We start from the raw sequence: 57671 nt of genomic DNA, 5'->3' as shown, positions 1-57671 counted from the left end.
AGTTCGCGTAGGAGGGGATCAGGCGCATGGAGTACTCGCCGGTGTAGCTGACGCGGGCCTCGCCGGCCTTGCCCTTCTTGGTCGTGACGACGATCACGCCGGCCATGGCGCGGGCGCCGTAGATCGAGGTTGCGGAGCCGTCCTTGAGGATCTGGAAGCTCTCGATGTCGTCGGAGTTGAGTCCGGCGATGGCGGAGCTGATGAGCGTCGTGGCGTCGCCCGACGAGAGGGAGTTGGCGTCGACGTCGACGACATCCTCCATGATCACGCCGTCGACGACCCAGAGGGGTTTCGAATCGCCGTAGATGGAGGTGGCGCCGCGGACGCGGATCTTGGGTGCGGCGCCGAACGTACCGGAGACGTTCTGCACGGAGACGCCGGCGGCACGGCCTTCGAGACTGCGGCTGATCTCGCCGATACCGTCGAGTTTGACGTCGGAGGCGACCAGCTGGTCGGTGGCTCCGGTGAAGATGCGCTTGTCCATCTTCTGCATGCCGGTCACGACGACCGAGGCGATCTGCTGGGAGCTGGACGTGAGGTCGAAGTCGATGCGGTCGGCATCGGCGGTTTTTTCGAGGTTGTCGTACCCGAGGAAGCTCACGCGCAGGACGGCGCCGTGGGCGACGTTTTTGAGCGTATAGATTCCTTCGGGGCCGGTAGTCGTGGCGTTGTTGGTCCCGACGACCTGGACGACGGCGCCGATCATCGGGAGGCCGGTTTCATCGGCGACCCGACCCGTTACCGTGCGGGTTTGCTGGGCTGCGGCGTACCCGAGCGTCCCGGCGAGCAACAGAACAAGTAGTATGAATCTTTTCATGAAGCGTGAAATCTGGGTTTGAGGTTGGTCTGCGGTGCGGGGGCGCGGCGGGGATGGCGGGCAGCCCCGCCGCGCTGCGCATCACGGGTTTTCGGAGGTCAGTACGCCTTCGAGATGACGAGGTTGTCGGTGGAGAACAGGTTCGTCTGGAAGTTGAAGTAGGCCGGGCCCTTGAAGATCTTCATCGTCTCGGCGACGCTTCCCGAACCCTTTCCGCTGTCGGCGAAGGAGAGTTTCACACGGTTTTCGTTGTCGTCGTACTCGGGCGTTGCCGACCAGCAGATCGTATCGCCGCTGTACGTGAAGATGTAGGTTCCCTTGCCGTTGATGAGGCCGTTGTAGTGGAGGTTGTAGAAGTTCGACCCGTCGTTGCCCATCTCCTGTGCGCCGTAGATGAAGACCTTTCCGTCCTCGTATCCGGCCCGGACGGGATAGGTCGTGTTGATTTCGTCGACACCGACGAACCAGAGGTTGTAGTCATACCCGTCGATGCGGCGGCTGATGATGATCGACGTCGGGCCGCCCTGCTCTGCCGACTGGTCGCACTGGTCGATGCGCCACTCGCCGATGAGGAATTCGTAGGGGTTCATCCGTTCGAGTTTGAGCGTTACGGGAACCTCCTCGCCCTCTTCGGGGACGAAGAGCACGCGGCCGTCGACTTCGTAGTTTCCGGGGTCCTTCGAGGTGAAGTCGACGACCTTTCCGTCGGCGGATTTTTTCCACGAGAAGGTCTCGTCGGGATTGGCTTCGGCGACGATCTCATAGGCGCATGAGGCGATGATCTCGACGGAGATCGTGCGTTGGTCGGAGGTGAAGTTGAGGGTCGTGGGGGTGATGACGGGCCCTTTGAGGCGGTCCTGCGTCACGGAGAACTGCTCCGAAGGGAGTCCTTCGGCCGACACGGTGACGGTGGCCGTACGCTCCTTGTCGCCGAGGTTCTCGTAGAGGTTGAACGCTATGGTGCGGTTGTCGAAGACCGTCACGGGACACCACTCCGGGTTGCTCGACTCGGCGGTTACGGTCTTGTTTCCTGCATACACGTCGACACTGCCCAGACCGCCGCGGTGGTCGAACTGGGTTTTCGAAGGCGCTCCGAGCGAGATGGCGTTTACGGATCCGCCCTCCTCGTCACTCTGGCATCCCGTCAGCGCGAGAACGCCCGTCACAACAAAAAGCAAGATTTTTTTCATCAGTCGGTTTTTTAAGGTTTCTGTTTCCATTCTATATTATAGGTCTTGCAGTAGTTTCCGACCCGGGTTTTTCCGAGTATAAAATTAGGTTTCGCCCGTCACGGAGCGAGACAATATCATTCATTTTTACGATAAAATCGGATTCCGGCCCGGAAAAGGCCTTTCGGGAGTCCTTCGGGTCACTCTTTACCCTCGGGGCGCGCGTTCTGGCGTTCGAGGTTGCGGAGGAATTCGGTGGGCAGGACCCCGAACTGTTTGGCGAAGCACTTGGCGAAATAGGACGACGAACTGAACCCGGCGATGAACCCGATTTCGGAGATGCGGTAACGCCCCTCGGCCAGCAGTCGCGAGGCCTCTTTGAGCCGGATGAGCTTCATGAAGTCGTTCGGGGTCATGCCCGTGACGGCTTTGAGCTTCTTGAAGATCGACGTGCGGCTCATGGCGAGTTCGCGGGCGAGGAGTTCGACCGAGAGATCGGGCTCGCTCATGTGTGCGATGATGATGCTCCGGCACCTGTCGATGAACTCCTCGTCGAGTCGGTTGTGGGAGATGGTCCGGAACTCGCTCATCGGCGCTTCGGAATAGTGGCGCCGGATCTCGTCGAGGCGCACGAGGAGATTGGCGATCTGGGCTTTGAGGTGCTCGGGCGAGAAGGGTTTCTCGATGTAGGCGTCGGCTCCGCATTCGAGACCTTCGATCTTGGTGCCGAGGTCGGTTTTCGCCGTCAGCAGGATGACCGGGATGTGGCTCGTTCCGATGTCGTTCTTGATCCGGCGGCAGAGTTCGATGCCGTCGATGCCCTCCATCATGATGTCGCTCACGACAAGATCGATGTCGTTGTTGCGGAGCAGGTCGAGAGCCTGTTCGCCGCTTTCGGTCGAGATGACGAAGTAGTCGTTCCCGAGCACCCGGACCAGGAAATCCAGGATCTCCACGTTGTCGTCCACGACCAGCAGCGAGCGGGTGCGCTTCCTGGTCTCCGCCGTACCGTCTCCGGAAATCGCCTGTGCGTCGGCATCGGCGGGCTCTTTCGTGCCGGATTCCGGCATGTCATCCGTCTCGGGACGCCCGGCGTCGGGCTGCGGGGCCGGGACGGCCGTCCCGGAACGCGGCGCATCCGCTCCGGCCTCGCTCTCCGGAGCAGATGCGGGAGCCTTCTCCTGCTTCGGGGATTCCGGGGCGGGATGGGGCAGGAAGAGCCTGAACAGGGCGCCCGGCTCCCCGTCGTCGCGGGCCGACGCCGTGATCGTGCCGTTCATCAGCCGTACGTAGGTCCGGCACATGTGCAGACCGATCCCGACCCCCCCCCGACCGTCGGCAGCCTTGTTGTTGCTGGCCTGGTAGAAGGCGTCGAAGATCCGTTCGCACTCGTCGGGCGGGATGCCCGGCCCGTCGTCGCGGACCGTCATTCCGATTCCCTGGTCGGAGGCGGTGAGCCGGATGTCGATTTCGCGCCGTGCGAATTTCACGGCGTTGGAGAGCAGGTTGTTGATGATCTTCGTCAGGGCGTCGCGGTCCGAGACGATCGTCGGACCGTCGTCGGGGATCTCCTCGACGAGGCGGATGCCGCGTTGGAGGAGCGTGGGGCGGAACAGGTCGAGCAGTTCGCGGGTCAGGGCGCCGACGTCGCACGTGTCGTACCGCAGCTTGCAGTTGTTGGAGTCGATCTTCCGGAAATCGAGCAGCTGGTCGACCAGCGTGCGGAGCCGATGGTAGTTGCGTTCGATGACCGAGAGGTATTCGCCGTACTCGTCGTTGACGCTCCGCGATTTCATCACATACTCCAACGGTCCGATGATCAGGCTCAACGGTGTTCGGATCTCGTGAGCGATATTCGTGAAGAAGCTGATGCGCTGGTCGTACATCCGGCGTTCGTTCTCGCGCCGGATCTGGTCGATCTTCGCGCGGTGTTTTTTCTCGGAGCGCATGAGCAGGAGCCGGATCCCGATTCCGAAGGCGGCGAGGAGCAGGCAGGCGTAGATCGCCAGGGCGGGTTTCGAGAGCAGGAGCGGCGGGAGGATTTCGAGGGTCAGGACCGTCTCGGGGGTCTCCCAGTTGTGTTCGCCGGTTCCGGCCTGTACGCGGAACCGATACTTGCCGGGAGTGAGGTTGTTGTAGCTGACCGATGCGTTCCGGCTGTCGGTCGTATGCCATTTGTCGTCGAAGTCGTCGAGGCGGTATCGGTACCGGAGGCTTCCGGGCGAGAGGTAGCTCAACGACGAGAAGGTGAACCCGACGGCATTCTGACGGTGTTTGAGCGTGATGTGCGAGGTCCGTTCGACGGGCTCCCGGAGGATGGCGTCCTTCCGGGAGGCGTCGGGGCGCACCGAACGGTTGTCGAGGGTGAAGTCCGTGATGGTGACGGGCGGGAAGGGCTTGTTGCCGATGACGTCGCGCGGGTTGAAGAGGCAGAGTCCCGAGGTCGTGCCCAGCAGGATGCGGCCTTCGGGAGTCCGGAGCCCGAGGTTTGAGACGAACAGGTCGCTGCACAGTCCGTCGGCGCTGGTATAGCGTCTCAACTGCCCCGTGTCGGGGAAGAAGGCGGCCAGCCCGCGGTCGGTGGCGATCCAGAGGCATTCGCCGTCGGGAACGATATGGACGATGTTGCCTCCGGGGAGACGCAGTTTTTCGTAGCGGATGAAACGCTTCTTGTCGTGGTCGTAGCAGCAGAGTCCGTATCCGGTGGTTCCGACCCACACGCGGTTGGCACGGTCGACGGTCAGGGCGCTGATCGTATTGCGGCTGATGGTGGCCGGGTTGTCGCGGTCGTATTCGAAGTGTTCGAGCCGGTCGGTGCGGGGATCGAGGGTGTAGATGCCGTTGTCGGCGGTTCCGATCCAGATCTCACCGTCGAGATCTTCGGTGATGGAGCGGATCAGGGTGTTGGGTCCTTTGGGCAGGAAGCGGTCGAGCGTCCGGTCGTAGTAGTAGACGCCGACGGAGGTTCCGGCCCAGATACGGCCGCTGCTGCTGCGGAAGAGTCGGAAGACGCGCGAACTGGGATCCGTGGCGTCGTTGAGGTAGAAGCGCGATCGTCCGCTTTTCAGGTCGACGGCCTCGATGCCGTACTGGAAGGCGGCGATCCAGAGCGTTCCGTCGTCGATGAGCATCGAGTGAATGTCGTGTCCGGTACTGCCGGGGTGGCGGCTTTCGCGGTAGACGGAGATGGTTCCGGCGCGTTCGTCGAAGCGCAGGATGCGGTTGTCGGGGGTTCCGAGCAGGTAGGTGCCGTCGCCGGCGGGGCAGATCGTGTTGACGACATGGCCGCTGTTGATGCGCTCCTCCTCGCGGAGCATGTAGCAGGTGAAGTCGTTGTGTGCGGGGTAGAACTCGATGCCGTTGTTGAGGGATCCGAACCAGAAGTTGCCCTCGCGGTCTTTGAGGAAGGTATAGACGCTGATGTATCCGGTCCGGGTGAATCCGGCGGAGTTCGTATCGGCGGGTTGGAGTCCGAGTTCGGAGATGCGGAACCGTGCCGCGCCGTTTTCCGTGCAGACGAGCAGCTCGCCGGGAGCCGTCTCGGTGAGCTGGTGGATGCGCATGAGTTGTCCGTTGAATCGGGAGGCGGGGTAGTTCGTGAACTGCCCGGTGGTGCGGTTGAAACAGTCGAGCCCGGACGAGACGGTCCCCAGCCAGAGGTTCCCATAGGAGTCCTCCGCGATGGCGTCGATGGAGTTGCTCGACGGCCCCGGTTCCGAACCTTCGTTCTTGCGGTAGCGGGTGAACCGTCCGGAGGTTTTCGAGAAGGCGCAGAGTCCTTCGCTGTACGTTCCGATCCAGATGGTGCCGTCGCTGCTTTCGTAGAGCGTCGAGACGTAGTCCTGCGAGATGGAGTTTTCGTCGTTCGGGTCGTGCCGGTAGACGGTCAGCCGGTCGGAGTCGGGATCGTATCGGAATACGCCGGAGTTGACGGTCGAGATCCAGATCTCGCCGTCGCGGTCCTCGATGATCTCGATGGTCTGCCCTTCGACGGCCAGACTGTCGGCCGTCCGGGCGTCGAAGTGCCGGAAGAGGTCGGTGCGGGGGTCGTAGATGTCGACGCCGTTGTCGAGCGAGATCCAGATCTGCTGGCGGCGGTCGATCATCAGGCGGCGGATGTTGTTGCTCGAAATGCTGCTCCGGTCGCTTCCGGCATGGAGGTAGTTGCGGAACTCCTGTCCGTCGAAGCGGCAGAGTCCGTTGCTGGTTCCGATCCAGATGAATCCGACGGAGTCCTGGACGATTCCGTAGACGTGGTTGGAGGGGAGTCCGTCCCGGACGGTGTAGTTGTAGGAGTGGACGTAGGTGGGGACGCGCCGCTCCCGGTCGGCTCCGGATGCGGAGAGTCCGGCGAGGAGCAACAGGGATGCGATGACGGGTCGGGCGAGGTTCTTCATGGCAAATCAGGGTCGTATGCAAAGATACGCAGGCGTGCGCGCCGCGGGGGACAAAATGATACGCATTCGGGCAAAAAAAGTACGCCGGGCCGGCAATCGGGACTTTTCGCCTGCGGATTCGGGCGTCGTATGGCCGCGATTCGCGTGAATGTGTACAAATTTGTCGTTGGGCCTCAAAGGCGTTGCCTATCTTTGTCTTGCCGGAAGGGGCGTGCGGCGGCATCCCCGGCGGATCAAAGATACGTCATTCAACCAAACTGAAACAATAATGAGAGGAAAAAAATTTTTGTTCGCGCTGCTTTTCGCCGGGATCTCCCTGACGGAGAGTTCGGGTGCGACGTCGGCGGCGCAGCGTCCGGACCAGGCGGCCCGGGCGGTCATCGGGCGTACGTTGGGCTATGTGCCGAAGAACCTTGTGCTGGAGGTGACGGGCCGCGATTCCGCCGGCCGTGATTACTTCTCGACCGAGGCGTCGCAGGGACGTCTGATCGTGCGCGGCAGCACTCCCGTTGCCGTCTGCCGGGGATTCTACGACTACGTGAAGGAGAACGGCTACGGGCTCGTTACGTGGTCGGCGAATACGGTGCGGCTTCCGAAACGCTTCCCGGATCAGGAGCTCCGCACCGTGGTGTCGCCGTTCCGGCACCGCTACTACATGAACACCTGTACCTTCGGGTATACGCATCCCTATAAGAAATGGTCGGACTGGGAGCGCGAACTGGACTGGATGGCGCTCCACGGCTTCGACATGCCGCTGGCTCCGATCGGCAGCGAGGCGATTTTCGCCCGTGTGTGGCGCGAGATGGGGCTTACGGAGGAGGAGATCGGCGAATTCGTGACGGGTCCGGCCCACTTTCCGTGGTTCCGCATGGGGAACATGAGCCGGCTGGACGGTCCGCTGACGCAGGAGTATTACGACGAGACGATCGCCTTGCAGCACCGGATCGTCGACCGGATGAACGAACTGGGCATGACGCCGATCTACAATGCCTTCGCGGGTTTCGTTCCCGAGAGCATCCAGCGGCTCTATCCGGACGTCGAGCTCTTCAAGACGGGCTGGGGCGGTGGCGAGTACTATGTTTCGCACTTCATTTCGCCCGAGACGGATCTGTTCCGCACCATTGCGGCCAAATACATCCGGGAGTGGGAGCGGGAGTTCGGAAAGGGGAAATACTACCTGGCCGACAGCTTCAACGAGATGAAGGTTCCCTTTGCGAAACGCGGCACGAAGGAGCGCTTCGGTCAGATTGCCGCCTACGGGGATGCGATCTACGAGTCGATCCATGCGGTCAATCCCGACGCGGTTTGGGTCCTTCAAGGGTGGATGTTCGGGTACCAGCGCTACATCTGGGATCCGGAGAGCATCGAGGCGCTCTTCTCGGAACTTCCCGACGACAAGGTGCTGCTGCTGGATTTGAGCGTCGACTTCAACTACGGCATCTGGCGCAACGAATATACGTGGAACTACGCGCCGAAGATCTACGGCAAGCACTGGGTGTACAGCACGGTTCCGAATTTCGGAGGGCGCACGTGCCCGATCGGCGACATCGACTTCTATCTGAACGGACACCTGCGTGCGCTGAACTCGCCGAACCGGGGCAATTTGATGGGCTACGGCACGGCGCCGGAGGGTGTCGAGAACAACGAGGTGCTCTACGAGGCGATCTGCGACGCAGCGTGGTCGGATCGGGAACTTTCCGTCCGCGAGTGGCTGAAACACTATACCGAACTGCGTTACGGAGCGTGCCCGGCGGAGTTGGAGGCGTTCTGGGAGGGGATGCTGCGCTCGTCGCACGGCATCTGCTCGAACCGGGCGCAGTACCGGATCCAGAAGCGGCCCTATGACATGACGGGCGGGCGTTACGACATCAGCCCGGACCACTTCGCGGCGATCGAGTCGTTCGTTGCGGCGGCCGGGGAGCTGGGCGGCAATGCGGCCTACCTCGAAGATCTGGCCATGTGGGCGGGCTTCTATGCCTTCGGCAAGGCCGACATTCTGGCCGAACAGATCCACCGCTGCTACATTCTGGGACAGAAGGAGCTGGCCGCGGAGTACGAGCGGCGTTTCGCCGACCTGATGCTGCGCGCCGACCGTTTCCTGGAATCCTGTCCGAATCTGCGGCTCGAACGGTGGATTGACTTCGCCCGCGCATGGGGTGCGACTCCGGCGCAGTGCGACGAATACGAGACGAATGCCCGCCGCCTGATTACGATCTGGGGTCCGGGCAAGGGTCCCGACGGATTGAACGATTACGGCTGCCGCATCTGGTCGGGGTTGATCCGCGACTACTACCTTCCGCGCTGGCAGCACTATTTCGATTCGAAGAAGACGGGCGTTCCGTTCGACTTCGACGCCTGGGAGTACAAGTTTGCCGAGGAGCAGCGGGGCGTGTCGCCCGTCGAGGCGTATGCCGATCCGGTTGCGGCTGCCCGGGCGCTGGTGGCGGAGACGCGCGACATCAACCGCAATCTCAACGGACGTCGGGATGCGGAACTTTCGGGCTGGTCGCCGATCGAGCTGAAAGACAGCACCACACGCTTCGTTTACATCATCGACCCACTGGTCTTCAACGAGATCCGCGGGGTGCGGATCCGCTGGACGCAGGGTGCTGATTCCGTCGTGCTGAAAAAGGTCCAGTTGAACGGCGGCGGTTTTGTCCAGGCCGTTGCGGAGCCGGATGCGACGATCGGCCGGACGCATCCGACGGTGGAGGTTCCGCTGGCGGTCAAGCCTTCGGAGAAGCTTCTCGGCGACATCTACCTGCACCTCGTGCTCGAACAGCCGAAACCCCGCAGCGACTCCTATGCGCTGGTGGAGCTGATCAAATAACGGCGATTGAACGGGTTCTGTGAATCCGCCCGGCCGGAGCGGGAGCTTTTGCTTCCGGCTCCGCCGGGCGGTTCCGTTTTTCCGGTGCCGGGACCCGGTTCGGGCGGATTCTCCGGTCGGCATTTTGCGCGAATGCTTTTTTTGGCTACTTTTATCGGTCGAAAATTGTACGACCCGAAACAAACCTTTATGACCCGAAAAAAAGTATCCCCGCTTGCGTGGGTTCCGACGGCCTACTTTGCGATGGGGTTGCCGTTCATCATGCTCAATCTGGTGGCCCCGATCATGTTCAACGACTTCGGCATCAGCGATGCACAGGTCGCCTTCTGGACCTCGCTGCTGATCCTTCCGTGGTCGCTCAAACCCTTTTGGAGTCCGTTGTTGGAGATGTACCGCACGAAGAAGTTCTTCGTCGTCACGACACAGCTGCTTTCGGGCGTGTCGCTGGCGCTGGTGGCTATGGCGCTGCCTCTGCCGGACTTTTTCCCCTATGTGGTGGCGGTCATGGCTGTGCTGGCGTTCAGCGGTTCGACGCACGACATCGCGCTCGACGGCCTCTATATCCACGAACTTACGCCGACGCAGCAGGCGCAGTACATCGGCTGGCAGGGCGCCTTCTACAACATCGCCAAGGTGACCGCGATGGGGGGTCTCGTTTACCTGGCCGGTGTGCTGGATGCGCATTTCGGGGCGCTCTATGCCTGGATGATCATCATGGGGGCGAGCGGAGCCCTGCTGTTCGGGCTGGGAGTCTACCACTCGCGGATCCTTCCGTCGGGGGGCGCGGCCACGACGCAGGCCGGCCGCAGCTTCCATGAGACGATGCGCGAAACCTGGTCGGTCTTCCGGCTCTTCTTCCAGAAGCGCTACATCTGGATCTATATCGCGTGGATCGTCTTCTACCGTTTTGCCGAAGGGCTCGTCATCAAGATCGTGCCGCTGTTCCTCAAATCGCCGGTCGCCGATCAGGGTCTGGCGCTGACCAAGAGCCAGATCGGCCTCTATTACGGGACGTTCGGCGTGGCGGCCTTCGTCATCGGGTCGATTCTGGGCGGATATTTCATCTCGTGGCGCGGGCTTCGCCGGGCGCTCTTCCCGCTGTGCTGCATCTTCAACGTGCCGTTTGCGGTCTATGCGCTGCTGGCGTGGTTGCAGCCTTCCAGCCCGGTGCTGGTCTGCGGGGCCATCGTCTTCGAGTATTTCAGCTACGGGTTCGGGTATGTCGGGCTGACGCTCTTCATCATGCAGCAGGTCGCCCCGGGCAAGCACCAGATGGCCCACTACGCCTTCGGTACGGCGCTGGCCAACCTGGGCGTGATGCTGCCGGGGATGATCAGCGGTGTGATCAGCGATGCCGTGGGCTACCGGGCTTTCTTCCTGTGGTCGCTGCTGGCCACCGTTCCGGCGTTCATCCTGACGTGGACGGTACCTTTCTCGCACGACTCCGAACAGGAGGCGAAGGCGGCCGGAGAAGAGCCCGCGTAACGGCCTTCCTGCGGCAGGAGCGGCGGTCCGGAAGATTCCGGACCGCCGCTCCTGTTTGTACGGGCATCCCGTCTGCGGCTATTCGCCGACGGGTTCGAAAGATACGGCGCAACCGCCGGCCTGGAGCATCTCGATCCGCAGGGAGTCTGCGGCGGAGAGCCTCCGCTCCTCGATCCGGCAGGCCGTCCGCAGCGGGGAGTCGGGGTCGTCGGCGTAGATCCGGGCCGTGTAGGCCACGCCGGGACGGAGAAAGTCGAGCGGCTGTACGATGGCCCGGGCTTCGCCGTTGGTCCCGGCGCCGAGGAAGAAGCGGTCGCCGGCACGTCGTGCCACGACAATATAATCGCCGATTTCGCCTTGCAGCGCCTCGGACCAGTCGCAGTCGGCGTCGAAGTCGCGGAAGAAGCGGAAGGCCGGATGTCCCTCGTAGTTCTCGATCAGGTCGGCGGCCATCTGCAAGGGAGAGTAGATGATGACCCAGTTGGCGATTTGTCGGGCGAGCGTGGTTTTGATTTCGCAGCGGGAGTTGTCGCCGTTCCACTGGATACGGCCGGGATCGTTTTTTGCCCGTTCGTAGTAGATGTCGAAGATTCCCGGCGTGTAGTCCATCGGTCCGCTCAACAGCCGCACGAACGGAAGCGTGCAGAGATACTCCGCGGAGTTGCCTTCCGACCAGGCGTTCCACTCCATGCCGCGGGCCCCTTCGCGGGTCATCATGTTGGGCCACGTGCGGCGGATGCCGGTCTCCTTGATCGGTTCGTGGACGTCGAGCATGATGCGGTACTTCGCCGCCAGCTCCACGACGCGCTGGTAGTGCTGCACGCCGTACTGCGAATGGTGGAGGTATCCGCCCCGGAAGCCGCCGGCATACCCCGTTTTGAGGGTGTGGACGCCGAGTTCGGCGTAGCGATGCATGGCCCGCTCCATGTTTGCCTCGTAATCGGGGATGTTGCCTCCGGTCTCGTTGTGCATCCAGAGTTCGACCCCTTTCTCGGCGGCGTAGCGGGCGATGCGTTCCAGATCGAAGTCGGCATAGGGCTCCACGTAGTCGAACTGCTGGTTCCCGCCCCAGTTCTCCCAGCCGCGGTTCCATCCCTCGAACAGCACGCCCTGGATGTTGTTTGCCGCGGCGAAGTCGATGTGGCGGATGGCGTTTTCGGTCGTTGCGCCGTGGCGGGGTCCCATGGTCCAGACCTGCGTGCCGAGGTGCATGCCCCACCAGACGCCGACGTACTTCTGGGGGCGGATCCACGATGTGTCGGCGATTTTCGAGGGTTCGTTGAGGTGGAGGATCAGCGCCGAGTTGATCAGGTCGACGGCCCGGTCGCCGATTTGCAGCGTCCGCCAGGGGGTGGTGAAGGAGCCTGCGAGACGGGCCTTCACGCCGTCGGGCAGCGGGGCCGGCTCGGCCTTGAAGAGGAGCGAATCCTGCCGCACGAGGTGGATTTCGGGGTAGTCGTAGAGGGCGGCTTCGTGAATCGAGCCGTAGAGGCTGCCGATGCGGAAGGTGAAGGGTGTGTTGGCCCGTTCGACAGCCGATACGGGGAGTTCGCGGTAGGGGAGTTCGTAGGTGTCGTAGTTCCCGTCGATGCTCCACGAGAGCCCGTCCTGCGCGAAGCGGAAGGCGGTCCGTTCGTCCGTGATGCGGAGCGAGTCGGCCGGAGTCCGGTATTCGTATCGGAATCCCACGCCGTCGTCGAAGGCCCGCACGCGCAGGGTGAGGACGATGCCTTCGGGGTTGCGCATCTCGACGGCCATTTCGCGGTGCCGGTCGCGGAGGATTTTGTTTTCGCCCCAGGGTTGGGTCCAGGTTTCGTCGCGGCGGTCGCGTGCGACCCGTTCGATCGAGAAGCCGTCGGCGAGGTTCGCTTCGCGGGCTTCGAGTCCGAGCCGCGACGGTGCGATGAGCGGCCGGCCGTCGACCTCGACCTGCCAGGCGGGGCTTCCGGCCTCATTCAGGGTGACGGTGGCGCGGATCCTCCCGTCGGGGGAGGAGACGCTGGTGTCCGGGGTGCAGGCTGCCAGGACGAGGGCCGTTGCGAGCCCTGTCGCGACGGCGGCGGAACGGAGCGGGGATCGTTTCATGGTCGGTTTCTGTGAACGGTTTCGGCCGGCCGGGACCCGGCCGGGGGCGGGGTCTGCGCGGCACGATGGCAAAGTTAGCATTTTGGGCGTTCCGAACCAAATCCGCGGTTCACTCGATCGCGCTCCGCACTCCGATTCAGTCCGCTTTTTCCGGCAGGCGGATCTGCCGGAAAAAGACGGTTCGGATTTGAATCCGAACCGCCTTTCCGCACGGATGCGGCTTCGGGGCACAGCCGCTCCGCCTTCCGGATGTCAGAAGCGCACCCTGGCGCCGAGCGAGCAGCGGATGCCGTAGTACTCGGCCTGCTTCACGCGGTCCTTCGTTCCCTGATAGTAACGCAGGGGCTGGTTCAGCAGGTTGCCCACCTCGGCGAAGATCGAGATGTGCTTCGAGGCGCGGACCGAGACGTTGGCGTCGAGGTAGTTGACGCTGTCGTAGTAGCGGTCGGTGAAGGGGGTCATACCCATCTCCTCGTTGTCGAGGAACGAGCTGGCGTAGTTGTACGAGAGGGTTGCCGTGAGGCGCCTGTTCTCGAAGTAGAGCGAGGCGTTGACCGTATGCTCGGGGGTTCCGGGCAACTGGATGTCATCGGCGCTGCGCCCGGCGAAGATCGGGTCGGTCAGGCGCGTAACCTTCGAGCGGTTGTAGGTGTAGTTGGCATAGATGCCGAAGTTCTTCAAGGTGGGGGAGATGAATCCCAGGTCGCGCTGGAAGGCCGCTTCGATGCCGAAGAGCATGGCGTCGCCGGCATTGACGGCCTTGTAGAGCTCCTTGAATTCGGTTCCGCCGATCGTCTGGTCCTCGATCATGGCGTCGACGATGAAGTCGGAGATCTCCTTGTAGTAGACGCCGGCCGAGACCAGACCGATCGACTTGAAGTAGTATTCGAACATCAGGTCGCAGTTGTTCGAGACGGTGTTGCGCAGGTCGGGGTTGCCCATCGTGTACTCCTCGTCGGCGAGGTTCACGCGGTCGCCGGGGACCATCTGGCGGAATTTCGGACGGGCGAGCGTCGTGGTGAAGCTGGCGCGCAGCACCATGTTGTCCACGGGTTCGTATTTGAGCAGCACGGAGGGGAGCCAGTTGTCCGTATCGTTCTTGCGGGAGGTCGGTGTCGAGGTGATGTTCTCCTCGTCGGCATCCACGTGGAGGGCGTTTCCGGTGTAGTCGTAGACGGTGTGTTCGAGGCGGAGTCCGGCGATGAGTTTCAGCCGGTTGCCGAACTGCTGGTCATAGCGCAGGTAGGCGGCGTGAATGGTCTCCTTTCCGGTGTAGTTCTCGGCCTCCTCCATCGGGTTGCGCGTGCGGCTGAACTGTGCGGCGTCGGAGAAGTCGAGATGCGAGAGGTACTGTTTGCTGACGAAATCCCCGACGACGTAGTCTCCGGCGTAGAAGTTCCTGCGCGTGGCGTCGAAGGTGTTGCCGGCGCTCATGGCCCGGGCGAGGAACGAAGCCTCGTCGGCGGGCTCCACGTCGTAGAAGGTGATCAGTTTCGACTTCTCCTTGTCCTGATACTTGTATCCGGCGCGGAGCGTTCCGGCGAAGGTCCCGGTGAAGAGGCGGGCCCGGAGGTCGATATGGGCCTTGTATTCGTTCTCCTCGATCTCGCTGAACGACTCGGTCAACTCGTCGAGCTTGATGAAGTTCGTCGTGTTGAGATCCATGAGCGAGGGGTCGGCCGGCGTGAAGCGCGGTTCGCGTTCGTCGGAGAGGTCGACATCGAAGCGGATCGGGTTGTCCTCGTCGCTTTCCAGCCCGATGTACCGCTCGTTGGGACGCTCCTCCGAGGCGCGGGCGTAGTCGAAGCCCCACTCGACGCCGAGCCAGCCGAGGTTGTGCTCTCCCGAGAGGGCGATGTCGGCGGTCTGCTGGCGTTCGAGGCGTGCGAACTTGTTGTCGGGCGATCCGCCTTTGGTCTGGCGCCGCAGGTAGGCCGTGGCCGTACCGTCCGCCTCGGGCGTAATGTCCTTGTAGGTCAGGCGGTAGCGATTCTCCCAGTCGTTGCGGCGGTTGTACATGCCGCGGAGCTCGATCTTGTGGTTCTCGTTGAATTTCCAGTCGAGCGAGAGCGAGTAGCTCTGGCGTTCGCGGTGGACGTAGTACTGCCGGATCTCGAACTCGTCGACATAAGCGTTGCCGGCCTCGTCCTCCTTCCAGGTGGCCTCGATGTTGTCCGATCCGATCGGGTTGTTGTGGTAGGCGAGCGACGCCATGACGCCCAGCCTGTCCTTGAAGAAGCGCGAGCCCCAACTTGCCGAGCCGTTGAAGGTGACACGCTGCGAAATGGGGTTGTAGCCGACTCCGGCCGTAGCGGTTCCGGTCTGGCGATAGGGTGAGTTTTTCGTCACAAGGTTCACCGCTCCGCCGATCGCATCGCCGTCCATGTCGGCCGTGACGACCTTGTGGACCTCGATGGTCTGAATCATGTCCGTCGGGATGAGGTCCAGCTGTGCGGCGCGGGAGTCGCCCTCGGCCGAGGGGAGGCGGTTGCCGTTGAGCGTCACGGAGGTGAGGTCGGGGGCCGTGCCGCGGACCTGCCCGAAACGCGCCTCGCCCTGGTCGTACTGGACGTTGATGCCGGGGATACGCTTCATGGCGTCGCCGATGTTGGCGTCGGCGAAGCGGCTCATCTGGTCGGCGGCGACGATGTTGCTCACGCCGTCGTTGTTCTTCTGGATGGAGAGGGCGCGGCGCTGTCCCTCGACGATTCCCGAGACGACGACGTTGCCGATGGCCATTCCCTCGTGGAGGAGGAATTCGCAGTGCAGGGGCTGCTCCTTGCGGATGTCGCAGTTCTGGCAGATCTGCTCGTAGCCCACGTAGTTGACGCAGACGTCGTACCTTCCTTCGGGGACTCCGCGCAGGGAGAAACTTCCGTCGGCGGCCGTGACGGCGCCGAGATTCAGTGCGCGGATGTAGACCACGGCGCCCTGAATGGCGTGGCGACTGTCGTCGAGGACGACGCCGGTGATCGACCCGCGGGGAGCCGCAGCGAGGGCGGCGGCCGCATCGGTTTCGGTTTCGCCGACGGGAGCTGCCGTCAGCAGGAGCGGCGCGGATGCGCACAGCACCGCTGCGAAAAGGATGGGAAGGCAATGTTTCTTCATACGAACTGAATTTGATATCCGATTTCAGCGGCAAAAGTAGAGGGGGATTGTTACTTTGCTTTTATGGCTCTGCAACATCCTGGTTGCAAGGGTGTTGCAAATCCGTTAAATTCGCCGGGCCGGATTCCGCGCATGCGATTATTGCCTATCTTTGCAGTCGGAAAAACTTTTTAACCGTTGTTTGTATGAACAAGATCTGCTTTATGCTGTTGGCATTGGTCTTTGCGTCGTGTGCATCGACCGAGCCGGAAAAGAGGGCCGCCGAGGGAACCTATGACGGCGAGTTGAACATCCTGATGCTGGCCGATGCGGGCCGGAACGGCTCCTACGACCAGCGCCTGAATGCCGAATGGATGGGGGTCTATGCCGACGCCCTGGGTCCGGAGTTCGTGATCTCGTGCGGGGACCTGTTCCACTATCAGGGAATCCAGTCGACCGCAGACCCGCTGCTGTGGAGCAACTTCGAGAGCATCTACACGCACGGGGAGTTGCAGTGTCCGTGGTACGGGGTGCTGGGCAACCACGAGTACCGCGGCAATACGCAGGCGATGATGGATTATTCGGAGGTGAGCCGCCGCTGGAACATGCCGGACCGTTACTATACGCTGTCGGTTCCGCTGGACGACGATGAACCGGATTCGGAGCGGGTGCGTTTCCTCTTCATCGACACGGCGCCGCTGATCGACAAGTACCGGAACGATCCGGCACAGTACCCCGACGTGCAGGAGGTGGATCCCGATGCCGAGGTGCGGTGGATCGACAGCGTGCTGCGCGTATCGCCGGAGCGGTGGAAGATCGTGGTGGGACACCACCCGATGTACACCTACGACAAGAAGGACGACATCGAGCAGGAGAACCTGCGGGCCCGGTTGGAGGAGGTATTCCGCCGGAACGGGGTCGATGCCTACTTCTGCGGACACATCCACACGTTCCAGCACATCCGCACGGGTCGGGACAGCATCGACTACGTGGTGAATACGTCGGCCTCGAAGCAGCGGGCTCCGCAGCGGGGTCCGCTGACGCAGTATGCGGGCGAGCATTCGGGGTTCGGGCTGCTGTCGTTCGACGAGGGGGTGATGCACTACACGCTGGTGAACAGCCGCGGCGAGCTGGAATACGAGATCGAACGCCGCAAGTGACGCTCCGCCCGGAAGAGGTGCCGCGACGCCCCGCCTGCAACGGGCGGGGCGTCTGCTCGGAGCCGGAATCAAAAACGGACCCCGATATTGCGGGGTCCGTTTTTCGATGACCGGGAGCGGAGGATCTATTCCATTCCGTACGAGAGGGCCTTCGGACGGCTCATGACCTGTTCGTATTGTTTCCCGAATCCGTCGGTCACGACGATCCGCAGCGATGATGAGGCCGTGCGGGCCTTCACCTTGAACATGTGGGCCGTGTAGGAGGTCGGGAAGGTCAGGGTGCTGGCTTTGGCGAGTTTGCGCATGTTGTAGGAGAGCACGTGCAGCGGGTCGTATGTGCGGACCCGGGTCGTTGTCAGTTTCGAATTGTCCGAGAGATCCGTCACTTCGATCTTCCAGTCGTCGGCCCAGTCGAAAACGTTGATGAGCACTTCGTTGTTGCTGTTCTTCTGATCGTAGCCACAGGCATACTTCGTGAAATCGGCGTTGCTGGCCGACGGACAGAGCTCCGATTTTTCGAGCAGGCATTCGTTCAGGTCATACGTGCGGAACTGGTAGGAGGCCTCCTTGCCGATGCCCTTGTAGTACCAGCCGACCTGTTGTCCGGAGGCCTCGAAAATCTTGTATCCGCCGGGCGATCCGTCGCGGCAGATGTGGTTTCCGGCGTAATCCGTGTGTCCCGTCCACCACCACGTGGCGCATACGGCCGCGATGTTGTGTTCGCGCAGGGATTCCGATTCCGTGACGTTGAAATTGTTGTGGGTGTGTCCCGAGAGGATGCTCACGTTGTAGCCGTCGAGACACGCCACGAATTGTTCGGCGGCCTCGATGTTGTACTCCGTGGTCGGCTGCCCGGCCGTATTGAGCTTCGGCGTCGTGTGCAACGGGATGTGCATGCCGATGAAGACCGGCGTCTGCCTGTCCACCGTTGCGAGGTCCTTTTTCAGCCATTCGAGTTTTTCGTCCGCGATGCGGGCCGCGTAGCTGTGCGTTCCGCTGATCCCGTCGGGGTTTTCATAGACGACGTTGTCGAGCAGGATGTAGTGGATGCCGCCGATGTTGAACGAGAAGTCCGTGGGTCCGACGATCTGGCGGAAGGGGGCCGCGGCTTCGAAGTCGTTGTTGGCGATCTGCGGGTCGTTGTCGTGGTTGCCCGGTGCGCTGAACACGGGGAAATCGAGCGATTTGAGGTCGTTCTGATAGTCGCTCAAATCGTAGTTGTTGTCGTACCAGTAGCTGTCCCAGGCCAGATCTCCGAGGGCGATGCCGTAAATCGGGATGTTCTCCTTACGGCAGCTTTGCAGGTAGTCGGTCATTTCGCGCAGGAAGCCGCTCTGGAACTGGCTGCGGTCCGAGACGCGGTTGGCCAGATGGACATCCGTGAAGACCACCACGCGGTGCCGGTCGTTGTCGCGCTTCGTGAGCGGGAAGTCGCGCTGTTCGACCGTCGAGGCCGGCTGGTTCAGGTAGCGGAAGAACTGGGGAGTCGTTCCCGAATGTTCCACTTCGTAACCGCTCGGGACCGAGATGAAGACATATCCGTTTTTCTTGTCGGAGTTGAGGTAGTAGATGCCTTTTGCATCCGTTTTCGTCACTTCGGTCCCGTCCGAGACGACCACGCCGGCAACGGGCTGTCCGCCGCAGGAGACGATTCCCTTGACGTTCATGCCCGCCTGGTCGGGAACGTCCGAGAGCAGGTTGATGGTCGTACGCCCGAGGAGCAGCCGCTGGTCGTTGCGCAGCACGTAGACCTTGTATTCTCCGTTGGTCAGGCCGTCGGGGACGGTGAAGACGATCTCCGAGGCGGAGACCCGTACGGTCGGAGCGGTATACTCCGTCGAACCGACGAGCGCCGAACGGAGCAGAATGACATCCCCGGTTTTGAACCCCTTGCCGGAGACAGCGATTTCGCCGCCGACCGAGGTGTCGATCTGTTCGGGCAGCACGACATCCGAAATGTTGAGGATGCCGCTCTCTCCGGTGTCGTCTTTCGAACAGCCCGCGCTCCAGGCCGCGAACAGAATCAGGACCGTCGAGATGGCGGCCATACGACGGATCATTGGCGTGAAAAGGTTGTTTTTCATAGGTTGTGCATTTGGTTTGTCCTGTGGTCTGCGGAGTCGCCCGACCTCCGGGACGCGGGAAATTCCCCGCGTCCCGGAGGTGTCAGGCTTCCGTCTGCAAATCGTCGATACGGGCGAGCAGCCCGTAGAAGGCGGCGTGTCCGATATGGGCTGCCGGAGCGATGCGCCGCAGGCATTCTGCTCCATGCAGGCCTTTGCGCAGACCCGGTTCGAGGTGGATGTACGAACGGGAGATCTGGCCGCCCAGCAACAGACACTCGATGCGTTCTTCGAGGATCCGTGCGCGGAGAGCCTCGCCCAATGTGCGGCCTACGGTCGCAAAGGTCTCCCGGGCTGCCGGGTCGCCCTCGCCGGCCATGCGTCCCAGATCGGCGACCGTGAGCGACGGCTCCGTGCCCCGTCCCGTTATCTCGCCGTAGATCCGCAGGAAGGCGCGTTTCGAGGCGTAATCCTCGAGGATCCCGTCGCGGAAGGGCGTCTTGTAAATGGTGATCCGCGGTGATCCGGTCGGGGAGTACTGCACCCGGCCGTCGAGACAGCAGGCGAATCCGAGTCCCGTCCCGAGGGAGATGAGCGCCGCGTTGGCGAAGCCCCGGGCATTTCCGCAACGCATTTCGCCCAGCATCGCGGCGTTCACGTCGTGCATGAACAGGACGGGCATCGACGGCCCCACGGCGGTCCGGGTGCGGAGCAGGTCGAGCAGCGATATGCCGTATACGCTCCGGAACTTGTGCGACATCAGCGGAATGCCGTGCTCGAAGTCGAAGGGCCCCGGGAAGGCGATTCCCAGCCCTCCGATCCGCAGCTCCCGCTCCGCCGCGGAGCGTATGCCTTGCTCCGCGGCGGTGACGAGTGCCTGTTCGATCGCTTCGCGCGGCCCGTCCGACGGCATCGGAACGGAGTATTCCGTCCCGGGGAGAAACTCGCCCGCGCCATCGGCAATCACGGCTTTGAGAAATGTTCCTCCGACGTCGAAAAGCAATTTCCCGTTATTCGGCGTCGAATCCATCTTTGAGCATGGTCTTGTGCACGCAGATCGGCTCCGTGCGGAGGTTCTCGATGACGTAGCGTCCCATGTCCGCGGGAACGACCACCATGTCCATGAATTCGGCGTCGAAGTGGCGTTCGGGGTGTTCGACCGAGCGGATGCGGATCCGTTCGCCGTCGACGAGCGTCAGCACGTGGAACTTGCCGTTCGTGTTGTCCTCGATGCTGGTCTCGAATTCGAGGCGGCGCAGCGAGAAGTAGAGCATGTCGCACTCGCCGACGATGTATTCGGTCCAGGTGTCGCCCTGACGGGCGATGCGGGGCTGCTGCACGATGTGGTCATGGACCCACGAAGCCTTGCGCTCGAAGGCGAGGTTGCGTTCGCCGTGCCAGGTGTGGATCGGGCGGGGTTTGCCGTCGAGGTCGGCGCGCAGGTAGTCGTAGAGCTTGTAGGTGTAGGAGCCGATCGTCAGACTGCCGATCTCCAACACCACCTGGTTGCGGCCCGAGGAGTGGATCGTTCCGGCCGGGAGCATGACCTGCAAGCCGGGTTTCGAGACCTCGTAGTTGACATATTTCAGGTAGTCGACGGGTTTGTACTCCGTGTCGGCGAGTTTGATGTCGCGGATGAACTGCTCGGTGTCGGCATCGTCGCGGAATCCGACGAACGTGCGGGCGTTGTGCCCTGCCACGACCACGTAGTAGCTTTCGTCCTGACGCCCCAGTTCATCGAAGTTCTCCTCGTTGTAGCGGGCTCCCGAGTGGACCTGGATCGACATGTTGCCGTTGCTGTGGTACGAGTCGTCGTAGTTGAAGCGGATGGGGAAGTATCCGTGGAACTTTTTCACGCAGGCGTTGCCCATGATGGCCTCGCCCTCGCGCTGTACGAAGGTGAAGAAGGGGAATTCGACCCGTTCGGCTCCGGCTTCGACAACGATGCTGACCTCCATCGGGATCAGGTCGAAGACCCACGCACAGTTGCGCATGGCGTCGGGCAGGTTGCGGAGCCGCTTGACATAGGTGCCGCCCCAGACCCCTTCCAGATAGACGGGCTTGCAGCGGAACGGATAGGCGGCCAGGGCCCCGAGCATCTGCTCCATGGCCTCGCGCGGCAACAGGTGGATGCGGTCGTGGTGGTCGGAGGCGACGTAGTAGTCGAGCACACCCTGCTGCACGAGCTCTCCGCGCAGGTGTACGGCCATTTCGAAGTCGACGTAGTAGCAGCGGCGGATGACGAGGTTGGCCGGGCGGGCCGTCCGGTCGCCCAGGTTGGCATACTCACCGCGGCGGATGCGCAGGATCGACTCCTTGGGGGTGACGTCGAAGTAGCATTTCACGTCGTAGAGCGGACGCAGACTGCCGATCAGACAGCCGTATCCGTAGACGGCGATCACCTTGCCGCACGGAACCTCGCTGCGCAGCTCGGAGAGCCGGCAGCGGAACGCTTCGATCTTTTCCGCGTCGAACATCGCTTCGAAGCCGCCCCGGAAGATCCGTCCGTAGAGCAGGGTCGGGTCTTTCTTGCGGTCCCATTCCAGATAGGGGTCGACCATTTCGTGGATCGCTTCTTCGGATTTGTAGACCCGGGCGAAATCCACCGCTTCGAATTCGATGCCGAGGAGACCGAGCTGCTGCGAGAGCAGGTTGATCATCCGCGACCAGTCGGCCGTGGTGTATCCGTCGAATGCGACGATGAGGTTGCGTCGGGGGGCGGTTTTCAGCGTTGCGGCGAACTCCCGGGCGAGACGGGCTGCCGCTTGCAGGGTCCCGGCCGTGACGGATTCGATGGTCTTGGGGGCGAGTACCGGCTTGTTGACGGCCCGCGGGTCGTCGTAAGGGTACGGATTGTACATGAAGCTCATGATCTGGAAATTTTATGGATTTTTTTGTGGATGATGCGGTGTTTATTCGATCGGGTGGAAGTCGAAGTCCATCAGGGCGGCGACCTCTTTCAGTTCGCGGCGGTAGTCGCCGTCGACCACGCCGAAATGCTGCGTGCTGCCCACGCGGAGGATCTGTTCGAAGAACCGCTCGACGGGGATCTCCGGACGGAAGATGCTGTGCGAGTAGGTGGCCAGGATGTGGTCGCCGGGGAGCGATTCGGCCATGCCGCAGATGAGTTTGTAGCGGCCGTTCTCCTCGATGAGCTGTGCGAGGGTCTTCCGCCCCGGGGAGATGCGGTACCAGGCGAACGGCGCTCCGGCGTAGCGGTAGCTGGTCTTGGCGAACCGCACGTCGCGGGCGATGACCACGTTCTGCTGCCAGGCGGGGTCGTTGTGGTCGTTGGGCCCGGCGTGTCCTCCGGCGAAGGTCCCGAACTCGGATTCGATGTGGAAGGGTTCGAGGAAGTTCACGTGCTTTCCGGAGAGCAGTTTCAGGATGTAGCAGATCAGTCCGGCGCCCGTGTCGGCTTCGGGAACGAGCATCGAGGTGTGTTCGTTGAACCACGGGTGGTAGAATCCGGCCCGCAGTCCCACCAGCTGGAACATGGCCTGGTCGATGTCGTTGAATACCAGAATGTCGGAGTCGGACATGCGGGCCATTTCAGCCAGTCCGATCGAGGCGCGGACCGAGGCGCGGAACTTTTCGGGATCCACGTCGTCCATCATCCGGTAGCGGTCGGTCAGCTCGTCGCAGTAGGCGTTGAGCGCGCCATCGCTCACGCTGTCGATGACCTCGCCGTAGGTCGAGTAGGGGAGGAAATGGATCTCCGGTCCGATCTTCGTGAAGAGGTTGTAGGGGTCGACATAGGTGGACCACATCGCTTCGTTGTAGTTGGCCAGCAGGCCGAGGTTCGACTGCCGCAGCAGACTGCGCACGCGGGCCGCGGCGGCGAAGGTCCGGATCTGCTCGGTCACCTCGGCGCGTGATCCCATGACGATGCGGACATGTTTCCGTCCGATGCGGGGCAGCGACCCCGAGCCTTCGAGCGATCCGACCAGTGTTCCGGAACAGAGATACTCGATGAAGTCGTCCTCGTCGAGTGTGTCGCGGAAGACCATCCGCTCCCGGGCCACGTTGACGAAGATCATCGGCAGTTCGGGCATGTCGCGCAGGAAGCGGATCCAGGCGAAATCCTCCGACCAGGAGAGGAACTCCGCGATGACGAAGTCCACCTTTTCGGCATAGAACCGCTCCATGGCGCGGCCGACGTCTTCCCGTTCGTAGACGATACCCGGGAAAACGACGTCGAGGAAGTCGAGCGTTCCGAGAATCTCCTCCACCTGTATGGCCTTGCGTTCCCCATAGGTTCCGTGCGGCAATCCTTCGCCCAGATTCTTGAACCGGGGCGATGCGATCAGGAGCAATCCTGCCTTCGCTTTTCTGTTTTTCTGATTGCTATCCATGTTTGATACGATTATAGTTTTTCATGTAGAACCACTTGCTTCCGGCAAGCATTGCCACGCCGCAGACGAGCCATACGCCGGCGAGCATCGTGATGCCGAAGGAGAGTCCGGCAGCCTCCTTCACGGCGCCCAGGACGACGGGTGCCAGGGCGCCGATGGCGAATCCCGTCATGATCATGACGCCGGAGGCCGAGGAGTGGTAGCGTTCGGGGACGACGTCGTAGAGGACCGTGTAGGTGTTGGCGTCGAAGAAGGCCCGGGCGAATCCGAACCCGGCGAATCCGAGGTAGATGACCCACAGCGTCGCGGAGTGTCCCATCATCACGATGAACGGCACGGCGACCAGCAGGCCGATGCCCTGCATGGCCATCCGGCCTGCCGGATGTTTCGCTCCGATCCGGTCGGAGACGCGCCCGGCGATCAGGATTCCCGCGAAGGCGAACAGGTGGGTGTAGAACATCGAATGGAATCCCGCGGCGGCCAGATCCATGTCGAAACGTTCGTAGAGATAGGTGGGCATCCAGGTCAGATAACCCGTCAGCACGAAGATCAGACCCGAGAAACAGAGCGTCAGAATAAGCGCCGTAGGGGTTGTGAAGACGATGCGGAAGCCCTCGACGAAACGGGGTTTCGGGGCCTTCTCTCCGTTGGTGTCCGTTGCGGGAGCCTTGCGGTCGCGCAGGCGCAGGGCCATGATGATGCCGTGCAGAACGCCGATTGCGCCGAAGATGTAGAAGGCGCTGCGCCAGCCCCAGAGTTCTCCGACGACTCCGGCGGCGTATCCGCTGATGATGATGCCGATATAATAGGCCGTCTGATGGATCGACATGGCGAAGGCGCGCGTGCGGTCGTGGTAGTCGGCGATGAGCGAGTAGTTGGCCGGGCCGAAGAAGGCCTCGCCGCCGCCCGTGGCGACGCTGCGCATCACGACGAGCATCAGGAATCCGTTGCAGAGTCCCGTGAACATGGTTGCGACGCTCCAAAAGAGCACGCTTGCCGTCACGATCCATTTGCGGCTGAAACGGTCGCCGATGAAGCCTCCGATCGGGACCAGTACGGCATAGAAGAGGTTGAAGATCGTGGCGATCGTGCCGACGGCCACGTCGCTCAATCCCAGGTCCTCGCGGATAAGCGGCAGCACGACGTTGAAGACCTGCCGATCCGCCTGATTGAGCAGATAGGCGACCCAGAGCAGTGCGAGTACCTCCCACTTGTATTTTGAGCCCGTGCGGGGCTTGTTGTTTTCCTTCATGGCTGGTTAAGCGTTTTTCGACATTCGGAAGCGGTCAGAAGCGCATGTCGCGGGTCGAACCGGAGGCCTGTCGTTCGGTGGTCCGCGTTCCTTCGGGCAGGGCGCTGCGTTCGAGGATGACCACCGGGCTGTCCCAGACGGGCAGTCCCGTGAACTTCATGCGACCGCCGTCGGAGTGCCCGTGGTATTTGGGCAGGGCATAGATGCGTCCGGTCACCATTTCGATCAGTACGGGGTCTTTGAGCGCGAGGCCTTCGATCCACAGTTCGATCGGTTCGAAGGTGAGGTCGTCGGAGGGGATGCGGTCGTTCTGCCAGACGATGGCGCCGATCAGCTTGTCGTCTTCACGCTCGATGCCGGCCACGGTGAGTCTCCGCGGCGTGTTGCTCTCGCAGTTCAGCCGTCCGGCCGACCGGAATTCCGGTCGGAAAAGGTTGACCATGTGCTGCACCGTATGGAACGACGGACGTTTGTAGACCACCTCCTTGAAGAGGTTGGTCCGTAACAGCCCGAACGACTGCTGCATGTTGGGATATTGGAGATCGACGAACGTGAAGATCGACGAGCGGATGCCCATCATCCAGTCGTTGGCCATGCGGCGGGCCACCCATTTTGCCTGGCTGTACTCGCTCCATTCGTAGTAGCGCAGGGCGTGGGCCCATTCGAGGGTCGACGGGCATCCCGATTCGCCCTGGAAGAGCCGGATGTCGGGGTTGTAGGCGCGGATCAGTTCGGCGAGGGCCTCGATGCCGGGGGTGGCGTCGTCGGGGTTCTCGTGGTAGGGGTGGAAGCTCACATAGTCGAGCATGCCGAGTTGTCCGCGTTCGCGGAGCAGGTCGAGGACGTGTTTCGTGTATCCCAGCGGCATGCGCGAGAGCCCCATTCCGATGATGACGGCGTCGGGCTGGATGCGGCGGATCGTACCGACGGTGTTCGACAGCAGCGATGCGTAGGCGTCGTAATTCGTTCGGTTCTCCCCGAGGTTGGGTTCGTTCCAGATCTCCCATTCGTGGACCTTGCCCCGGTAGCGCGAGACGATCGTTTCGACGAATTTCAGCCACGCCTTCATCGTGGGCTCGTCGGTGAAGATTTTCGATCCGAGACTCTTCTCGGCGCCGTATACGGGATTTCCGTATCCGAGGTTGATCCACGGCTGCACGCCCTCTTCCAGCATGCCGTCGACGATGTGGTCGAGCCACGCGAAGTCGTAGTGTCCCTTTTTCTGCTCGCAGCGTGCCCAGCCGCTCTGGATGCGGGCCGAAGCGACGCCCAGCTCGCTCAAAAAGGGTTTGTAGTTGTCGAAATTGCCGTAGTCGCGGTCGAGGGTTTCGCAGCCGATCGACCAGTCGGAGGCCCCCAGTTCGTGGGTGGTACGGGTCGGCAGTGAACCGACGAGTTCGAGTTCGGGGCCGGTCATCAGCAGTTTTTTCCACGTCAGCGACCAGTGCGGGGTTTCGGTCTGGGCCGAAGCGGAGACGGCCAGGCAGGCCGTTGCCGCCGTGGTGCAGATAAACTTGCTCATTTGTCGGGGATTTAGTGTCATGTTCGAGTTATTTTTTCTATATTTGTACTAAATCAGATCACACTTAACTCAACACCTGTTTTTCCATAAACTAATTTAGTGTATTGTGGTGTGGTGCAAATATAGTCCAAAATATTGCGAAAAACAAAAAAAACAGTTACTTTTTATACTTCCGGATATGGCATATACCATAAAAATCGATCTGAAATCGCAGACTCCTGTTTACAAGCAGCTCATCAGCAATGTTGAAACGGCCATCCACGACGGTGAATACCGGTACGGGGACCTGCTGCCGTCGATGAACGAGCTCTCGCTCCAACTGGGTATCTCGAAAGAGACGGTTAAGAAGGCCTATTCGCTCATGCGCGACAAGGGGATCATCAGCGCCACGCAGGGCAAGGGGTTCTATGTTTCGTCCGAGAACAGCGGGCAGAAGCCCAAGATTCTGGTGCTCTTCGATAAATTGAGCACCTACAAGCAGGTGCTTTTCAGCTCGTTCTCCTCGACGATCGGGACGCAGGGGGAGATTACCATCCGGCTGCACAACCAGCAGGTCGAACTGCTCGAATACTACATCGACGAGAACCTCGACCTGTTCGATTACTATGTCATCACGCCGCATTTCCCGCTCGACGAGCCCACGCAGCGGCGAGCGGTCAAGGCGCTCACGCGGATTCCGAACCGCAAACTCATCCTGCTCGACCGTTACATCGAGTCGCTGCCGGGCAATTACGGCGTTGCCTATCAGGATTTCACCAACGACGTCTACGACGGGCTGATGCAGGCTTCGAAGAAGCTCCAAAAACAGAACAAGCTCAACATCATCACCGAAGCGTCGAGCCTCTACTACTCCTTCATCCGCGAGGGAGCCGAGCGTTTCTGTGCCGATCACGGCATTCCGTGCGAGTTCCACCAGACGGTGACTCCGGAGATCGTCCGTCCGCAGGAGGTTTATCTGATTCTCAACGGCCAGCTTGATACGGAGCTCATCGACCTGGCCCGTGCCGCGAAGGAGAAAAAGCTCAAAGCGGGCCGGGACATCGGTTTCATCTCCTACAACGAATCTCCGATCAACGAGATCGTGCTGAACGGACTGACCACCATTTCGACGGATTTCCGGCAAATGGGGGCTGTGGCCGCCCGGATGATTCTCGACAAGCAGCTGCGCAAGGTGAAGTGCGATTTCCGGATGACGCGTCGCAGCACGTTCTGACGCGGGGCCGGTGATCCCGGATCCGGATCTGCAACAAACAACCCTGCCCTCGACGGGCAGGGTTGTTTGTGTTTCCGGAATCTCCCGGCGGATCAGTATCCGGGATTCGGCTCGATGTTGGGCATGACGTTGAGGGTCGTGGTGGGGATGGGCCAGAGGTAGTGTTTCGGGAGGAAAACCCGCTGGGCGAGCTTGTCGACATAGACGTCGTTGGTGAAGAAGTCGGGCTCCCCCTTCACGACGATCGAGAAGTTCGGACATCCGTCCTCGTCGATCTCCGGCACGGCGCCGTGGAACCACATGCCGTTGTCGATGTAGGCGCGCTGGCGTTTTTCATCCTTTTTGGGGAGTCCGTAGTTGCGGTAGTTCATCACCTTTTCGGAGATGCGCCACCGGTAGAGGTCCAGGTAGCGCTGGTTCTCGAAGGCGAACTCCATGCGGCGCTCCGTGCGGATGATCGTGCGCAGTTCGGCCTGGTTGGTCGTGGTGACGGCGGGATAGCTGCCCGTATCGCCGAGGCTTACGCCATAGGCGCGGGCGCGGACCTGATTGACGGCATCGAGCACCGTCTGGTCGATCTCTCCCAGTTCCATTTTCGCTTCGGCATAGATCAGCAGCACATCGGCGTAGCGCAGCAGCAGCTTGTCGGGCTCCACCTCGAAGGGTGAGAGCCAGTCCTCGTCGATGCCCTTGCGGAGCACCAGCCCGTTGTAGGAGGCGTACTGGTTCGAGGTGCCTTCGATGCGGTAGGTGCGCGAGTCGTTGTTGGTGACCTCCTTGCCCTCGCGGTCGCTGTACACGGTCTCTTTGTCGAAGTGCGGGTCGTAGATCACGCCGAGGTGCTTCGTCCCGAACTCCACGATGGTGTAGGCGCAGCGCGGATCGCGGTTCTTGAAGGGTTGGGAGGGATCATAACGCGGAGATTCGTCGATCGGGAGTCCGTCGTCGCAGAGGAACGAGCACAGAAGGTCCCACGACGGGCAGACCGTCGTGCAGGTCGAGGCCCCCGACAGCCGCGAGAGTTTGGCCGTGCAGGACTGCCCGTTGAGGTACTGCCATTTCGAGCCGTTGGAGAGGATCTTCGAACGCGGGATCACGAAGATGCCTTCGGGCGAGTTCTTGGTCGATTGCAGGAAGAGTTTCCCGAAATCCTCGTGCAGCCGGTAGACGCCCAGCTCCATGCATTTCGAGGCGGCGTCAGCGGCTGTTCCGAAGAGTCTTTCGGCCTCCTGGATATTGCCCAGACCGTAGGTGTCCCATTTGCGGATGGAGGCGAAGTGGAGCGCCGTGCGGGCCTTCATGCCGTAGGCTGCTCCCTTCGTGGCGCGCTGAACCTCCGAAGCGGCATACTCCCTGGGCAGCATGTCGACCACGGCGTCGAACTCCGAGAGAACATCTTCGAGCACCTGCCAGCGGTCCTGCCGTTCGAGCAGATAGGCGGCGTTGCGTCCGGCTTCGGTTTCGATGTCGATATCCTCGTCGACGACCACCACGTCGCCGAAGTGCATCAGCAGCCGGGCATAGAAGCAGGCGCGGTAGAAGCGGGCGTTCCCTTCGATCCGGTTGTAGGTGTCGGGATCCATCGAGGCTTTGAGTTTGCGGAGTTCGGTGATGATCTTGTTGCAGCGGTTGATGCCCGAATAGGTGATATCCCACATGCGCGTCACGACGGGATTCGTACCGTTGAGGTTTCCGTTGTTGAACGTGATGGTCGTCGTGCGGTTGGTGAAGTCATCGGTGAGGGCATCCAGTTCGCACTGGTTGGAGGAGTTCCACTCGTTCCGTTCCTGGGGCCAGAACTGGTGGAGCAGAATGGCGTTGAGGTTCATCTCGAACTGTTCGGCTGTCTGGAACCAGTTTCCGGTTGCGGCCTCGTCCCTGGGCGAGAGGTCGAGATCGCTGCATCCGAGGAGTGCGGCGCAGCAGAACGCGAGGATTGATGATTTTGGTGTTTTCATATCGGTATCAGCATTTTATCTCGTTAGAAAGTGATGGAGGCGGAGAAAATGACCGATTTGGTGATCGGGTAGGAGGTGACGCCGCCTTCGGGATCCCAGCCTTTGGGGAAGTGGCTGATGGTGAAGAAGTCGGTCAGGGTGGCTGCGAAACGCAGGTTCTTGATCCACACCTTCTTCATCCATTTTTCCGGGAGAGAGTATCCGAGCGTGATGTTCTTCACGCGGAAGTAGGAGCCGTCGAAGAGCCAGAAGTCCGAATAGGCGTAATTGCTGTCGTTGCTGTTCCACGAATAGCGCGGATAGCGGGCCTTCATGTTCTGCTCGATGGTGTTCTTGCGGCTCCAGGAGTTTCCGACGATGATCTCCGGAATGTTGTACCACTGGCTGCGCAGGGGCTGTACCATAGCGGTCGAGAGGTAGGAGTTGCGTTTGCCGACGCCCTGGAAATCGAGACTGAAATCGATGCCTTTCCAGGCCAGCGAGATGTTGCCGCCGTAGTTGAAGTGCGGGAGCGACGAGCCCAGTACGGTTCGGTCGTATTCGTTGTTGATCAGGGGCGATTCGGGATCGGCGTCGGCCAGGTTCTTGTAGCGGATGTCGCCGATCTGTTCGTTTCCGTACTTTGCGGCTCCGTTGAGTTCGTCCTGTGTCTGGAAGAGTCCGTTGCTGACGAATCCGTACCACGAATTGTATTCGACGCCTTCCCGGATGATCTTGCCGTCGGAGATGATCTCCCGGTTTCCGATGTAGCCCATCGTCGAAACGTCGTCCGAGATATTGAACGATACGGAGTATTCCAGCTCGCCGATGCGGTCGCGCCAGCCGAGCGTCAGTTCCCATCCGCGGGTATTCATCGTTCCGACGTTGTCATAGGGGTCCGTCAGGCCGATGATCGGGGCGATGGGCACGGTGAGCAGCATGTCGTCGGTACGCTTGTAGTAGTAGTCACCCGTGAGGGTCAGCCGGTTGCGGAACATCGTCAGGTCGAGGCCGATGTCGTAGGTCGTGGTGGTCTCCCACGTGAGGTCGCTGATGACGGCGGCGGTCTGCGAGTAGCCGGGGATGGCCGTGACGTTGTTTCCGACATATCCGACTCCGTAGGCAGGGGTCAGAGTCGCCTGATAGGGGTAGTAACCCTGGATCCGCTCGTTGCCCAGCTGTCCGTAGGAGACGCGGAGTTTTCCGAAGTCGAGCCAGTTCTTCGCTCCGGCGAGGAACTTCTCCTGCGTGAAGACCCAGCCGGCCGAGGCCGAGAGGAACGTACCCCAGCGGTGGTCGGGAGCGAACCGCGAGGAGCCGTCGCGGCGGATGTTGCCCTGCACGTAGTACTTGTTCGCGTAGTTGTACATCACGCGCCCGAAGTAGGAGCGGCGGGCCAGTTCGTAGACGTTGTTGCTTTCGGCCGTGACGGCGTCGGTGCCTCCTGCCGAGAGGTAGGGGATGAGCGAGTGAGGGAACGACGAGTTCGAGGCCTGCAATCCCTCCTCCTCGTACCAGTAGTTCTCATAGCCGATCATGGCGCTGAAATTGTGGTTCTGGCCGAAGGTTTTCTGGTAGTTGGCGTAGAACTGGGTCGTGTGGCTGAACGTATCGTTCCGCTGTTCGGAGAGTTCGGTCACGGTTGCGTCGGAGATGTAGTTGCTGCTCGTGGAGGAGAGGTCGTCGGGCGAGCTCCAATAGGGGACCTGGGTGGTGAAGTTCTTGTTCTTTCGGTAGGTGAACTTCGGGGCGAAGATTCCGGTGACGGTGAGTCCTTCGAGCGGCGTCACGTCGAGCTGGAAGCGGGCCGAACCGTAGTAGGAGTGGCGGTTCTTCGTTCCGCCGTCCATGAGGGCGGCGTATTTGTTGTTGGAGTCCTTGCCCGGGGCGTAGTGTCCGTTGCTCCACACGGCGGCATAGATCGGCGGGATGTAGCGCATCTGGTTCGACGGTGAGGTGGCCGGGTCGAGTTCGTCGGTCTTGCGCAGGGAGATGTCGGCTGCGGCGTGCATCCATTTGAAGATCCGGACGTCGTTGTTCAGCCGCACCGTGTAGCGTTTCCATGTGAGGTTTTTGGTGAAGAGACCGTCGATGTCGTCGTATCCGATGCTCAATGCGGTGCTGCGCTTGCTGTTTCCGGAGCGGACGGAGAGGGTGTGCGACTGCCGCACGGCGTGCTTCTTCAACAGCAGGTCGAGCCAGTTGACGTTGGGGTATAGATCGGGGTTTTCGCGGTTGAGCTGCCAGTAGTTCTCGATCGTCTCGCGGGGGTACTCCTGATACCATCCGCCGGAGGGCGTATCGTTGTAGCGCAGTTCGTTCACGGCCTCCATGTATCCGATGGCGTCGGTGTAGTCGGGCAGAGTGGTCGGGTAGTCCAGTCCGAGCGAGTAATTATAGGTGACGCTGGTTGTTCCTTCGCCGCCGCGCTTGGTCGTGATGAGGATGACGCCGGCCGCGGCCTGTGAACCGTAGATCGAGGCCGAGGCGGCATCTTTCAGGACGGTGATGCTGGCGACGTCGTTGGGGTTGACGTCGGAGATGCTTCCCGGCACGCCGTCGATGAGCACGTAGGGGTCGGAAGCGCCGTCGGTCATCGAGGTGATTCCCCGCACGCGGATCGTGGCCTCCTCACCGGGAGCGGAATGCGTGCGGGTGATCGTTACGCCGGGCATGGCTCCCTGCAAGGCCGAGGAGATGGTGGGCTGCTGACGGGCGATGATCTGCTGGCTGTTGACCGAACTCAACGATCCGGTCAGGTCTTTCTTGCGGGCGGTGCCGTATCCGACGACGACCACGTCGTCGAGGAGGGCGCTCTCCTCTTCGAGGATGATTTCGAGGAAGGTTTTGGCTCCCGGGGTGACGGTTTGTGTCTTATAGCCGATGTAGCTGACGGTGAGGGTTGCATTTGCCGGAAGAGGTTGTTTCAGGTTCAGGCTGAAATTTCCCGACAGATCCGAGGAGGTTCCGGTCTGCGTACCGGTCACGATGATCGTAGCGCCGACAACGGGATCTCCGGCTGCGGTTTTGACGATACCTTCGAGGTTTCGTTCCTGCGCGGGGACTGGGAGGGGAGATGTCAGAAAAATCGCTGCCAGAAAGATGCAGAGTGAGCCGAATGGACCCAAATTGCATTTTCTTCGAAATTTAACATCAAAATTTTTCATGTTTTTAGATTTAGTAGTATATTTGCAACACCACACCATACTACACCAATTCAGGTCACACAATAGGTATAAATAGTGTTGTCTGGTGTGGTGCAAATGTAAGCCTTTAAATTGAATTTACAAAAAATTAGTTGTTAAATTTCAAAGAATGTGTAAAAAACAGGCCCATTAATTCCTGAATTGGCGTTACGGCGCATCCGGAAGCGTCCGCGCAATCACCTAAAAAACCCGAATGACATGAAAAAACTCTTCTTATCAGCCGTTGCAGGCGCGCTGCTCTCCGTACTGTTGGTACAGACGGGGTGTACGCAGGACCCCGACGTGGATACGACGTGCCGCGTGGAGGTGCCGACATCACCCTTGTCGATCGACGGGGTGGGTGGAGATCTCACTTTGGATGTCCGAAGTAATGCCTATTGGAATCTATCGGCGGTGGATTCCGAAGGAAATACCCTTCGCTGGGTGACGTTCGATCCGCGTGAAGGAATGGGGGATGCCCGCGTCACGATTACCGTGGCCCGGAACACTACGGCTTCGGAGCGGACGGCTTCGGTCGTCGTTGCCACCGACGACGGAAACAGTTCGATGACCGTACAGTTGACGCAGGGTGCCGGTGTGGCTTCCACCTCCGGATATGACTTCCCGCTGGCCGACATGTTCTTCATCGACGACAACTATCAGCTGTCGAACGGTTTCATCGACGGTAACAGCTGTTATCTCGACGGGGGGCTGGTCATCACGCGGACCGGGTCTTCCGATTCCGGGTTGACGTTCGTCTGTCCGTGCCACAATGCGTCGAAGAATCAATATTACCAGCGCGGTCTGGTGGCCGGGAACTGGAACGACGGGGATGCGTGGTTGTTGGAGATTCCCGTCAAGGAGGAACTTTCGGGCGATCTCCGCTACGGATTCGGCTCCCGTCGCGACAACATTCTCTCGGGCAATCCGTGGAAACTCGAATGGAGTTCGGACGGTACGACCTTCCATGCCTTCTCGGGTGCGACCGTCCAGGGAGCGTCGGAGGCCGTGTGGAAACTGGCCGAGTTCACCATTCCCGCTGAGCAGAAGGTCCCGGCCGGAGGCAAGCTGCTGATCCGCATGACCCCCGACGATCCGACCAACCTGGGATCCGCTTCGGATCCCGGTACGGTGTTATTCCAGCATGGGTTCCAGGTATTCAGCGCTTCGGCGCCCAGGAGCGAACTGCCGTCTGCCGATACGGAGCGCATTGTCTTCTCCTGCGGGTTCGATGATCTGTGCGATGTCGACAATGCAACGGATATCACCCTCGATCAGGGCTTCTTCAACTCCTGCCGCGGCGGATCGTACGGGATTCCGGAGGCGTTGAGGGGGTTGGTTTCGATCATCAACGGCTATGATCGCCCGGGTTATCTGCACCTCGGGACCTCGACCAGTCCGGGCACCTTCTCCGTCACGCTCAAACATCTTGAAGAGATGAACATCCTGCGTACGGACGTGAAGGTGAGCCTGCGGGCCGCGGCGGTGCAGAGCGTGCTGGAACCGGTCGACGGCGACATCCGCGTCACGGTGGACGGCGAGAGCGGCGCGACGGCCGACAACGAGGGCCGGGCGGGCACGGTCAAGGCCAATGTTTTCGGTGAGGTGTCGGCCATCATCCGCGGCGCCACTCCGGAGACCGTCGTCACGATCTCGAATGCCAACACGGAGATCGAGCATCGCTTCTGCATCGACGACATCCTCATCGAGGTGGAGGGCGAGCCCGAACGTCCCGATGCTTCGACACCGACGAAATGCGGCATCGACGAGGTGCGTGCCCTCTATTCGGGTTCGGCGGTGCAGATCGGGGAGAACCACTACCTGCTGGGGCGCGTGGTCTCGACGGACAACGTTCCGGAGGGGTGCTTCGCCCTGGCCGATACGGAGTCCGGCCTCTTCGTCAAGGCGGCGGTCGACGGCGTGGTTCCCGGTGACGAGGTTCGGGTCGTCGTGCTGAACGCTTCGCTGGACAAGGTGGACGGGCTGCTCGTTCTGACGCCCGATGCCGGGGCCGAGGTCGGGAAGACCGGCGAACCGGTCGAAGAGCCTGTTCCTGTTGCCATTGCCGTTTCGGATCTGGCGGGAGGCGCCTGCGAGGGTCTGTATGTCGAGATGCCCGCTTCGCAGGTGATCGACGCCGATCTGTCGCGCTCCCTCGGAGGCGAGGTTACGTTCGAAACGGCTTCCGGCGATACCTATGCCGTGAAGACGCTCCAAAACGCCTCGTTCGCTTCGCAGAGCGTGCCGCAGGGCAGCGGACCGGTCTTCGGCATCGTCGCGGAGGGCAAACTGATGCCGGTTTCTGCCGATGACGTGGCCCGGATGACCGCTGCGCGCTTCGGCGAGAAGGTCTATGCCATTACGCCGGTTTCGGAGTTCTTCCTGGCCGATCCCACGACCCTTTCGGGGGAGGAGTATTCCGTCTACGGGTGTACGCTCGACGGGGAGAACCAGTTGGTGACCTTCGATTCGGGCAATACCGTGCAGCGCATGGGGGGAACGTCCGATCGCACGGGGCGTTTGGCGGCAGTTGCCAGCCAGCTTTACAACGGTCGTTTCATCACGACGGGATGGAGCGGCGAGGATGTGCTTGACCAGTCGATGGTGATCCGGATGAAAGCGGCTTCGGAACTCAAAGGAACGCTGCGTTTCGGCTTCGGATGGCAGACGGCGTCGAAAGCCAACGTTCCGAAGACGTGGAAGGTGGAGTGGAGCACCGACGGCTCGCAGTGGAACGGCGGTGTCGAGGTGGCCGTGACGCCCTTTGTCGATTTCGCACCGACCTTTGCCGTTACGAATGCGTCGCCCTTCAAGATGAGCCGCTTCACGCTGCCCGAGGGGACGACGGTCCCGGCGGGTTCCGATATCTGGATGCGCATCGTGCCGACCACGACCGACACCTACGGCGGCGGGGCGCTCGATTCGTCCGATCCCCTCTACCTGCACCACGGCTTCTACCTCTCGACCGATACCGAGCGTGCCTACCATACGAGCGACCTGCCTTCGGACGGCAACGTTGTCTTCACATACGGGTTCGACGAGGCGATCCACGGCCACGACTACTTCATTCCGGCCCGACACTTCCTGTCGAACCCGGCCAATCTTTACATTCCGGCCGGTTGGACCGGTACGGGCGAGACCCGCGAATGTCCGGGTTATGTGATGTTCGGCGGCAATTCGAATGCCAAGAAGGGCTCGCTGACGACGCCGAAACTGACGAAGCTGGGCGATACGCCGACCGACATTACGGTGAAGTTCAAACTGGCGTTCTTCATGCCGGCGAACTATGCATCGTCCGAGGCGAAGACTTTAGCGGTGGCTGCCGTAAATGCCGGGACGGTGGTGAGCCAGCCCGATTACAGCTCGATTCCCGTGATTCGGGGTGCCACCATCGCCGAGATGGAGCAGACGGTGGCGACCTACGTCAAGTGGTACGACTACGAGGTGCGCATCACCGGAGCCACTGCCCAGACGCAGATCACCTTCTCGACCACGGCCGGACGTCATTTCCTCGACGACATCGTCGTTGTCCGGGATTAACCGGTCCGGATTCGGTTCAGCAACCGGAGCCCGCTTGCCGGGCTCCGGTTTTTTTGTCGATTCCGCCGCCGGAAAACTTGTTTTTCCGCTGATGTTTGATTATATTTGCACCACACAACACCCAACTACTATTGCCATGAAACGCCGCTTTGCCCGTCCGATTCTTCCGCTGCTGCTCCTGTTGTTCCTTGCGAAGACGGCCGGAGCCGGGGCACCGGTCCGCGGGCGGGTTGTTTGTGCGGGTCGCGGCGTCTCCGGGGTGGTGGTGACCGACGGCGAACATGTTACCCGGACCGACCGGCACGGAGCCTACGAACTGCCGTGCGGGGAGGATGCCGTGCACGTCTACCTTTCGATTCCGTCGGGATACACCGTGCCGGTTGTGGAGAGCGTTCCGATGTTCTGGGTCCGGATCGACACCCTTGCCGATCGGGATGCCGTCGATTTTACCCTGCTCCGCGAGCCCGACCGCGGACGGTGGCACCGTTTCGCGGCACTGGGCGATCCGCAGGTCCGCAACCTCCGTGAAGTGTCGCAGCTCGATTCGTTGCTCGCCTCGTTGAAGGAGGATTTGGATCGGATGCCGGCGGCGGGCACCGTTCCGGTGCTCGTTGCGGGCGATGTCGTCTTCAACCGTCCGAAGATGCACGGGCCGAGCAAGCGGAGTTTCGCGGCGCTCGGACAGCCGGTCTTCTATGCCATCGGCAACCACGACCACGGCCCGATTCGCGACAGCGAGACTCCGGACAACGAGGAGCCCTCCACGCGGCGGTTCCGCAGCCACTACGGTCCGACGCATTACTCGTTCAACCGCGGACGGGTACACTATATCGTATTGGACAACATCCTTTTCCGGGGCGGGAAGCGCGATGCCTATGCGATCGGCTTCGGCCCGGAGCAGCTGGCCTGGGTCGGGCGCGACCTCTCCTGTGTGCCGAAGAGCCGTGCCGTGGTCGTATTGGCCCACTCGCCGCTGCAAAGCCGCCGGTTCCCCGATCCGGCCCATTACGGGGACAGCCCGTCGCTGCTGGCGCTGCTGGACGGCTATGCCCACGTGCAGATCATCTCCGGACATACGCACACCAACAGCGTATCCACCCCTTCGCGCCGGATGACCGAACACACCGTGGGTGCCGCCTGCGGCGGTTTCTGGGAGGGCCCGGTCTGTCTGGACGGCACCCCGCTCGGATACAAGCTCTTCGAGGTGCGGGGGCGCCGGTTCCGCTGGCGTTATGTCGCCGCCGGGGATGCGGAGCGGCTTTTCCGGGTCTATCCGCCCGACACGCTGCGCTGCGGGGCATCGCGTCCGGCCGCAGAGCTGCTTGTCAATGTCTGGGACTGGGATCCGCAGTGGCGGGTGGAGTATTCCGAGGATGGCGGCCGCACGTTCCGCCCGATGGAGCAGTGCCGCTTCGACGATCCGCGGGCGCTCGATCCTGCGGCGTGCGCCTGTTTCGGCACGGCGGGACATCCGCGGATTCCGGCCCGGCCGTGGATCAAGGCCGTGGTGACGGACCATCTGTTCCGTTGTACGCCTGGTTCGGAGCGGGTGGTGATCCGCGTCGTGTCGCGTTTCGGGGAGACCCGGACGCAGGAGGTCGCTCTTTGATAAAAAAAGACCGTCCCGAAGGACGGCCTCATGGCGTTGGCCCCGGGAGGGATCACTCTCCGTCAGGCATCAGCGGCGCATAGTCGGTCAGCCGTACGACCCGCTCGGCGTGCATCTGCCGGTCGATCCGTATTCCGCTCTTGGCTTCGAGCCAGGCTATTTCGCGTTCGTAGATCTGACGGGCGCGCTCCCGGGCTTCGGTCGGGTTGTCGCGGCAGAGTTTTTTTACGGCCTGCGTCTCCTGTTCGATGACAAAGAAGGTGTTGTTGACGTATTTCAGCTCCATGTAGGATAGTTCGAGCTGTTTGGAGACCGCCGTCTTGGCCTCGCGGCCCCGGGCATAGGCCGCCGGAAGCGCTTCGTAACGGTAGTATTGGAGAAGCTGCTCCCCGGAGAGGACTTCGCGCAGGGCGTTGTCGCGCATCCGTTCGAGTTCCTCCTCGTCGTCGGGCGAGAGCACGCCGTTGCCGCGGTTGACCAGTTCCGAAAAGCGGAGATTCTCCTGCCGGAACCGTTCGGCGAGTTGAGCCTGTTGTTCGGCGGACGCGGTCGTGTGCCGGCATACGGGGTAGAGTTCCTGCAAGACGGCAGGATCATACTGTGAAAGCAGTCGGGTATCGAAAGTTTGGGCCTGTGTACCGAAAGCCCAGCACGTGACTCCGAGAGTCAGCATTGCCAGAAAGGTTTTCATGGTAGTGAAGAAATAAAGTTACGGAATAAAATTCAGACCCTTATTGAACGAAACAAAAATAGAGATTTAAATTGGAAAAAACAATGACAGAGCTGAAAAAAATGCTTTTGGGCGTCGGATCGCTCTCGATGGTCGGTTCCGCCGCAGCCCAGGCGGCCTCTCCGTCGGGGAAGGAGCGGGCCGCCACCCCTCCGAACATCCTGTTTCTGGTGGTCGACGATCTCAAACCCAATATCGGTCCTTATGGGGACCGGATTGCGCATACTCCTGCTTTCGAGCGTATTGCGGCGTCCGGTGTAACCTTTATGAACAACTATTGTCAGTTTCCGTTGAGCGGGCCGACACGGGCCAGCGTCCTCACCGGCCTGCGTCCCGATCATACCGGGGTGTGGACACTCGACGGAATTTTCCGACGCAACAATCCCGATATCGTGTCGCTGCCGCAGTTGTTTGCGGCGAACGGCTACGAGACGATCGGCATCGGCAAGGTGTATCATCCGCTTACGAACAAAACCTATAACAATGATCCTGTTTCGTGGACGAAACCCTACATCAAGCCGCAGGCTCCGGTCTACATGCTGCCGGGCGGGAAGCCCGTGACCGAGTGCGTCGATGTTCCGGACAACGCCTATTTCGACGGTCAGGTCGCCGATGCGGCGGTTGCGCAGATCGGGAATCTGAAAGGGAGTGAAAAGCCCTTTTTTCTGGCTGTCGGCTTCATTCGTCCGCACCTGCCGTTCGTGGCGCCCAAGAGGTATTGGGATCTCTACGACCGGGACGAGATGCCGCTGGCGGAGTTCCGGACGATGAGCTCCGATCCCGTGCCGTGCGCCTATCACAACTCCAACGAGGTGAAGGCCTATACCGATGTTCCGTCGTTCCACAGCTACATGCCGGGACAGGAGCTCGACGAGGAGATCCAGCGCCGCCTCGTGCACGGCTATTACGCCTGCACCTCCTATACGGATGCGCAGATCGGCCGGGTGCTCGACGCTTTGGAGGAGGCCGGACTGGCTGAAAATACGGTTGTCGTGGTATGGGGCGATCACGGCTACCACCTCGGGGACCACGGTCTGTGGAGCAAGTTGACGAACTTCGAGGCTCCGACGCGGACGTTGCTGATGATGTCGGTCCCGGGGATGACCGGAGGCGGGAAATGCCGCACGATGACGGAGTTCGTGGACATCTATCCGACCCTTTGCGATCTGGCAGGTATCGAGCCTCCGTCCTGGATCGACGGCGTAAGTCTGGTCCCGGTGTTGAAGAATCCCCGCAAGTCGGTCAAGAAGTATGCCTTCATGCAGGCCAACCGGCAGGAGATTCAGGGCTATTCGATCCGGGACGGCCGCTATCGCTATGTGGAATGGGTTCGCGGCTTCAAGACCTGCCTGCCTTTCGATGAGGGACAGATCGTCGGATGCGAGTTTTACGACTACGGGACGGATCCGCTTGAAACGAGAAATGCGGTCAAGGATCCGGAATACAGAGGTCGGATTGAGCGGATGCGGGGGGCGTTGCGCCGGTTCTATGCCGAGCAGTACGCCTCGCCGATGAGCGCTCCCATTGCGCGCATGCTGGAAGCGGCCGGGAATCGTTGATTCGGATCGTTTCGAAGAATTTGTCCGGGGAGTGACCGGTTTCGGTGGCGCTCCCCGGATTTTTCATAACCGTTTCCGGTCTTGTACCTCCGAGGTTCCGCCTGTTGGTGTGGCGGCGTAGCCGTTCCGGAGGGCGAGACCATGAAAAAACCGCGTCAAACTTTCGTTTAACGCGGCTCATGGTGCCCAGGACAAGGACCGATTCTTGCAAACTGATGCAAATGGTTGAATTTTAAATTGTTTTATAACTATTTGTTATATAGTATTTTAGGATTCATACGAATGAATGTTGATTTTTCCTGTTTTAGTCGTTTTTCATAAATGCGAACACAGTGCGGACACGGAAATGTTGCTGTATTCAAATATAAATCATATACTTGCAAAGTATCAAATGGCGAGTCTATGGCAAAAGTCACGTATGTATTGACACAGGGAGCGAACAGTGCCGGGGAGTCTCAGATCAATTTTCGGGTCTACATTTCGCGGACTGCGTTTGCGCGTGCCGTCGGGCATCTGGATCGATCGCAAACGCTGGGGTAAGAAGAACGACATCAACATTCCGAATATCCCGGGCGAGGAGCGGAACGCTCTGCTGTCCAAGCGTGCGAAACTGAAAGAGCTGGTCGACGTGATCGAGCACACGATTGAGGCAACCGATGATAAATCGACCGTTACGCGGGAGTGGCTTGAAAAGTTGATCCGTCGGACGTTGCGCCCGAAGGCAACCAATCCCGTTGAGGAGAAGAAACGTGACTTTTTCTCGTTGACGGAGGAGTACCTTGCCGCTCACAAACTGTCCGAGTCCCGGGTCAAACATTTCAAGGTGCTGGTGCGGACGCTGAAGCGCTATGAGTTGTATCGCAGACTGTCGAGTCGCCGTTTTGTGTTGGACGTACATACAGTCACGCCGATGACGCTCGATGATTTCGGGGCATTCCTGATGAAAGAGCCAGAGATCTTCGACGAGCATCCGGAGTTGTACGACGAGGTCCCGTATGCGCGGCCGAAAGTGAGGAAGAATTTGCCGTTGAAGCGCGCTCCGTACCTTAATGCTGCGGGCGAGTTGGTGATTCCGGGACGACCGAAGGAGCGCGGTATGAACTACGTTTCGGATATGTTGATTCGACTGCGGTCTTTCTATGTCTGGTTGAATGACAGCGGATTCACCACCAATGATCCGTTCAAGCAGTATAAGATTGCGGAGATCGTTTACGGCACTCCGGTCTATATTACGACCGAGGAGCGGAAACAGTTGGCCGAGGCGGACATGGGGGATGACAAGCAGCTGGAGACGCAACGCGATATCTTTGTCTTTCAGTGCATGATCGGCTGCCGGGTGAGCGACCTTTACAAGATGACCTATGCCAATATCATCGGGGATTGCATTGAATATGTTCCCCGCAAAACCCGCGACGACCGGGTGGTGACGGTCTCGGTGCCGTTGATCGATGCGGCGAAGGAGTTGATCCGTAAATATCTGGATGAAACCCGAGGGACGTTGTTCCCGTTTATCTCGGAGCAGAAATACAATGTTTATATCAAAGAGGCGTTTCGCAAGGCGGGCCTTACGCGCAAGGTAACGACGATCGACCAGCGGACGCGGCAGAATATCCAGGTTCCGATCTGCGACCTCGCCTCGTCGCACATGGCACGCCGGACATTCATCGGGAATGTCTATAAAAGTGTGAAGGATCCGGCGATCGTGGGGGCGATGTCGGGGCATAAGGACGGCAGTAGAGCCTTTGCCCGTTATCGCGATATTGATATGGATATCAAACGCGAGGTTGTGAGTGTGCTGGAATGAGATTTGTTTTGTCGAAAAAATAATATAAATTTGCGACAGATAATAGACTAATATCAGGATGCAAACAATAGAGGATAAGATACTTGTCAGAATTAAAAAATGCGGACGCGGTAAGCTCTATTCTGCATCAGATTTCGCTGCGTGCGGATCGGGTGCGGCAATCGCGAAGTCATTGGAACGGCTTACTCGAAAGGGCCACCTGGTTCGTATTGCAAGGGGCCTTTATTGCTATCCAAAAATTGACAGGAAGTTTGGCCTGGGCATACAATATCCGACAGTCAATGAAATTGCTGAAAAGATAGCCCGACAAAGCGAAGCCCGAGTTGTTCCGACGGGTATGCACGCGCTGAACATGTTGGGGTTGTCTACGCAAGTTCCGATGAACTATGTGTTTTATACGGATGGCAATTCCCGGACGGTTAATTTGTTCAACGGTCGCAAATTGCGATTCAAGCGTGTGGCGCTGAGAAATCTGGCTTATCAGAATAAAACGTTGATGCTTGCCGTGTTCGCCTTGAAGGAGATCGGACGACCGCAGGTCACGGAGGAGCATATCGCCCAACTGAAGACGATATTCGCCCGGATTCCGAAGTCGCACATTCTGCCCGATCTGCGGCTGGTGCCAGCTTGGATTCATAAAATCATTATGTCGTTTTATGGAGAGTAATTTTTGGACGCTTCCCGAGGGCCAGAAAAGGATGCTCGTCGCGCAGACGAGCGAACGAGTCGGGCTTCCGCCGCAGGCTGTCGAGAAGGACTGGTGGGTGACAATGACGTTGAAGGCCTTGTTCGAATCGTTGTGCCGGGATTTCATCACCTTCAAGGGTGGGACGTCGCTGAGCAAGGGTTGGCATGTCATAGAACGCTTCTCGGAGGACGTTGATATTGCGATTGACAAGTCTTTCTGGGGAATTGCCGGGGACAACAAGTCGCAGCGGGATCGGATCCGAAACTTTCGCGGGCCTATATCGGGCAGGACCTCGTTGCAGAAATGCGGACATTGCTGGCGGGATACGGAGCTTTGGATTTTGAGTTGCGCGTTATCCCGACACAGGATTCTGATGCAGACCCGACATTGGTTCTTTTGCCTTATCGGAGTATTTATGCGGATATCGATTATGTGGAGTCGCAAATCCGAATCGAATTCAGTTGTCGATCGATGCAAGAACCTCGTGCGCGGATTGATATTCGTCCGCTGATTGCCGAGGCATATCCCGACTTGTTCGGGAAACTGGAGTTCCCGATTTATGCGGTCGTACCGACGCGAACGTTTTTGGAGAAGGCATTTTTGCTGCATGAGGAGTTCCAAAAAGAGAATCCTCGCGTCGAGCGGATGACGCGCCATCTGTATGATCTGGAGCGGTTGATGGATACGGATTTCGGAAAGAAGGCTTTGGCAGATCCGAAAATGTATGCCGATATTGTCAAACATCGGAGTATATTCAATACGATCCGAGGAATTGATTATCGGACACACCATCCGAGCCGGATCCAGTTTATTCCGCCCGAAGAATTGGTGGAAATATGGCGCAGAGACTATGAGCGGATGCAGGAATACTTCATCTATGGAGAATCGTTGCCATACGATCAGCTGATTGACCGGATGAAAGAGTTGCAGAATCGGTTTCGGAAAGTGGTAATTGAGGATGATTTTTTCAGCGGGTTATAACTATGAATTCCGATCAATATTTCCATCGAGGGCTTCGTTTGATTCTGGCGAGTGTCCTTGTCTTTTTCCTCATCGTGTTGTTCTGCGTCATGGTTTCGCGGGGCTTCCCGTTCTGGATGGCGCTTGTGTTGCTTGTTCCCGCGGGGCTTTGCGTGGCAGGACTCTACTATTTCAGTATAGGTACTTCGGCGGACCTTTCGGAGCGTTTCTTTCGCCGTTTCCGTCGTGAGCAGCCCAAATCGGATGAGATTTCTATCGTGGAAGAGAAGCCGGAACCCGCAGTCGAGGTGACTGATGAAAAGAGCTTGGATCCGACCGTCGCGATATCCGATGTGATTCCCGGCGATCCGGCCCCGGAGACACCAATTCTCGAAAATGCACTTTCAACGGTCTACACCTATACGGATCAAATCCTGGGTGAAGCCCTTGATGAGTCGAATCGGTTGATTTTACGGCGTCGGCTGCTTTATTTGGCCTGCATGGCAGCGATTCCGGCGTCGGTCCCTCAGGTCCGGCTCCGGGGCGATCGGATCGGTTACGGGGATTTGTGCCACTATGGATGGAATGTGTGGAATGCCTTCAAGGGGGCGCGCAACCAGTTTTATGACCAGAGCGAATTGGCCGAGTGGTTGAAGTCGGGATTCGAATCGTTGGGCAAATACAATACGAAGACCTTGCGGGCCAAACTGCGGGCGACGGATGGCGGTTACGGCATTCGTTTGGTGGAGAACCTGAAGGAGTATATCCAACAATAGGAGCGGAATCTTTCTGTCGATATTCCCTGCACCGATGAGGTGCAGGGATTTTTTTGTTTGGCTTGTATGCGATTGCAATAGCTTGAAAAGTAGCTATTTCTGAAATTGTTTTCCGGTGCAATGGCAGTGATTTGATTGCAAAAACCGGTGCAGAGGAAGCACCTGTTATATTCGCTGCCGAACCTGCTGTTGGGTTCGATAAAAGATCGAGTTATGGACCTGAAACAATTGTATGAAATGGGCGGTGACGTGCATGTAACCGTCCGTCTGGAGGATCTCCGACAATGGCATCGGGAGTTGACTGCCGTCGCCCCGTCGCCCTTGGTCTCGCCAGCCTTGCCGCAAACGGGCGAATTGTACACGCGAAAGCAGACCATTGCCTTGTTGGGTGTCGACTCCTCTACGCTTTGGCGCTGGGCAAAGAGCGGCTATCTTGTCCCCGTGGAGTATGGCGGGCAGCGTCGTTATCGTGTGGCGGATGTGCAGCAAATCCTGAAAGGAGGCCGTCATGACCGCTAAACGAGAGGAGACCGGCACGGCCTATCTGCGCGTGGGGACGACCATCTACAAGCGGGTTCAGCAGCCACTGAGCAGCGGCCGGAGCATCGAGACCCTCCTGGCGTGGAATGTCGAGACCCTGCGTCAGGATTTCGGGAAGGATTACCTGGCCCGCATTCCGAAGTACGACGGATTCTGCACAGTTCCCGACCATACGAACTACCGGCGGGAGATCCACGGCTTCCTGAACCGCTACGAACCGATTCCCTTCCAGCCGGCCGAAGGGGATTTCCCGCACATCCGCGGCTTTCTGTCGCACATCTTCGGCGAGCAGGTCGAGATGGGGTATGACTATCTGCAGCTGCTCTACCTGCGCCCCTTGCAACGGCTGCCGGTATTGTTGCTGGTGTCAGATGAACGCAACACGGGAAAGACGACCTTTCTCAATCTCTTAAAGTCGATCTTCGGCGGAAACGTGACCTTCAATACCAACGAGGATTTGGCTGTGCCTTCCTCCTTCGCACCTCGGTAATTCGAATAAATTCGATTACTCTCGGTTTGGCGTCGGTTCCGCTCGCAGTTCAACGACGACTGGACGGGTAAACTATTGATCTGCGTGGACGAGGTGCTTCTCAACCGCCGCGAGGATTCCGAACGAATCAAGAACCTTTCGACCGCCCGCAGCTACAAGGCCGAGGCAAAGGCCGCGACCGCCGGGAGGTGGAGTTTTTCGGCAAGTTCGTCCTCTGCTCCAACAACGAACGCAATCCCGTGCTGATCGAGGCTGCAGAGACCCGCTACTGGGTGCGGCGTATCCCGCCGCTGACGCACGACGACCAGCAGCTGCTTGCCCGGATGCAGACTGAAATCCCGGGGCTGCTGTTCTTTCTGCAACAACGCACGCTCTCGACCCGGGAGGAGAGCCGCCTGTGGTTCTCCCCGCGGCTCCTGGCGACGGAGGCCCTGCGGCGGATCATCCACTACAACCGCAGCAAGCCCGAGGCCGAGATGCTGTCGATCATCCGCGACATTCTGGATGGCGAGAAGCTGGAGGAGTATCAGTTCGACGTGAGTGACATGGTGAACATGCTGGAGATCCGCGGCATCCGGGTTGACCATCCCACCGTGCGGCGAACGCTGACCGAGAGCTGGCAGCTGCGGCCGGCACCGCCTACCTACTACCAACGCTATACGATTACCTACAACGGCGAAACGCAGCGGCAGGACAGCAAGACGGCACGGATCTATACCGTCACGCGGGAACAGCTCGGCGGATTGCTGAACGAAGCAGCGATGTAAGAATGTTGAAAAAAGAAGGTAGCTTTCTTATTTTCACAATCTTACATCTCTTACAAATCCTCTTACAAAGTCTTACGGGTTCTTACGGGCTTACAGCACCGAATGCCGTGTAAGAAAGTTGTAAGACGTCAACCTTTTCTTTCACTGGATTTTACACTGTTTTCTCAACAAACTTGCAGAAAAATGAATACCACCCCATATTCTCCCCGGATCCCCATCCGGGAATATCTTGCCCGCCGTGGCCTTGTGCCCGGGATTGCGGCGGCGTATTGTCGGGAGGTACGCTATCAGGTCCGCAGCCGCTGCTTTTTCGCCATTGGCTTCCGGAATGACTGCGGAGGTTGGGAGCTGCGCTCCGAGCGGTTCAAAGGCGGCTCCTCGCCCAAATACACTACAACACTCAAAGGATGCAATGCTATCAGTGCAATCAATGCAATCGCTGACAACGATGCAATCACGGATTGCCCTGCAACCGGTGCAACAGCATCATTCCATGCCGGCAATGATCCGATGGCTTGCGAATCGGACAGAGCCATGTCGGCATCCCATGCAAGCGTCATGGTCTTCGAAGGATTCATAGATTTTCTCTCGTATCTGTCGCTTGCGAATAACATACATCCGGTCAGCGATACGGTCGTGCTGAACTCGGTCGTCAACCTGCCCAAAGCCATCCCGTTTCTCTCCCGGCATCCGGTGATTCACGCCTTCTTTGACAACGACGAAGCCGGGCGTAAAACGACCTCCGATCTGATCCGTCTTTGCCCCCGCAGCGAGGTAATCGACCAAAGGCATTTTTACAGCGGACACAAGGACGTAAACGACTATCTGATCGCCCGCATAAAAGGCCGAACACAAAAGCCTTCGACACAGAAGAACGCCCCCGAAACAAAGGCTCTTCAGACTGTCCGGAATAATCTTCAACCCTCGAAAGCAGAAACAACGACGATTGAGCCTCCGCGTCGGAAAGGGGTAAAGATTTAAGGAAGGCAAGGTTGTGTTTTCGTAGACGAAAACTCCGCCTTACCCGGTGGCCGCCGTAAAATCCCGCTGGTCTGAACAAAAAAATGCTTACACACCACTTATCATGGCAACACCGAAGAAAACATACAGCAAACAGGGCGGGCGCCCGAAAGTCGGCATCGGCCGCATCCGCAAATATGTCGTCAGCACCCGGCTCAGTCCCGAACGGAAACTCCGCTTTTCGGCCCTTTGCCGCGAGGCAGGGCAACCGTCTGCCGAAGTGCTGCGCCAGCTGATCGACCGAGGAACGGTAAGAGCACGGATCACCCGCGAACAACTGGATTTCATGGCCCAACTGAAAGGCGTCGCCCGGAATCTGAACCAGCTGACCCGGCTGGCCAATGCCAAAGGTCTGGCGGCTGTCAGAGTACGGCATGCGGCGATCGTCACGGCCATCGAAAAACTCCTGAAACAGATATGCGATGGTCGGTAAGGTAATATCCGCTTCGTCCTTTTCGGGAACGGTGGGTTATGTGATGAAAGAAGAATCCCGGATATTGGAAGCTGAGGGCATTATGCCTCCGGAAGTAAAGGATATGGTGCAGGACTTCAAAGACCAGACTCTATTGAACCCGCGGCTGAAAAACACCGTCGGGCATATCTCGCTGTCTTTCTCACCCAAGGACGCTCCGCGGATGACCGACGCCCTGATGACGCAGATCGCAAAGGAATATATGCAAAAGATGGACATCACCGATACGCAGTATCTATTAGTACGCCATCTCGACCAACCCCATCCGCACTGCCATCTGGTCTACAACCGGGTCGGAAACAACGGGCAGACCATATCGGACAAGAACATCAAGCTTCGGAATGCCAAGGTATGCCGGGAGCTGACCGAGAAGTACGGATTGTATCTCGCGTCGGGAAAGGACGACGTACGTCGGGAACAGCTGCGCGAACCGGACAAGAGCAAATACGAAATTTACGATGCGATCAAAGGCTGTCTGCCCAAATGCAAGAACTGGAACGAGTTGGAAGGTAAATTAAAGGAACAGGGCATCGGCGTCCGCTATAAGTATTGCGGAAATACTGACCGGAAACAAGGTGTCCTGTTCTCGAAAAACGGTTTCGAGTTCTCCGGATCGAAGATCGACAGGGCTTTCAGTTTTACAAAACTCGACAACCGGTTCACCCACCTGCAACAGCAGGCGCTGCATCGGGCCGAGCTCCTCGGGAACCTCTCGGCGGCGGCAGGCAATTACCGTTCGGCATTTGCAGGGCTGTTCGGTGGCATGGGCGGCGGCAGTGCGCGCGAAGAGCCACTATCGGTAAACCTCGGAAAGGCAGGCGGGATTCCGCTGCCGCCGACCGGTTCGCCCGTCGGAGTGTCGGCCGAGCAGTTGCAGCGCAAGCCGGGAGAAAGTCCCGAAGAGCATATAGCACGAATCACGGCGTTGCTCAATGCCGCGGCCGAAGCGATGGCCATAGCCGCGGCGGAGCACCGCCGCAGGATGGAAGAACAGAAAAGAAGAACCAAAATAAAACTGTAACCGAATTAGAAAATCTCAAAAACCATGAACGACGAAAATAAGATCGACCTCTCGATCGAAATGTATGAAGACCTCAAGGAAACGCTTGTCAAAGCCATCAAAAACGCCAAAGCAGGCGGCGCAGGAAACGCAGGTTTGGAGAATGTACAACTGGAACGGATCGAGCGACTGATAGAGGCTGCGGAACTTTCGCAGGAACAGATTACGCAACTGCTCGAACACCTGCAACGGTATACAGCCTTGCCCGGAATAAAAACCGAGCAGGAACGGGAGATCGTTAACAAATACGACATGCTGCTGCAACAGTTAGCTGGGAGACTGGAGGTGATCGACAAGGAGAACAGGAAGACGCATACGTTGATCGAGCAAGTGGGCCAAGCCGTCGAAGCAGCGGCAATGCCCGAAAACCTGCCTGTGCAGGAACACCGCCACATCTATACGCTCGACATTAAATCCTCGAAAACATTTCTGACTATGTTCATCATGCTGGGAGGTATTTTCCTGCAAGCTGCATTCATCTACCGAATCTCGGAAAATAATAGGCTGTTGGCCGTGAACGACCTGAAATACCGTTACGTGAAGATGTGCGGGAAAATCGGCGAAAAGGAGTTGATGGAATTGGAAACGGTATTTTGGGACGAACAGTATAGAAACCTCCGCGATACCGTTCGAAACCAAGTCGAACGATACGAGGAAGCCGTAAGGCATCGAGCCGAACAATTAGAGCAGGCGACTGTTAAGGAGCGGAAAGCAAAAAGACTGCTCGACGATGTGAAGAGATTAAGAGGAGAATAATGTTATTACGAATAATATTCCTACCGTGTCAGTTAAAAAAAGAGGCCAATTTGAAAGTTACCAAAACAGGATAATGATCCGAAGCTTTTGCGGCTGCATAATCTACCTCATGAGAAATTACTTCAAAAGCAGACTCGGGAGTATACATCAAATAGTCAATCGTTTTTCCACCGTCATCGTCGGTCGTCAGCTCCGAGCAAGAGTTGCCCACGTTAAACTTGGATGCCAATAATTGAATCGGAGCCTCTTCCGGTCGGGCATTCATATCTCCGCCCAAAATAATTGGAATATTGATATGCTCCGTTAAGCGAAGTATTTCTCTAATTTGCGCTATCCGCAAAGAATCATCGGCTTTGTGATCAAGATGCGTCGTGGCAAAACAGATGTCATGTCCCTGTTTACGAATCCGGACATATCCAAAAGACCTCATGTAATCTCGTCCCGGTATTCCCAATCTGAAACTACGCTCTTCCAGAATCGGGTATTTCGAGAGGATGACATTCCCATAATCTCCTCCGGAACGAATGTCGAGTGCATGAATGAAGGCATGGTATTTCAAGCCCGTCATCTCGGCCAATATGGCTGGTGTGTCGCCGGGATTTAGTTCAGTAAAACGTTCAACTTCCTGCAAAGCTACCAAATCCGGATTGTTGCGGCGAATTGCATCGGCAATAGCTTCGATTCCGGCATTACGCCCGCTATAAGTATTATAGGTCATTGTCCTCAGGACAATCTCCTTCTGAGAACAGCCGTTTGCAATTATGGCCCAAAATAGTATAAAAAGAATTTTTTTCATCTATATTACTTTTTCTTCGAAACGAAAAGTGCGAGAATGAACGACAGCGCCGAAGCCGCGATCCAGAAAATGGTGGCCGTGTCGAAATCGTAGGTCGTGACACCGTCCGTAACCGTCTTGCCCGAGTTGATGAGCCAGCCGCTGACGATGTCCTGCAACCCGGCGCCGACGTAGCTGGCCATTCCGACGATACCCAGTGCGGCACCCGTGGCCTCACGCGGTACGATGTCGATGGCCATCAGTCCGCCGAGGAAGCAGATCAGCACCCCGATGGCCATACCGAATAACACCATGCTCAGCAGGTTGACGAACATGCTGTCGCCCGAGTAGAGGAACAGGCACAGGGCGACGGTGTTCAGCACGCCGAAGCCGAAAGCCAGCACGTTGCGGCGGCCGTGGAACAGCGTGTCGGACAACCATCCCGAAAAGACCGTTCCGACGATCCCCAACAGGGCGTTGACCGAGATGACCTGCGTGGCCGTGGCCAGCGAATATCCCTTGACCTCTTGCAGGAACAGCACGCCCCAGCCGTTGATGGCGTAGCGCGAGACGTACATGAAGGCGCTCGACAACGCCAGCACCCAGACGAAGGGGTTGCGGATGACCGAACGCTGGAGTTCGGAGGTGGACCCGTGGTCGTGGCTTTGCTCGGGGGACTCCTCGCCGGTCAGCACCTCGATCGGAGGCAGGCCCTTCGATTCGGGGGTGTCGTGCAACAGGAAAACGATCACCAGCACGCCTAACACCCCGGCCACCGACGACCCGACGAAGCCCCACTGCCAGCCGAAGATGCCGACGACGGCCCCGACGAAGAGGAACGAAAGGAACTCGCCGAGGTTGTGGCTGGCGCTGAAAAATCCGTAGTAGGTGCCGCGCTTGCTCAGGGGGTACCAGCGCGAGAGGGCGATGATCGCCGGGGGCGCGCCCATCGACTGCGACCACCCGTTGACGCCCCACATCACGGCGAAGGCGATGAAAAGCGTCATATTGCCGACCATGCCCCCGCCGTTGGCGAAGCCCAACGCCCCAACCAGCAGGTTGGCGACGGCCGAAACGCACAGTCCCGCGGCCATGAAACGCTTGATGTTGCTGTGGTCGGAGAGGAATCCGTTGACGAATTTGCCGATGGCATAGGCGAACAGCAGCGCCGAGCCGATGATGCCCAGCTGCGTGGCGTCGAGCGCCCCGCTTTCGAGGATCGGCTTCTTGACCACATTGAGGCTCGTACGGCAGACGTAATAGAGGCTGTAACCGACCGTGCCGGCGATGAAGCTCTGGAAACGGAGCTTTTTGTAGAGTTTCATGCGTGCTGCGTCGTCGCCCGTGAACGGTGCCGAAGGTGCGCTTTTGCGAAAGTAGGAAAAAATCGGCATGAATATCTGTTTATGAAAATAAGCCTGCACTGGAAACAACTTTCCGGTGCAGGCTTATTCGTTTTATCTTAACGCTTTACGACACATATATCATCAAGGAACCAGCGCGTAAAGCCGCCTTCGGCTGCTTCGCTCGTGAAACGCAATTGAGTGGCGGAGGTCGCTCCGTTCACCAGGAATCGGAAATCCGAGAAACTCTGATAGTTCATACCCGATATCACCTTTGAAGTTCCACCGTCGATTGTGCCGCCACCGATCACTTCGACCTTGAAGCTGGTCATATCACCCTTCTTGTCGGCGGCATCGGCCATCATCGACCCTGTCTTATAGGCCATTGCTTTCAGCGTCACCTCGATATCCGTCGCTTCGGCCAACGCCGAGAGAGCAGGAGTGGTCAACTGACCGACTTGGCAGGAAAGGGCATTGGGCAGCGTTGCCTGGAACGGTGCATGGCCGATCTGGACGTAACCCGGACGGGCACTCACGTTCTCTCCGGTCAAGCCGCCTTTTTCCTCTTCGTTCCAATTCGAAATGTCATCGCCCGAGAAGACGTTCATATTGACCAGTTTATCACTTCCCAGCAAGTAATCTACACCACCGTAGATCCGATCGAAACCTTCGGTATAAATTGCTCCGGCGGGGAAAGTCGTCAAATCGGATGAAGGCCGGTCGAGTACTATCGCAGCGTGCAGACGACCTTCGCCGCCTTCCGTAGCCTTCGTATCGCCGCCTATGCGGATGTCCTCTTTTTGCATGATGCGGATATAAAGCGTAGAGCCTTTTCTAAGCGTTTCGTGCAGTGTCACCGGCACAGAGAAGAAATGCGGAACGTTACGCATGCCCGAAGGAATCAGCAAATCGCCGCATGTTTCCCATAGCGTGTTGTCGGTCGAACTTTGCACGGTATAATTGCGCGGGGCATAATTCGTTCCCGTAACGCTGCATGAAAGCCACAACGTCCCGGAAACCGTTTCTGCAATCGGATAGGTTAACAATACATAGGGATAGGGATTTCCGGTATCCCACAGCTGGAGCGAGAAGATGTTGTCGAGCTTATCGGCATTAACCCTAAACCGCACCCCGTTGTTTTTACCATTCGACGAAGCCTTGCTCCTGTAAAAGGTCATCGTGACACCTGATCCGTCGTTCGGCTCCACAATCTGTTTGGCCGGCGGTGCCGAAAGGAAATTCGTCCATGTCGATCCGTCAGACATCCGCATCGTATTATAGTACATGCCATCGGCATCCGAGGCCCCTTTGGCCTTGAACGAGAAGATATATGGCAGTCGGATACCCGAAGCGGCGCCGAAACGGTTTCCCGAAAGAGCGAAATCTTCCGCGGTGACGGGCAAGAGTACCTCTTCGCCCTCCACCAGGGAGGCAATACCTGCCAGCCGGCCACTACCCGTCGGCACGGCGGCTCCGACGAACGCCGCACCCGACCATGTGTAAACCGCGTAACGTTCATTGTCTTCATCCTGGAATTCCACGCGCCCATCCATCGTAGCGGTCAACTCCGTAGCTACAGCTTGCACGGTCTCTAAGGCGACGTACATCGATTCGTAGGTCTTGGCAACATAATCGGCATGGGAGATGACAACCGGACTGAGTTGCACATTCGAGGTTTCGGTCCGCACTATGGCAGCATCGGCCGCGGGTTGCAATTCGAGTATTCCGTTCTCATCGCGCGTCAGCACGGCACCCTTAACCGGAATTTCCAATTCTTCACCGAAGTCGTTCCACGAAAGCTCTTCCGTGCGGACGAGGATGCCCGAACCGGGTTCTTTGGCATCTTGTATGCCGAAAACTCCGCCAGGCAGGTTTGCTCCAATGGCAGCCGTATTGACTATTGCGCAGATCTTTTTGTCCTCCGTAATGGTATATTCGGGAGTTCCGACCGTCAGGTTCGAAGCCAACGAGCGCAGTTCAGCAATCGTCAGATAGGAGCCGTGAGCGGACTGCTTCACGAAAACCGTCAGAGTTTGCGACGGATCGTCGGTAGAGCGAATCGTCACTTCCGCGTCTCGAACAGTCGAGGTATTGGGCATAAGCGAAAGAACAATGTCGGCATTTCCCAGACCTGTTTTCGGGGAAATGGAAAGCCATTGAGCGTCTTCGTCTTCGATGACGACCTGCCAATTGCAGTTGGCTTTAAGAGCGACCGTGAAATCCGACTCCATGGCAGGGGCGGCAATCTGCGTCTTATCGGCCCGAAGCGACGCATTCGGAAGATCGACATCTTGATTTACGCATGCTGCGGCCAATACCGGTATGAAAAGCAGTGCGAAAAACCGCCGGGCATTTGAAAATATCTTGTTCATAACAACACAGTCTTTAATTGGGCATTTACTCTTTCTTGAGGTCTACGAAAACAGGCAGGTGGTCCGAGACGGTATAGACATCGATTTCCGAGAAAGTCGGAACGGCTGCTCCGAGTACTTCACAAGAAGCCTGATTGCCTGTGTAAACCAAAACGTAGTCGATGCGGGTGTTTCCCGTAGACATCGTGTAGTCATTCGAGGAGATGATTTTCCAGCTTTTGAGCAGTTCAATGAAAGCATCCGACGTCGTCCTGTTCAGATTCAGGTCTCCAGCCAGATAGACTGGCTTGTCCGACGTCTGGAAGTGTTCTGCGGCATATTCATTCAGCCGCGTGGCAGCCGCCGTACGGTTAACCTCCGATTTGTGACAGAAGTGCGTGGCGATGAAGACGAAACGCTCGAATTCGGCTACCAGAGCGATGCGGGCTTCGGTTTGATCGGGGTTCGGCAGGGAAAGTATATCGTGCGAGAGAGGCTCTTCGCGCGAGAGAATCCCGTTGCCGTACTGCCCTCCCCGCTGGTCGATGGCACGACCGAACGTGGCATACATTCCCGTACGTTTCGCCAGTTCCTCAATCTGCGAGACACGATGCCAAGAGGTCTTTTCATCCAGTTCCTGAAGGGCAATGGCATCGGGTGCCACAAGGCTGATGACCTTGGCCGTCATGTCGTAGTGCGCCCGATCATAGGCCGGATCCTGTGTAATAGGCCCTTCGCAGCGATGAGTATTGTAGGTTGCCAGGCGCAGGGAGTTGTCCAGCCGGTCGTAACCATCGACATAAGGATTTGAACCGCCATTCCCGGAGGCAAATCCGAGATCAAAATCGGAATTGTCCCCTTCCAGATCGTGGCAGGCGGATGCACCTGCTGCCAAGCAGAATAACAAGGCTATCGTTTTCAATGTTTTCATTTCGATTCGTTTTTAGATTAAAAAGGCAGTCCGTCATTCCATCCGGGATTCTGTGAAATAGCCCCCTGCGTAAGCACCCGATCATCGGTCGGAATGGGGTAAAGATAATCGCGCGCTTCGTTCCAGATACGTTGCTGTGTACTATGAGCCAAAACATTGCCGCTCGTTCCTTCGCTCAGAACGATATCCGACCCTAATTTAAGGTAAAGTACGTCGGCGCTGTTTCCCGGAGCCTTCTCGGTATCGTATATGCAAACGTCAACCGACCCGTTCCCGTCAAGATCGTACTCACCCGTACCGGGAAAGTAAAGCCCTTCGATAGGCTTCTCGAAACGTTTGCCTTCTTTCCAACGCACAATGTCCCAGTAACGAAGTCCCTCCATCGGAGTTTCGAGCGTCCGCTCGCGGCGGATTTCCAGAATGACCCCCTTGTTGTCTCCGGTCACGTTGGCATATCCCGTTTCGGGTGAGGAGAGATAAGGATCAGGATTCGCATTCGCTTCTTCCATGTCGAGGTCGGGTAACCCGGCACGAACACGCAACGGCCGGATCGTATTATCAAGGTCCGCCTGTTTCAACGTTCCCAGTTCGGCCTTGGCTTCGGCATAGTTCAGCAGCACCTCCGCCAACCGGAAAAGAGGCATATCGTTGGTCGAGGCTTTGTTTGCGTCATATTTCTCTTCGGTGAGATATTTGATAAGTTGATATCCGGTCGTCGAGCGCGAAAGGTCCGGAGCCAGTTCCTTGCTGCCGCCGATTCGTTTGTACCCCGGAGTGCGGAGTGTCTGCGCCATGCGCAAATCGCGGTTCTTGCACTCTTCGACAAATGTCTTGATAGCATAGTTCTCCTGATCCGTGTAGCGTGATCCGTCGCGCATGAGGTACATGTTGACCACGTTGCGCGTCATGCCGGGACGTCCCATCGTCGCACCCGTAAGGTGTCCGTTGACATCGTGCGTCATACCGCTGATGGCCGACGTATAGGCCCGCGCCAAAATAATCTCTGTCTCAATGGCATTCTGAGATGTGAAAAGATCCTGATAAGGCGTGCTGCCACTCGTGTAAATCGAATAAGGCCCGGTCAAGAAAGGCTCCGAAGCATTGACGCACGCCTGAAGAAACTCTTCATATCCGTCGAGTCCGTGATATTTCCGGAATGTCCCTTCGAATAACGCGATACGCGACTTCAAAGCGCGAGCCGTCCATCGGGTTACGCGGTAGACATTCTGCACCTCGGGCAGATTGGCGATGGCGAAATCCACATCCTCCATTACTTTCTCCATAACCGACTCGCGCGAATCGCGTCCTTTGTACAGTTCTTCTTCATCCGAACCCAGCGGACGGTCCACCCATGGTACATCGCCGTAGCGTTTGACCTTCTCGAAGTAGAAATAGGCCCGGAAAAAGCGGGTCAGACCCTCGTATTCAAGTCGTACGGACTCATCCTCGACTTGCGATGCACGTGAAAGGAAGAAATTCATTTCACGCAACTTTTCCCAGTTCCAGTTACCGTCGGTCGGCATGGGCTTGCGCACTCCCGATATTTCGTCGGCCAGCACATCGCGCACGATAACATCGTAAGGCTCGCTATAAATACCCTCGGCGGACGGGAAGACGGTGTAGTAATTGTTTGTCCAAAGTTCGCAGTCGGTCTCCGTCTTGAAATAGGTATCCGGGGAGAGACGGTCTTTTGGCTGATAGTCGAGCATGTCCTCGCACGATATACAGGCTATAGCTGCGGAGAGGAACAACGCATTGATGATCGTATGTTTCATGGTCGTATGTTTAGAATGTCAGGTTGACGCCGAAAGCAAAGGTTTTGTACCACGGATAGGCGTCCGAATTTCCGCTGTTGGTAGTCGCTTGCTCCGGATCGATAAAATCGCTGTGCAATTTCGTAAAGTAGAACAGATTTTCACCGCTGAAATAGATGCGGCATTTCGAAAGTCCTACTTTTGATATCCATCGTTCGGGCAAACTATACCCAATAGTGAGATTTTTCAGGCGACAATAAGCCAGATTTTGCAGGTAACGATCGTTGACGTTGCGCATTGAGTGCTTGGAATCGCGGGCCGAATAAGCACGAGCGCGGGGGAAATAGGCGTCGGGATTCTCTTCACTCCAAACATCGGACATGAAATTGCGTGGAATGAACGATGCGAACGGACGGACATAGGGACCCCAGAATTTGATGTTGTCGTTGGCAGGATACCAGTCTTGACGTCCTACGCCCTGAAAGAAGGTCGAAATGTCGAATCCGCACCATTCGAATGACAGGTTCAGACCATAGGTATAACGAGGGGTGCTGTTTCCGATTTTCACACGGTCACCCGGATTATCGAGCGTACCTGCCCCCTCATTTACGGCATTGTCGCCGTTCAGATCGAGATATTTCATATCGCCGGCTTGAATTCCTTGTCCGTATTCGCCCGCATCAGTGCGAAAATAGTCGTAGCAGACTTCGGTCAGATCGATCCGGGAGGCATATTCCTGGGCTTCGGCGGTCGTCCGGAACAAACCATCTATACGGTATCCCCATATTTCGCCCACCTCTTTGCCTACATAGGGGTCGCTCAAAATTCCCGAAGGGTTATCCACTTTGGTGTACTTGGCCGTATAATCAGCCAAGGTCGCCGTCACAGCGTAATGGAAAGGACGTCCGGCGACCTTGAACGAATCCCGCCAGCCGAGTGCCAGTTCCCATCCTTTGGTACGGATGTCATTGGCATTGACCATAGGCTCATCAGCACCATAAATTGACGGCAGCGATTTTCCTTGAGTCAGGATGCCTTTTACATCGCGGATATAAGCATCGAACGTAAGGTTCAAGCGCGAACGCAGCATATTCAAATCAATACCGATATTCTTGTGGACCACTTTCTCCCAGGTGAGATTGCCCGCTACCGGATCGTCTGCATAGGCATAAGCGCCCCCGCTGACCTT

At 58.7% G+C, this 57671-nt stretch carries 36 protein-coding genes and 2 pseudogenes (2 of these 38 cut by a window edge); 18 read left to right on the top strand and 20 right to left on the bottom strand.

Annotation, left to right across the window (positions count from 1 at the left end; all coding sequences use genetic code 11):
- From B5G16_RS00420 to B5G16_RS00410, 3 genes are all read right to left on the bottom strand, one after another.
- Nucleotides 1-817 carry the 5' portion of a SusC/RagA family TonB-linked outer membrane protein gene (locus tag B5G16_RS00420; protein ID WP_087259981.1) on the bottom strand. Its footprint begins 2501 nt before the window's first position, so 817 of the gene's 3318 nt are visible here — the first part of the coding sequence; its start codon is at nt 815-817; its stop codon lies beyond the left edge, outside the window.
- A 98-nt stretch (nt 818-915) separates the two neighbouring features.
- A complete protein-coding gene (locus B5G16_RS00415; RefSeq protein WP_162611994.1) occupies nt 916-2007 on the bottom strand; it encodes a BACON domain-containing protein in 1092 nt (363 codons plus the stop codon).
- A gap of 179 nt (nt 2008-2186) precedes the next feature.
- Nucleotides 2187-6383: a hybrid sensor histidine kinase/response regulator transcription factor gene (locus tag B5G16_RS00410; RefSeq protein WP_087259976.1), complete on the bottom strand. Its 4197-nt coding sequence runs from the start codon at nt 6381-6383 to the stop codon at nt 2187-2189.
- 268 nt (nt 6384-6651) lie between these two features.
- On the opposite strand from B5G16_RS00410, the gene B5G16_RS00405 reads away from it, so the two are divergent.
- Both B5G16_RS00405 and B5G16_RS00400 read left to right on the top strand, forming a co-directional pair.
- Nucleotides 6652-9213 (top strand): alpha-N-acetylglucosaminidase, encoded by a 2562-nt coding sequence (locus B5G16_RS00405; RefSeq protein ID WP_162611993.1) that lies wholly within the window; start codon nt 6652-6654, stop codon nt 9211-9213.
- Between the two features lie 189 nt (nt 9214-9402).
- Entirely contained in the window at nt 9403-10698 is a 1296-nt protein-coding gene (locus B5G16_RS00400) for an MFS transporter (protein ID WP_087259972.1), read from the top strand.
- Between the two features lie 78 nt (nt 10699-10776).
- Here the strand turns inward: B5G16_RS00400 and B5G16_RS00395 are convergent, their stop codons facing one another.
- Nucleotides 10777-12783: a glycoside hydrolase family 97 protein gene (locus tag B5G16_RS00395; protein ID WP_087259970.1), complete on the bottom strand. Its 2007-nt coding sequence runs from the start codon at nt 12781-12783 to the stop codon at nt 10777-10779.
- A 252-nt stretch (nt 12784-13035) separates the two neighbouring features.
- On the bottom strand, nt 13036-15891 hold the full coding sequence (locus B5G16_RS00390; protein WP_087259968.1) for a TonB-dependent receptor: 2856 nt from the start codon (nt 15889-15891) through the stop codon (nt 13036-13038).
- A 185-nt stretch (nt 15892-16076) separates the two neighbouring features.
- On the opposite strand from B5G16_RS00390, the gene B5G16_RS00385 reads away from it, so the two are divergent.
- Nucleotides 16077-17030, top strand: a complete 954-nt coding sequence (locus tag B5G16_RS00385; protein WP_162611992.1) for a metallophosphoesterase — start codon at nt 16077-16079, stop codon at nt 17028-17030.
- Nucleotides 17031-17155: 125 nt separating this feature from the next.
- On the opposite strand, the gene B5G16_RS00380 is transcribed toward B5G16_RS00385, so the two are convergent.
- The 6 genes from B5G16_RS00380 to B5G16_RS00355 form a co-directional block, all read right to left on the bottom strand.
- Entirely contained in the window at nt 17156-19114 is a 1959-nt protein-coding gene (locus B5G16_RS00380; protein ID WP_162611991.1) for a calcineurin-like phosphoesterase C-terminal domain-containing protein, read from the bottom strand.
- 82 nt (nt 19115-19196) lie between these two features.
- On the bottom strand, nt 19197-20123 hold the full coding sequence (locus B5G16_RS00375; RefSeq protein ID WP_087259962.1) for an ROK family protein: 927 nt from the start codon (nt 20121-20123) through the stop codon (nt 19197-19199).
- Entirely contained in the window at nt 20104-21963 is a 1860-nt protein-coding gene (locus B5G16_RS00370; protein WP_239405898.1) for a class I mannose-6-phosphate isomerase, read from the bottom strand. The genes B5G16_RS00375 and B5G16_RS00370 overlap by 20 nt, the downstream gene beginning before the upstream one ends.
- A gap of 42 nt (nt 21964-22005) precedes the next feature.
- Nucleotides 22006-23448: a hypothetical protein gene (locus tag B5G16_RS00365; RefSeq protein ID WP_087259958.1), complete on the bottom strand. Its 1443-nt coding sequence runs from the start codon at nt 23446-23448 to the stop codon at nt 22006-22008.
- Complete coding sequence (locus tag B5G16_RS00360) at nt 23441-24700, bottom strand: MFS transporter (protein WP_087259956.1); 1260 nt, start codon at nt 24698-24700, stop codon at nt 23441-23443. Before B5G16_RS00360 ends, B5G16_RS00365 begins: the two co-directional genes overlap by 8 nt.
- A gap of 34 nt (nt 24701-24734) precedes the next feature.
- Nucleotides 24735-26222 (bottom strand): GH39 family glycosyl hydrolase, encoded by a 1488-nt coding sequence (locus B5G16_RS00355; RefSeq protein ID WP_087259954.1) that lies wholly within the window; start codon nt 26220-26222, stop codon nt 24735-24737.
- A 178-nt stretch (nt 26223-26400) separates the two neighbouring features.
- Between B5G16_RS00355 and B5G16_RS00350 the strand changes: the two genes are divergently transcribed.
- Nucleotides 26401-27435, top strand: coding sequence for a GntR family transcriptional regulator (locus B5G16_RS00350; protein ID WP_087259952.1), 1035 nt, complete (start codon nt 26401-26403; stop codon nt 27433-27435).
- A 92-nt stretch (nt 27436-27527) separates the two neighbouring features.
- Here the strand turns inward: B5G16_RS00350 and B5G16_RS00345 are convergent, their stop codons facing one another.
- Nucleotides 27528-29393, bottom strand: a complete 1866-nt coding sequence (locus B5G16_RS00345; RefSeq protein ID WP_087259950.1) for a RagB/SusD family nutrient uptake outer membrane protein — start codon at nt 29391-29393, stop codon at nt 27528-27530.
- A 23-nt stretch (nt 29394-29416) separates the two neighbouring features.
- Entirely contained in the window at nt 29417-32500 is a 3084-nt protein-coding gene (locus B5G16_RS00340) for a SusC/RagA family TonB-linked outer membrane protein (RefSeq protein ID WP_239405897.1), read from the bottom strand.
- 276 nt (nt 32501-32776) lie between these two features.
- On the opposite strand from B5G16_RS00340, the gene B5G16_RS00335 reads away from it, so the two are divergent.
- Nucleotides 32777-36097, top strand: a complete 3321-nt coding sequence (locus tag B5G16_RS00335) for a DUF5689 domain-containing protein (protein WP_143260794.1) — start codon at nt 32777-32779, stop codon at nt 36095-36097.
- 136 nt (nt 36098-36233) lie between these two features.
- Nucleotides 36234-37706 carry a calcineurin-like phosphoesterase C-terminal domain-containing protein gene (locus B5G16_RS00330; protein WP_162611990.1) on the top strand — a complete coding sequence of 491 codons (1473 nt, stop codon included), beginning with the start codon at nt 36234-36236 and terminating at the stop codon, nt 37704-37706.
- Between the two features lie 52 nt (nt 37707-37758).
- Here the strand turns inward: B5G16_RS00330 and B5G16_RS00325 are convergent, their stop codons facing one another.
- Nucleotides 37759-38379 (bottom strand): hypothetical protein, encoded by a 621-nt coding sequence (locus B5G16_RS00325; RefSeq protein ID WP_087259942.1) that lies wholly within the window; start codon nt 38377-38379, stop codon nt 37759-37761.
- Nucleotides 38380-38480: 101 nt separating this feature from the next.
- Here B5G16_RS00325 and B5G16_RS00320 point away from each other — a divergent pair, with 101 nt between their 5' ends.
- From B5G16_RS00320 to B5G16_RS00270, 12 genes and pseudogenes are all read left to right on the top strand, one after another.
- Nucleotides 38481-39995 carry a sulfatase gene (locus B5G16_RS00320; protein ID WP_087259940.1) on the top strand — a complete coding sequence of 505 codons (1515 nt, stop codon included), beginning with the start codon at nt 38481-38483 and terminating at the stop codon, nt 39993-39995.
- A 499-nt stretch (nt 39996-40494) separates the two neighbouring features.
- Nucleotides 40495-41799 (top strand): site-specific integrase, encoded by a 1305-nt coding sequence (locus B5G16_RS00315; protein WP_239405913.1) that lies wholly within the window; start codon nt 40495-40497, stop codon nt 41797-41799.
- Between the two features lie 58 nt (nt 41800-41857).
- Nucleotides 41858-42466 (top strand): DUF6088 family protein, encoded by a 609-nt coding sequence (locus tag B5G16_RS00310; RefSeq protein WP_087259938.1) that lies wholly within the window; start codon nt 41858-41860, stop codon nt 42464-42466.
- Nucleotides 42456-42713: pseudogene (locus B5G16_RS12985) on the top strand (nucleotidyl transferase AbiEii/AbiGii toxin family protein); the annotation flags it as partial. The gene B5G16_RS00310 and the pseudogene B5G16_RS12985, both read left to right, overlap by 11 nt.
- Nucleotides 42714-42790: 77 nt before the next feature.
- On the top strand, nt 42791-43468 hold the full coding sequence (locus B5G16_RS00305) for a nucleotidyl transferase AbiEii/AbiGii toxin family protein (RefSeq protein ID WP_239405896.1): 678 nt from the start codon (nt 42791-42793) through the stop codon (nt 43466-43468).
- Nucleotides 43469-43470: 2 nt separating this feature from the next.
- On the top strand, nt 43471-44223 hold the full coding sequence (locus B5G16_RS00300) for a hypothetical protein (protein ID WP_087259936.1): 753 nt from the start codon (nt 43471-43473) through the stop codon (nt 44221-44223).
- Between the two features lie 213 nt (nt 44224-44436).
- Nucleotides 44437-44742, top strand: coding sequence for a helix-turn-helix domain-containing protein (locus B5G16_RS00295; protein WP_087260500.1), 306 nt, complete (start codon nt 44437-44439; stop codon nt 44740-44742).
- A pseudogene (locus B5G16_RS00290) lies at nt 44732-46020 on the top strand (primase-helicase family protein). Before B5G16_RS00295 ends, B5G16_RS00290 begins: the two are co-directional and overlap by 11 nt.
- 183 nt (nt 46021-46203) lie before the next feature.
- On the top strand, nt 46204-47001 hold the full coding sequence (locus tag B5G16_RS12810) for a toprim domain-containing protein (RefSeq protein ID WP_239405895.1): 798 nt from the start codon (nt 46204-46206) through the stop codon (nt 46999-47001).
- A 103-nt stretch (nt 47002-47104) separates the two neighbouring features.
- Nucleotides 47105-47473 carry a MobC family plasmid mobilization relaxosome protein gene (locus B5G16_RS00280; RefSeq protein ID WP_087259934.1) on the top strand — a complete coding sequence of 123 codons (369 nt, stop codon included), beginning with the start codon at nt 47105-47107 and terminating at the stop codon, nt 47471-47473.
- On the top strand, nt 47463-48533 hold the full coding sequence (locus B5G16_RS00275; protein ID WP_087259932.1) for a relaxase/mobilization nuclease domain-containing protein: 1071 nt from the start codon (nt 47463-47465) through the stop codon (nt 48531-48533). The genes B5G16_RS00280 and B5G16_RS00275 overlap by 11 nt, the downstream gene beginning before the upstream one ends.
- Before the next feature lie 24 nt (nt 48534-48557).
- Nucleotides 48558-49328 carry a hypothetical protein gene (locus tag B5G16_RS00270; RefSeq protein ID WP_087259929.1) on the top strand — a complete coding sequence of 257 codons (771 nt, stop codon included), beginning with the start codon at nt 48558-48560 and terminating at the stop codon, nt 49326-49328.
- A gap of 28 nt (nt 49329-49356) precedes the next feature.
- Here the strand turns inward: B5G16_RS00270 and B5G16_RS00265 are convergent, their stop codons facing one another.
- The 6 genes from B5G16_RS00265 to B5G16_RS00240 form a co-directional block, all read right to left on the bottom strand.
- Entirely contained in the window at nt 49357-50124 is a 768-nt protein-coding gene (locus tag B5G16_RS00265) for an endonuclease/exonuclease/phosphatase family protein (RefSeq protein ID WP_087259927.1), read from the bottom strand.
- Nucleotides 50125-50129: 5 nt separating this feature from the next.
- Entirely contained in the window at nt 50130-51497 is a 1368-nt protein-coding gene (locus B5G16_RS00260; RefSeq protein ID WP_087260495.1) for an MFS transporter, read from the bottom strand.
- A 68-nt stretch (nt 51498-51565) separates the two neighbouring features.
- The gene (locus B5G16_RS00255) at nt 51566-53818 is read right to left on the bottom strand and encodes a DUF5689 domain-containing protein (RefSeq protein WP_087259925.1); all 2253 of its coding nucleotides are present in this window, start codon (nt 53816-53818) and stop codon (nt 51566-51568) included.
- A gap of 25 nt (nt 53819-53843) precedes the next feature.
- Complete coding sequence (locus B5G16_RS00250) at nt 53844-54728, bottom strand: endonuclease/exonuclease/phosphatase family protein (protein ID WP_087259923.1); 885 nt, start codon at nt 54726-54728, stop codon at nt 53844-53846.
- 17 nt (nt 54729-54745) lie between these two features.
- Nucleotides 54746-56503, bottom strand: coding sequence for a RagB/SusD family nutrient uptake outer membrane protein (locus B5G16_RS00245; RefSeq protein WP_087259921.1), 1758 nt, complete (start codon nt 56501-56503; stop codon nt 54746-54748).
- A 10-nt stretch (nt 56504-56513) separates the two neighbouring features.
- A protein-coding gene (locus tag B5G16_RS00240) for a SusC/RagA family TonB-linked outer membrane protein (protein ID WP_087259919.1) crosses the window boundary here: on the bottom strand, nt 56514-57671 show its final stretch. The gene runs 2136 nt beyond the window's last position; the window shows 1158 of its 3294 coding nt (coding positions 2137-3294); its start codon lies beyond the right edge, outside the window; the stop codon is at nt 56514-56516.

Origin of the sequence: Alistipes sp. An66 (genome assembly GCF_002161445.1) — a bacterium.
Lineage (GTDB): Bacteria > Bacteroidota > Bacteroidia > Bacteroidales > Rikenellaceae > Alistipes > Alistipes cottocaccae.
The sequence above is the reverse complement of the archived record's forward strand: the minus strand, read 5'-3'. Positions and strand labels throughout refer to the sequence as shown.

Bases quoted from the DNA above. Each gene is read 5' to 3' on its own strand.
- B5G16_RS00415 (WP_162611994.1), bottom strand. From the start codon at position 2,007: ATGAAAAAAATCTTGCTTTTTGTTGTGACGGGCGTTCTCGCGCTGACG.
- B5G16_RS00410 (WP_087259976.1), bottom strand. From the start codon at position 6,383: ATGAAGAACCTCGCCCGACCCGTCATCGCATCCCTGTTGCTCCTCGCC.
- B5G16_RS00405 (WP_162611993.1), top strand. From the start codon at position 6,652: ATGAGAGGAAAAAAATTTTTGTTCGCGCTGCTTTTCGCCGGGATCTCC.
- B5G16_RS00400 (WP_087259972.1), top strand. From the start codon at position 9,403: ATGACCCGAAAAAAAGTATCCCCGCTTGCGTGGGTTCCGACGGCCTAC.
- B5G16_RS00395 (WP_087259970.1), bottom strand. From the start codon at position 12,783: ATGAAACGATCCCCGCTCCGTTCCGCCGCCGTCGCGACAGGGCTCGCA.
- B5G16_RS00390 (WP_087259968.1), bottom strand. From the start codon at position 15,891: ATGAAGAAACATTGCCTTCCCATCCTTTTCGCAGCGGTGCTGTGCGCA.
- B5G16_RS00385 (WP_162611992.1), top strand. From the start codon at position 16,077: ATGAACAAGATCTGCTTTATGCTGTTGGCATTGGTCTTTGCGTCGTGT.
- B5G16_RS00380 (WP_162611991.1), bottom strand. From the start codon at position 19,114: ATGAAAAACAACCTTTTCACGCCAATGATCCGTCGTATGGCCGCCATC.
- B5G16_RS00375 (WP_087259962.1), bottom strand. From the start codon at position 20,123: ATGGATTCGACGCCGAATAACGGGAAATTGCTTTTCGACGTCGGAGGA.
- B5G16_RS00370 (WP_239405898.1), bottom strand. From the start codon at position 21,963: ATGAGCTTCATGTACAATCCGTACCCTTACGACGACCCGCGGGCCGTC.
- B5G16_RS00365 (WP_087259958.1), bottom strand. From the start codon at position 23,448: ATGGATAGCAATCAGAAAAACAGAAAAGCGAAGGCAGGATTGCTCCTG.
- B5G16_RS00360 (WP_087259956.1), bottom strand. From the start codon at position 24,700: ATGAAGGAAAACAACAAGCCCCGCACGGGCTCAAAATACAAGTGGGAG.
- B5G16_RS00355 (WP_087259954.1), bottom strand. From the start codon at position 26,222: ATGAGCAAGTTTATCTGCACCACGGCGGCAACGGCCTGCCTGGCCGTC.
- B5G16_RS00350 (WP_087259952.1), top strand. From the start codon at position 26,401: ATGGCATATACCATAAAAATCGATCTGAAATCGCAGACTCCTGTTTAC.
- B5G16_RS00345 (WP_087259950.1), bottom strand. From the start codon at position 29,393: ATGAAAACACCAAAATCATCAATCCTCGCGTTCTGCTGCGCCGCACTC.
- B5G16_RS00335 (WP_143260794.1), top strand. From the start codon at position 32,777: ATGAAAAAACTCTTCTTATCAGCCGTTGCAGGCGCGCTGCTCTCCGTA.
- B5G16_RS00330 (WP_162611990.1), top strand. From the start codon at position 36,234: ATGAAACGCCGCTTTGCCCGTCCGATTCTTCCGCTGCTGCTCCTGTTG.
- B5G16_RS00325 (WP_087259942.1), bottom strand. From the start codon at position 38,379: ATGCTGACTCTCGGAGTCACGTGCTGGGCTTTCGGTACACAGGCCCAA.
- B5G16_RS00320 (WP_087259940.1), top strand. From the start codon at position 38,481: ATGACAGAGCTGAAAAAAATGCTTTTGGGCGTCGGATCGCTCTCGATG.
- B5G16_RS00310 (WP_087259938.1), top strand. From the start codon at position 41,858: ATGCAAACAATAGAGGATAAGATACTTGTCAGAATTAAAAAATGCGGA.
- B5G16_RS00305 (WP_239405896.1), top strand. From the start codon at position 42,791: ATGCGGACATTGCTGGCGGGATACGGAGCTTTGGATTTTGAGTTGCGC.
- B5G16_RS00300 (WP_087259936.1), top strand. From the start codon at position 43,471: ATGAATTCCGATCAATATTTCCATCGAGGGCTTCGTTTGATTCTGGCG.
- B5G16_RS00295 (WP_087260500.1), top strand. From the start codon at position 44,437: ATGGACCTGAAACAATTGTATGAAATGGGCGGTGACGTGCATGTAACC.
- B5G16_RS12810 (WP_239405895.1), top strand. From the start codon at position 46,204: ATGAATACCACCCCATATTCTCCCCGGATCCCCATCCGGGAATATCTT.
- B5G16_RS00280 (WP_087259934.1), top strand. From the start codon at position 47,105: ATGGCAACACCGAAGAAAACATACAGCAAACAGGGCGGGCGCCCGAAA.
- B5G16_RS00275 (WP_087259932.1), top strand. From the start codon at position 47,463: ATGGTCGGTAAGGTAATATCCGCTTCGTCCTTTTCGGGAACGGTGGGT.
- B5G16_RS00270 (WP_087259929.1), top strand. From the start codon at position 48,558: ATGAACGACGAAAATAAGATCGACCTCTCGATCGAAATGTATGAAGAC.
- B5G16_RS00265 (WP_087259927.1), bottom strand. From the start codon at position 50,124: ATGAAAAAAATTCTTTTTATACTATTTTGGGCCATAATTGCAAACGGC.
- B5G16_RS00260 (WP_087260495.1), bottom strand. From the start codon at position 51,497: ATGCCGATTTTTTCCTACTTTCGCAAAAGCGCACCTTCGGCACCGTTC.
- B5G16_RS00255 (WP_087259925.1), bottom strand. From the start codon at position 53,818: ATGAACAAGATATTTTCAAATGCCCGGCGGTTTTTCGCACTGCTTTTC.
- B5G16_RS00250 (WP_087259923.1), bottom strand. From the start codon at position 54,728: ATGAAAACATTGAAAACGATAGCCTTGTTATTCTGCTTGGCAGCAGGT.
- B5G16_RS00245 (WP_087259921.1), bottom strand. From the start codon at position 56,503: ATGAAACATACGATCATCAATGCGTTGTTCCTCTCCGCAGCTATAGCC.